This is a genomic window from Streptomyces lancefieldiae (assembly GCF_031845825.1).
GTDB classification, from domain to species: domain Bacteria; phylum Actinomycetota; class Actinomycetes; order Streptomycetales; family Streptomycetaceae; genus Streptomyces; species Streptomyces lancefieldiae.
Map to the genome: position 1 here is coordinate 1 of NZ_JAVRFH010000023.1, position 56,501 is coordinate 56,501.

General features: G+C 70.5%; 53 protein-coding genes and 1 pseudogene (1 of these 54 running past the window's edge). 25 read left to right on the forward strand and 29 right to left on the reverse strand.

What is annotated here, in order from left to right; all coding sequences use genetic code 11:
* Nucleotides 1–59 precede the first annotated feature (59 nt).
* Nucleotides 60–587 (reverse strand): hypothetical protein, encoded by a 528-nt coding sequence (locus RM812_RS22055; RefSeq protein WP_311574955.1) that lies wholly within the window; start codon nt 585–587, stop codon nt 60–62.
* A 310-nt stretch (nt 588–897) separates the two neighbouring features.
* Here RM812_RS22055 and RM812_RS22060 point away from each other — a divergent pair, with 310 nt between their 5' ends.
* A complete protein-coding gene (locus tag RM812_RS22060) occupies nt 898–3,663 on the forward strand; it encodes a ParA family protein (protein WP_311574956.1) in 2,766 nt (921 codons plus the stop codon).
* 95 nt (nt 3,664–3,758) lie between these two features.
* Here RM812_RS22060 and RM812_RS22065 read toward each other — a convergent pair whose 3' ends face one another.
* Both RM812_RS22065 and RM812_RS22070 read right to left on the reverse strand, forming a co-directional pair.
* Nucleotides 3,759–4,295 (reverse strand): NUDIX domain-containing protein, encoded by a 537-nt coding sequence (locus RM812_RS22065; protein WP_311574957.1) that lies wholly within the window; start codon nt 4,293–4,295, stop codon nt 3,759–3,761.
* A gap of 1 nt (nt 4,296) precedes the next feature.
* Nucleotides 4,297–5,652 (reverse strand): tetratricopeptide repeat protein, encoded by a 1,356-nt coding sequence (locus tag RM812_RS22070; RefSeq protein ID WP_311574958.1) that lies wholly within the window; start codon nt 5,650–5,652, stop codon nt 4,297–4,299.
* Between the two features lie 222 nt (nt 5,653–5,874).
* On the opposite strand from RM812_RS22070, the gene RM812_RS22075 reads away from it, so the two are divergent.
* From RM812_RS22075 to RM812_RS22090, 4 genes are all read left to right on the forward strand, one after another.
* Entirely contained in the window at nt 5,875–6,624 is a 750-nt protein-coding gene (locus RM812_RS22075) for a hypothetical protein (RefSeq protein ID WP_311574959.1), read from the forward strand.
* Nucleotides 6,625–6,703: 79 nt separating this feature from the next.
* Nucleotides 6,704–7,615, forward strand: a complete 912-nt coding sequence (locus RM812_RS22080) for a phosphotransferase family protein (RefSeq protein WP_311574960.1) — start codon at nt 6,704–6,706, stop codon at nt 7,613–7,615.
* 1 nt (nt 7,616) lies between these two features.
* Nucleotides 7,617–8,309, forward strand: coding sequence for a class I SAM-dependent methyltransferase (locus tag RM812_RS22085; RefSeq protein ID WP_311574961.1), 693 nt, complete (start codon nt 7,617–7,619; stop codon nt 8,307–8,309).
* A gap of 35 nt (nt 8,310–8,344) precedes the next feature.
* The gene (locus RM812_RS22090; protein ID WP_311574962.1) at nt 8,345–8,923 is read left to right on the forward strand and encodes an HAD domain-containing protein; all 579 of its coding nucleotides are present in this window, start codon (nt 8,345–8,347) and stop codon (nt 8,921–8,923) included.
* 89 nt (nt 8,924–9,012) lie between these two features.
* Here the strand turns inward: RM812_RS22090 and RM812_RS22095 are convergent, their stop codons facing one another.
* Both RM812_RS22095 and RM812_RS22100 read right to left on the reverse strand, forming a co-directional pair.
* Complete coding sequence (locus RM812_RS22095; RefSeq protein WP_311574963.1) at nt 9,013–9,792, reverse strand: SMI1/KNR4 family protein; 780 nt, start codon at nt 9,790–9,792, stop codon at nt 9,013–9,015.
* A 131-nt stretch (nt 9,793–9,923) separates the two neighbouring features.
* A pseudogene (locus RM812_RS22100) lies at nt 9,924–10,893 on the reverse strand (relaxase/mobilization nuclease domain-containing protein); the annotation flags it as partial.
* Here RM812_RS22100 and RM812_RS22105 point away from each other — a divergent pair.
* Nucleotides 10,836–11,042 carry a hypothetical protein gene (locus RM812_RS22105; protein ID WP_311574964.1) on the forward strand — a complete coding sequence of 69 codons (207 nt, stop codon included), beginning with the start codon at nt 10,836–10,838 and terminating at the stop codon, nt 11,040–11,042. The pseudogene RM812_RS22100 and the gene RM812_RS22105 overlap by 58 nt on opposite strands.
* Before the next feature lie 84 nt (nt 11,043–11,126).
* The gene (locus RM812_RS22110) at nt 11,127–11,510 is read left to right on the forward strand and encodes a tyrosine-type recombinase/integrase (RefSeq protein ID WP_394816501.1); all 384 of its coding nucleotides are present in this window, start codon (nt 11,127–11,129) and stop codon (nt 11,508–11,510) included.
* Between the two features lie 108 nt (nt 11,511–11,618).
* Here the strand turns inward: RM812_RS22110 and ychF are convergent, their stop codons facing one another.
* The gene (gene ychF / locus RM812_RS22115; RefSeq protein ID WP_311574966.1) at nt 11,619–12,707 is read right to left on the reverse strand and encodes a redox-regulated ATPase YchF; all 1,089 of its coding nucleotides are present in this window, start codon (nt 12,705–12,707) and stop codon (nt 11,619–11,621) included.
* Nucleotides 12,708–12,883: 176 nt separating this feature from the next.
* On the opposite strand from ychF, the gene RM812_RS22120 reads away from it, so the two are divergent.
* Nucleotides 12,884–13,564, forward strand: a complete 681-nt coding sequence (locus tag RM812_RS22120) for a DUF6542 domain-containing protein (RefSeq protein WP_311574967.1) — start codon at nt 12,884–12,886, stop codon at nt 13,562–13,564.
* Nucleotides 13,565–13,601: 37 nt separating this feature from the next.
* Here the strand turns inward: RM812_RS22120 and ppgK are convergent, their stop codons facing one another.
* Together ppgK and RM812_RS22130 are read right to left on the reverse strand one after the other, a co-directional pair.
* A complete protein-coding gene (gene ppgK / locus RM812_RS22125) occupies nt 13,602–14,366 on the reverse strand; it encodes a polyphosphate--glucose phosphotransferase (protein ID WP_311574968.1) in 765 nt (254 codons plus the stop codon).
* Between the two features lie 29 nt (nt 14,367–14,395).
* Nucleotides 14,396–15,412, reverse strand: coding sequence for a 4-hydroxy-3-methylbut-2-enyl diphosphate reductase (locus RM812_RS22130; protein WP_311574969.1), 1,017 nt, complete (start codon nt 15,410–15,412; stop codon nt 14,396–14,398).
* Between the two features lie 105 nt (nt 15,413–15,517).
* Here RM812_RS22130 and RM812_RS22135 point away from each other — a divergent pair, with 105 nt between their 5' ends.
* The 3 genes from RM812_RS22135 to RM812_RS22145 all read left to right on the forward strand — a co-directional run bounded on the left by RM812_RS22135 (nt 15,518) and on the right by RM812_RS22145 (nt 18,831).
* Nucleotides 15,518–16,891: an APC family permease gene (locus tag RM812_RS22135; protein ID WP_311574970.1), complete on the forward strand. Its 1,374-nt coding sequence runs from the start codon at nt 15,518–15,520 to the stop codon at nt 16,889–16,891.
* A gap of 467 nt (nt 16,892–17,358) precedes the next feature.
* Nucleotides 17,359–18,567, forward strand: a complete 1,209-nt coding sequence (gene xseA / locus RM812_RS22140; RefSeq protein WP_311574971.1) for an exodeoxyribonuclease VII large subunit — start codon at nt 17,359–17,361, stop codon at nt 18,565–18,567.
* A 9-nt stretch (nt 18,568–18,576) separates the two neighbouring features.
* Complete coding sequence (locus RM812_RS22145) at nt 18,577–18,831, forward strand: exodeoxyribonuclease VII small subunit (RefSeq protein WP_311574972.1); 255 nt, start codon at nt 18,577–18,579, stop codon at nt 18,829–18,831.
* Nucleotides 18,832–18,879: 48 nt separating this feature from the next.
* Here the strand turns inward: RM812_RS22145 and RM812_RS22150 are convergent, their stop codons facing one another.
* The 4 genes from RM812_RS22150 to RM812_RS22165 all read right to left on the reverse strand — a co-directional run bounded on the left by RM812_RS22150 (nt 18,880) and on the right by RM812_RS22165 (nt 23,528).
* Nucleotides 18,880–19,092, reverse strand: a complete 213-nt coding sequence (locus RM812_RS22150) for a DUF4287 domain-containing protein (RefSeq protein WP_311574973.1) — start codon at nt 19,090–19,092, stop codon at nt 18,880–18,882.
* Nucleotides 19,093–19,187: 95 nt separating this feature from the next.
* The gene (locus tag RM812_RS22155) at nt 19,188–20,708 is read right to left on the reverse strand and encodes a polysaccharide deacetylase family protein (RefSeq protein ID WP_311574974.1); all 1,521 of its coding nucleotides are present in this window, start codon (nt 20,706–20,708) and stop codon (nt 19,188–19,190) included.
* Nucleotides 20,709–20,808: 100 nt separating this feature from the next.
* Nucleotides 20,809–22,260, reverse strand: coding sequence for a glycosyltransferase family 2 protein (locus RM812_RS22160; protein WP_311574975.1), 1,452 nt, complete (start codon nt 22,258–22,260; stop codon nt 20,809–20,811).
* Nucleotides 22,257–23,528 (reverse strand): nucleotide sugar dehydrogenase, encoded by a 1,272-nt coding sequence (locus RM812_RS22165; protein WP_311574976.1) that lies wholly within the window; start codon nt 23,526–23,528, stop codon nt 22,257–22,259. The genes RM812_RS22160 and RM812_RS22165 overlap by 4 nt, the downstream gene beginning before the upstream one ends.
* Nucleotides 23,529–23,749: 221 nt before the next feature.
* Here RM812_RS22165 and RM812_RS22170 point away from each other — a divergent pair, with 221 nt between their 5' ends.
* Complete coding sequence (locus RM812_RS22170; protein WP_311574977.1) at nt 23,750–24,340, forward strand: malonic semialdehyde reductase; 591 nt, start codon at nt 23,750–23,752, stop codon at nt 24,338–24,340.
* 133 nt (nt 24,341–24,473) lie between these two features.
* Here the strand turns inward: RM812_RS22170 and RM812_RS22175 are convergent, their stop codons facing one another.
* Nucleotides 24,474–24,998, reverse strand: coding sequence for a DUF4245 domain-containing protein (locus RM812_RS22175; protein ID WP_311575064.1), 525 nt, complete (start codon nt 24,996–24,998; stop codon nt 24,474–24,476).
* Nucleotides 24,999–25,132: 134 nt separating this feature from the next.
* Between RM812_RS22175 and glpX the strand changes: the two genes are divergently transcribed.
* Nucleotides 25,133–26,164 carry a class II fructose-bisphosphatase gene (glpX, locus tag RM812_RS22180; RefSeq protein WP_311574978.1) on the forward strand — a complete coding sequence of 344 codons (1,032 nt, stop codon included), beginning with the start codon at nt 25,133–25,135 and terminating at the stop codon, nt 26,162–26,164.
* A gap of 196 nt (nt 26,165–26,360) precedes the next feature.
* On the opposite strand, the gene RM812_RS22185 is transcribed toward glpX, so the two are convergent.
* Both RM812_RS22185 and RM812_RS22190 read right to left on the reverse strand, forming a co-directional pair.
* Entirely contained in the window at nt 26,361–26,741 is a 381-nt protein-coding gene (locus RM812_RS22185) for a WhiB family transcriptional regulator (RefSeq protein ID WP_311574979.1), read from the reverse strand.
* A 104-nt stretch (nt 26,742–26,845) separates the two neighbouring features.
* Nucleotides 26,846–27,553, reverse strand: a complete 708-nt coding sequence (locus RM812_RS22190; RefSeq protein WP_394816502.1) for a DUF1707 SHOCT-like domain-containing protein — start codon at nt 27,551–27,553, stop codon at nt 26,846–26,848.
* Between the two features lie 213 nt (nt 27,554–27,766).
* On the opposite strand from RM812_RS22190, the gene RM812_RS22195 reads away from it, so the two are divergent.
* From RM812_RS22195 to RM812_RS22210, 4 genes are all read left to right on the forward strand, one after another.
* On the forward strand, nt 27,767–29,434 hold the full coding sequence (locus RM812_RS22195; RefSeq protein WP_311574980.1) for a fumarate hydratase: 1,668 nt from the start codon (nt 27,767–27,769) through the stop codon (nt 29,432–29,434).
* Nucleotides 29,435–29,511: 77 nt separating this feature from the next.
* The gene (locus RM812_RS22200; RefSeq protein ID WP_311574981.1) at nt 29,512–30,915 is read left to right on the forward strand and encodes a class II fumarate hydratase; all 1,404 of its coding nucleotides are present in this window, start codon (nt 29,512–29,514) and stop codon (nt 30,913–30,915) included.
* Nucleotides 30,916–30,971: 56 nt separating this feature from the next.
* The gene (gene fomD / locus RM812_RS22205) at nt 30,972–31,682 is read left to right on the forward strand and encodes a cytidylyl-2-hydroxypropylphosphonate hydrolase (protein WP_311574982.1); all 711 of its coding nucleotides are present in this window, start codon (nt 30,972–30,974) and stop codon (nt 31,680–31,682) included.
* Nucleotides 31,683–31,965: 283 nt separating this feature from the next.
* The gene (locus RM812_RS22210; protein ID WP_311574983.1) at nt 31,966–34,074 is read left to right on the forward strand and encodes a SpoIIE family protein phosphatase; all 2,109 of its coding nucleotides are present in this window, start codon (nt 31,966–31,968) and stop codon (nt 34,072–34,074) included.
* Nucleotides 34,075–34,376: 302 nt separating this feature from the next.
* On the opposite strand, the gene RM812_RS22215 is transcribed toward RM812_RS22210, so the two are convergent.
* Nucleotides 34,377–36,686, reverse strand: a complete 2,310-nt coding sequence (locus RM812_RS22215; RefSeq protein WP_311574984.1) for a transglycosylase domain-containing protein — start codon at nt 36,684–36,686, stop codon at nt 34,377–34,379.
* Between the two features lie 281 nt (nt 36,687–36,967).
* Here RM812_RS22215 and RM812_RS22220 point away from each other — a divergent pair, with 281 nt between their 5' ends.
* The 5 genes from RM812_RS22220 (at nt 36,968) to RM812_RS22240 (ending at nt 41,929) form a co-directional block, all read left to right on the forward strand.
* Entirely contained in the window at nt 36,968–37,915 is a 948-nt protein-coding gene (locus tag RM812_RS22220) for an SPFH domain-containing protein (RefSeq protein ID WP_311574985.1), read from the forward strand.
* On the forward strand, nt 37,912–38,196 hold the full coding sequence (locus tag RM812_RS22225; RefSeq protein WP_311574986.1) for a hypothetical protein: 285 nt from the start codon (nt 37,912–37,914) through the stop codon (nt 38,194–38,196). The genes RM812_RS22220 and RM812_RS22225 overlap by 4 nt, the downstream gene beginning before the upstream one ends.
* Nucleotides 38,197–38,379: 183 nt before the next feature.
* On the forward strand, nt 38,380–38,904 hold the full coding sequence (locus RM812_RS22230) for a PadR family transcriptional regulator (RefSeq protein ID WP_311574987.1): 525 nt from the start codon (nt 38,380–38,382) through the stop codon (nt 38,902–38,904).
* The gene (locus tag RM812_RS22235) at nt 38,901–39,590 is read left to right on the forward strand and encodes an ABC transporter ATP-binding protein (RefSeq protein WP_311574988.1); all 690 of its coding nucleotides are present in this window, start codon (nt 38,901–38,903) and stop codon (nt 39,588–39,590) included. The genes RM812_RS22230 and RM812_RS22235 overlap by 4 nt, the downstream gene beginning before the upstream one ends.
* A complete protein-coding gene (locus RM812_RS22240; protein ID WP_311574989.1) occupies nt 39,587–41,929 on the forward strand; it encodes an ABC transporter permease in 2,343 nt (780 codons plus the stop codon). The genes RM812_RS22235 and RM812_RS22240 overlap by 4 nt, the downstream gene beginning before the upstream one ends.
* A gap of 408 nt (nt 41,930–42,337) precedes the next feature.
* Here the strand turns inward: RM812_RS22240 and RM812_RS22245 are convergent, their stop codons facing one another.
* Nucleotides 42,338–43,276 (reverse strand): LysR substrate-binding domain-containing protein, encoded by a 939-nt coding sequence (locus RM812_RS22245; protein WP_311574990.1) that lies wholly within the window; start codon nt 43,274–43,276, stop codon nt 42,338–42,340.
* 138 nt (nt 43,277–43,414) lie between these two features.
* Between RM812_RS22245 and RM812_RS22250 the strand changes: the two genes are divergently transcribed.
* Nucleotides 43,415–43,969 (forward strand): peroxiredoxin, encoded by a 555-nt coding sequence (locus RM812_RS22250; RefSeq protein ID WP_189228881.1) that lies wholly within the window; start codon nt 43,415–43,417, stop codon nt 43,967–43,969.
* 6 nt (nt 43,970–43,975) lie between these two features.
* Entirely contained in the window at nt 43,976–44,512 is a 537-nt protein-coding gene (locus tag RM812_RS22255; RefSeq protein WP_311574991.1) for an alkyl hydroperoxide reductase, read from the forward strand.
* 78 nt (nt 44,513–44,590) lie between these two features.
* On the opposite strand, the gene RM812_RS22260 is transcribed toward RM812_RS22255, so the two are convergent.
* From RM812_RS22260 to RM812_RS22275, 4 genes are all read right to left on the reverse strand, one after another.
* On the reverse strand, nt 44,591–45,967 hold the full coding sequence (locus RM812_RS22260) for an AI-2E family transporter (RefSeq protein ID WP_311574992.1): 1,377 nt from the start codon (nt 45,965–45,967) through the stop codon (nt 44,591–44,593).
* Between the two features lie 145 nt (nt 45,968–46,112).
* Entirely contained in the window at nt 46,113–46,808 is a 696-nt protein-coding gene (locus RM812_RS22265; protein WP_311574993.1) for an aggregation-promoting factor C-terminal-like domain-containing protein, read from the reverse strand.
* 426 nt (nt 46,809–47,234) lie between these two features.
* A complete protein-coding gene (locus RM812_RS22270; protein ID WP_311574994.1) occupies nt 47,235–48,560 on the reverse strand; it encodes a PhoH family protein in 1,326 nt (441 codons plus the stop codon).
* A gap of 1,131 nt (nt 48,561–49,691) precedes the next feature.
* Nucleotides 49,692–50,525, reverse strand: coding sequence for a methyltransferase domain-containing protein (locus RM812_RS22275; protein ID WP_311574995.1), 834 nt, complete (start codon nt 50,523–50,525; stop codon nt 49,692–49,694).
* Nucleotides 50,526–50,732: 207 nt separating this feature from the next.
* Here RM812_RS22275 and RM812_RS22280 point away from each other — a divergent pair, with 207 nt between their 5' ends.
* Nucleotides 50,733–51,119, forward strand: a complete 387-nt coding sequence (locus RM812_RS22280; RefSeq protein ID WP_311574996.1) for a DUF192 domain-containing protein — start codon at nt 50,733–50,735, stop codon at nt 51,117–51,119.
* An 8-nt stretch (nt 51,120–51,127) separates the two neighbouring features.
* Here the strand turns inward: RM812_RS22280 and RM812_RS22285 are convergent, their stop codons facing one another.
* The 8 genes from RM812_RS22285 to RM812_RS22320 form a co-directional block, all read right to left on the reverse strand.
* Nucleotides 51,128–51,640 carry a hypothetical protein gene (locus RM812_RS22285; protein WP_311574997.1) on the reverse strand — a complete coding sequence of 171 codons (513 nt, stop codon included), beginning with the start codon at nt 51,638–51,640 and terminating at the stop codon, nt 51,128–51,130.
* A 144-nt stretch (nt 51,641–51,784) separates the two neighbouring features.
* Nucleotides 51,785–52,405, reverse strand: coding sequence for an OmpA family protein (locus RM812_RS22290; protein WP_311574998.1), 621 nt, complete (start codon nt 52,403–52,405; stop codon nt 51,785–51,787).
* 8 nt (nt 52,406–52,413) lie between these two features.
* Nucleotides 52,414–52,992 (reverse strand): hypothetical protein, encoded by a 579-nt coding sequence (locus RM812_RS22295; RefSeq protein WP_311574999.1) that lies wholly within the window; start codon nt 52,990–52,992, stop codon nt 52,414–52,416.
* A gap of 38 nt (nt 52,993–53,030) precedes the next feature.
* Nucleotides 53,031–53,627 (reverse strand): pilus assembly protein TadG-related protein, encoded by a 597-nt coding sequence (locus tag RM812_RS22300; protein ID WP_311575000.1) that lies wholly within the window; start codon nt 53,625–53,627, stop codon nt 53,031–53,033.
* The gene (locus tag RM812_RS22305; protein ID WP_311575001.1) at nt 53,627–53,827 is read right to left on the reverse strand and encodes a Flp family type IVb pilin; all 201 of its coding nucleotides are present in this window, start codon (nt 53,825–53,827) and stop codon (nt 53,627–53,629) included. The genes RM812_RS22300 and RM812_RS22305 overlap by 1 nt, the downstream gene beginning before the upstream one ends.
* A 378-nt stretch (nt 53,828–54,205) precedes the next feature.
* Nucleotides 54,206–55,099, reverse strand: coding sequence for a DUF5936 domain-containing protein (locus RM812_RS22310; RefSeq protein ID WP_311575002.1), 894 nt, complete (start codon nt 55,097–55,099; stop codon nt 54,206–54,208).
* A 14-nt stretch (nt 55,100–55,113) separates the two neighbouring features.
* The gene (locus RM812_RS22315; RefSeq protein WP_311575003.1) at nt 55,114–56,058 is read right to left on the reverse strand and encodes a type II secretion system F family protein; all 945 of its coding nucleotides are present in this window, start codon (nt 56,056–56,058) and stop codon (nt 55,114–55,116) included.
* Between the two features lie 44 nt (nt 56,059–56,102).
* Nucleotides 56,103–56,501, reverse strand: partial view of a CpaF family protein gene (locus tag RM812_RS22320; RefSeq protein WP_311575004.1) — the 3' portion only. It continues 939 nt past the right edge of the window; 399 of the gene's 1,338 nt are visible here — the last part of the coding sequence; its start codon lies off the right edge, out of view; it ends in the stop codon at nt 56,103–56,105.

Consider the following 56,501-nt stretch of genomic DNA (forward strand, 5'->3'; position numbering starts at 1 on the left):
CGACTTCGAGCGGCGCACCACCAGCGCGGAGGCGATGGTCTACTGGTCGATGACCTTGCTCATGACCCGTCGCCTGGCTCGCTCACGCCTGCCGCGAGGGTGAACCGGCCTGGCTGCTGTTCGGCCAACCAGCCTCGCGCGACCAGGCGTTTCGCTTTCGACCGCAGTGCCTCCACCCGGGCCGGCACCACGTCCATGCCGAACATGGCGGCCATCTCCTGGCAGGTCAGCGGCCCTTGATGAAGCCGGGCCCGGTCCGCGAGCACCTGCAGGATGCGCTGGTAGTCGACCGACAGCACCGACCAGGGCAGCCCCTGGCGCCACACCGGCACCTGCGACTTCGGCTTCGCCGCATCCTGGAGCACCGACTGCACCTGCGCATCCGCGGTGACCTCCGCCTCAGCGGTGGCGCCGTCGTTTGGAGCCAGCACCGTATCGACCCGTCTGCGGGCGATCGCCCACTCCTGCCATTCCAGCTCGGCCGCAGCCAGCTCGGCCTGGATGCGGTCGGCCTCCTCCCGCAGCCCGTCGACTCGACGCCGAGCGGCGAGCTCGTGCTGTTCCAGCAGCCCAACAACCGACGGCATCCGTGACCTCCCCGGGAACGACGACCCGACAGGCCACCACTCCCACGGAACCACCACCCCTATCCCCGACCAGCGGAAACGCGTCGATCACGTCCGGAAAGACAACAGCTTCTAAGGCGCTCAATCTCAGTGCCGAGACAATAGGCCAGTTGGCTGGCTGTCGTCGTCGACACGACGAACGGAGCCGAGTGGAACAGCATCAACTCCACGAGGCTTGGCGCTATGGCGCCGCGCTGCAGGGGGATGACGAGAAAGCTGCGGACGCCGCGTTGAGCAGCCTCAGCGAATGGTGTCGAAGGGAGCACAAGCGGTGACCGTCAAGGAGGGCCTTCCGGCTCCGAGCCACCTCTACACGTGGGTGGATGTCGACGAGCACTTCGCCAAGCTCGCAGCGCGGGGTGAATGGGAACCCTGGCTACTCGAGGTCGATGCCTACTGGGACAGTGTCGAATTCACCGTAGCCGAGGGCACCGACCCCGAAGCTGTGTGGACCTGGCTTGCCGAGCGGCTTGGCCCCCTGACTGTGGATGTGGGACGCCAAGCAATTCTCTTGGAATCCCTTGAGGGCGAACGCAACGAGGATGCCCTTGCGGTCCACCTGCGCTCAGCGACAGAACTCACCGAAGTGACCAGGCAGCCCCGCTGGAGCGAGCGGCGTATCGTCCGGCAACTAGCAGAGGGCCTACCCGCGCCCGAGGCCGAGTCATTCCCAAACGGTGTACGAATCTGCGCCTTTCACTCCTTCAAGGGCGGAGTCGGACGCACGCTGCACTGCGTCGCACTGGCCCGTGAGCTGGCTGAGCGGGGCGCCGACGCCGTAGGGGGAAGTCGCCGAGTACTGCTGGTCGATGCTGACCTTGAGGCGCCAGGCATCAGCTGGATGGTCGCTGCCCAGGGAGGCCGACTCGATTTCGCACTGGACGACTTCCTCGCGCTGCTGCACGGTTCTACAGGCAACGACCGCGGCCGGGCCATCGCAATGGCCCGAAAGTTCCTTCTCAACCAAGAGCAGGACGGCATCATCGTCCTACCCGCCACCCGGGACGCCGTCCGGGTCGGGCCTCCCCGAATCCAGCCGGTGGACCTGCTCACCCACAACAAACCGCCGTACATCCTGACCGAGGCACTAGCGGAACTGGCTCACTCCGTCGGGGCAGACACTGTTCTGATCGACCTGAGGGCCGGCACCAGCGAGCTCAGCGCGCCAATCCTTCTCGACCCTCGAGTGCACCGGGTATTTGTAACCACTATCAGCGACCAGTCAGTCCAGGGCACAACGAATCTGCTGCACCACTTGGCTCACCGTGCCCCATCTCGGCGATCGACCGATCCAGCTTGTGCTGTGCTGCTCACTCAGTTTCAACAAAAAGAGCACAGCGCGGAGTTGTCCGAAGCGGCGGCAACTCTGATGGAGGCAGTCGCTCGAACCATCACTTCGCCACCCGATGCTTCTGGTGAGGGTGGTGATGCAACCACGGTCGACCGTGATGTGGCATCCGAGCCCTTCAGCAGCCCATTCCTTTCCCCCTTGCTTGCCCTTCCCCGAGGCTGGACTGACGTCTGCGAGAGAATCGAGCGAACGACGCTGCGATCCGTGGTGTCCGGACTGGCGGACGCCCTTAGCCCCCTCGGACTGACGGAATCGGAGTCTGCCCTGCCGGGACTTCGCGATGATCCTCAAGGTACCCGTGAGGCTCTGGCGAAGCTGGCCCGAAGTCTCACGTATGCAGAGACAGCGCAGGTCCAGGAAGACTTCCTGCCCACAGAAGCTCTCGTAAACCTGGTCTCTACCCACAGAACCGAGGCGCCGGTCGAAATCATTGTCGGCGCCAAGGGGTCTGGAAAGACCTTCACATATCTCCGCATGTGCCGTCAGGGAACCTGGGATGCCTTCGCCAGAGCAGCTGGGGTGGATGGTGTTGAACTGCGCGCCCCACTAGTGCCTGTTTTGGCTTCACAGAATCTCGCCGATGAACTGCGAGATGAAGTCGAAGAAGTTCAGAAGGTTTCTGCCAACGAACTCACCGGAAACGAACCAGCTAGTTTCTTGTCACTTCGCGATCTTGTCACTGATGCACTCGGCACTGACATGAATGAGGTGGGATGGCGCCGGGTGTGGTTGACGTGCTTGGCGCGAGCAGCTGGCCTGAGCGCCACGCCCGAGACTGCCGAGTCGGTACTCACCGACCTCGCGCGAAGCCAGCGAGCAATCTTCGTGATCGACGGACTCGAGGACCTATTCCAGGACTTCAGCAGTAATATCCAGCAGCAGCGCGCACTGAGGGCATTGCTCACTGGTTGCCCTGAATGGCTTCGCTCACTTCGCGGGCGCCCCTTGGGCCTGGTGGTATTCGTGCGGCGTGACCTCGTTTTGAACTCCGTACAACAAAATGCCCAGCAGTTTCTTGAACGGCATCGCGCCTACGAGCTCCGCTGGAACCGTACGGAAGCGCTTCGCTTGGTGGCCTGGGTCGGAGAACGAGCCAGAGTTCTAACTCCGGACGAATCCGTAAGCATCCGCTCAGCTGGAGCCAAAACACTCTCTCGACTTCTCGTCCAGATGTGGGGCCAGAAGCTTGGGTCAGATCGCTCTCGAGAAGCCCGATCCGAGGAATGGTTCCTCGCCGCCCTTTCCGATTTCAATCTGCAGGTTCAGGCGCGAGACATCTTCTATTTCCTGGCCGAGGCCGCCAGCGACTCAGCAGGTGACGAAAAGACTGGACGCTGGTCAGATCGCCTGCTGACCCCCTCAGCAATGCGCAGGGCACTGCCTCGCTCAAGCCGTGAGAAGATCTCCGCGATGGAGCAGGAAAACGTACCTGTCAGGACCGTTTTCAAGCACCTACAGGCATTGCCGGAGGAGATCCGCAAGGTGCCCTTCACACTCGAGTCCGTGGAGTTGGATTCCGTGCAGGCTCGCCTACTCGAGGCAAACGGCGTCCTCTTCAGGGAGAACGACCAATACTGGATCCCTGAGATCTATCGATATGGACTCGGCTTTGGGGTCAGTAACGTTGGCCGCCCGAGGGTGGTCTCAATTACCAAGCTCATTCGCGATAGGGGCGACGTAATCTGAATCGAGTCCGCCGGTGAACCGGACACTACCCGTACTTCTACCTGGTCTGTCTGACACCCAGCTGGCCAACGCCATCCGGTGGGGCAACGTGATGCTCACGCGGTTTGCCAGCCGTCCAGGGAGACGTCCGCGCCGCTGGCCAGGTAGTGGTGCAGGGCACTGGCTGTGGTGTCGACGAAGGCTTCGGGGATAGCGCTAGCGTCGACCCAGCGGACCTGGGAGTGCTTGCGGGGTTCGCGGTTTTCGGGTTCGCCGGTCCATTCGTGGGCGGCGAAGACGACCGTGAGGAAGCCGTTGGGTGCCTCGACGCCCCAGGCGCCGTGGATGATGTGGGCGACCTTGAGGGACTCGGGCTTCACCGTGAGGCCCGTCTCCTCGTACAGCTCGCGGACGGCCGTCTCGGTGATCGGTTCGCCCGGTTCGCTCTTGCCGACGGGGAGGTCCCACAGGCCCTGGGCGAACTTGGCGTTCTCGCTGCGCTGGAGGAGGACGACGCGGTTGGTGGCCTTGTCGTGGACGATGACGGCGGCGACCAGCAGGGTCATCGATTCGAGCGCCGGCTTCAGGGCCTTCGGCTGATCGTCGGTCTGCTGGGCCACGGTGTTCCCTTCGTTGGGCGGTTTGTTGGGCATGTTAGGCGAGGGCCTCGCGAGCACGACGGGCGAGATCGGCGGCACCGGGTACCTTGCGCCTCTGGTAGATCGCCAGGGTGGAACGGATCGAGGTGATCGCCTTGCGCGTCCGGTCGGAGGTCATGCCCTCCATGAGGACGAGGGCCTGGGTCCAGGCGGCGACGGCCTCGTCAGCGCGGGCCTGGGCGGCGAGGCTGTCGCCGAGGTCGGCGTGCGTGAGGGCGTGGACGCGCTTGTACTTCACGGGGTCCCAGCGGGTGAGGGCGTCCCGGTGCTGCTGCTCGGTGCCGATGTGGTCGGCGAGGTCGGTCAGGGTGCGGGCGGTGTGGCTCGCCACGGTGCCGGCGGCGGGGCCACTGACGCGGGAGTAGCTGGGCTGGGGGCCGTCGTCTCGTAGGAGGGCGTCCTCGGCAGCGAGCAGGGCCCGCACAGCCAAGGGGTTCTCGTCGGTGGCTGCGTAGGCGCGGGCGTGCGTGATGTGGAGGAGGGCCTCGGTCTGGCCGTCGACGTGGCCGAGACCTTTGCGTAGGGCGCCTTCGACGAGGTCAACGCAGTGGTGGGGCTGCTTGAGGCTCAGGGCCTGGTGGGCGAGGGCGCGCATCATCCAGGCTGCGTGGCCGCGGGGGTCGGCTTCGCAGGCGAGCTTGTAGCCGACCTGGTAGTAGCGCTGGGCGGCGCCTTCCTGGCCGAGGTCGTGGTGCTTCCAGCCGGCGAGGTAGGCGAGTTCGGCGACGGCGCCGAAGGCGGCCCTGCGTAAGGCTTCACTGGGGAAGCGTCCGCGCAGCATGGGTGCGGCGGTGTCGGCGAGGTACACGGTGACGGTGGTTAGGCCGTGCCCGCCGCCGAGGCGCTCGTCGGCGGCGCTGAAGGCGGCGGTGATCTGGCGTACGACATCCACGTCCTCCGCGCCGACGAGGGACGTGCCGGTGCGGGCGCGGAGCATGCGGGTGGTGGCTTCGTGGTCGTAGCCGAGCGGCATCGCGACGCCGGCGGTGGTGAAGGCCGCGATAGCGAGGAAGCGGCGACGCTCGACGTCGGCGCGGCCCAGGTCGGTGACGGCGAGGACGGGGTCGGATTCGGTCGGCTCCTCGGCATCACCGACGGGCAGGCCGATCTCGGTACGGGTGACCGTACGTCCCGCTCGGCGGGACAGTGCTTCGGCGAGGTACTGGCCGACTCGGCCCGACGGGGCACGAGTGCCGTTCACCCAGTGCGAGATGGCCGACTTATTGGTCTGGAGGATCTCGCCGTTCTCGGCGGCGATGCGCCGCACGTCTCGGGCGAGGGTGTCGTAAGTGCAGCCGGCCGCGTCGATGGCATCGCGCAGACGGGAGTTGGGGTCTCTCTGCGCCGCCACGATCGCCTCCCCCTGGAGCTGTAAACCGCGTATACCGCTTCAACTGCCTTCCACCGTACCCACTGAGCGTGACCACCGGTTCACTTATCAGCAGCCGCCCGGAACGGCGCGACCGTGATCCAGGCTCCCCCTTGGTCCAGGCGGCACCCCGAAGTTCCGTACGCCCACACCAGGCTCGGGCATTCCTGTGCCCGAGACCGGCCAATCAGAGACGGAGACACGGTGACCACCATCGACACCACGGCCATCACGGCCGAGCTGCCCGAGGCGTTCGACCCGCGCTGGAGCCGCCTGCCCGGCATCCAGGTCGACGGCCGGCGCATCACGATCGACCCGGCGGAGTACTTCTTCCGCTTCGAGTCGAACACCTGGCTCGTCGCCGACTGGGAGCTGGTCAAGTCCCAGCTCCTGGACGTGGACGAGACGACCGAGAGCGCGGTCGAGCAGCTCGCGCTCGACTTCATCAAGCAGCACGGTGAGTCCACGTCCGACGCGGCCCGCGTCGTGGGCACCGCGTACGAGGTGTACGCGTACCTCTTCCGCGAGGAGCACCTGGCCAGCCTCGGTCTGCCGCAGATCACCGCCGACCACCTGCGGATGCTCCGCGAGGCGGCCACGCTCATGGCGCTCAACAAGGTCGAGCTGGACGGGCACATCTCCAACGTCGGCCCGTGCTGGTTCTTCCCCGCCGCCACCTCCGTCGTCTTCGACCTGGACGACGAGACGGGCGGGATGCTCGACGAGGTCTACCACGGCGGCTGGTTCAACGAACACCGCCGGATCGAGTCCATCAAGGCCCACGCCGCCCTCGGCGGCCGGCTCGTGCACGGCTGCCAGTCCGTGCCGGACCAGTCCGGCGGCGTGGTCGCGCCCTACGGTGCCTCGATGGCGAACTTCCGCGACGACCTCGCGGCCTTCAAGGCGGGCTGGATCGAGCAGGTCTACGCCCACCGCGTGAACCCCGCCGCATAACCCACCACCCGATCAGGCTCCGGGGCGGGCCAGCACCCCTCGCCCGCCCCGGACGCCACCATCTCCCCGGAGCCCTCACGTGACCACGAACCCCAGCGCCGAACTCCTCGACAACCTGCTCACCGCGACCGGCCGGACCACCGCCGTACGGGAGGAGGTGCGCGTGTGGTCCATGTCCGGCGTCGAGCGCGTGACCTCGCCCGACGGTGCCACGGCCATCTTCAAGTACGCCAAGAAGCCCTTCGACAGCGAGGACCAGGCCCTCCGCCTGGCCCACACCCTCGGCGTACCCGTCCCCCAGGTCCACGCCTCCGCCGTCCTGAACGGCTGGCTCGGCATGCTCATGGAGGACCTCGGACCGTCCGTCCGCGAGGCCGACGACCTCGACGGCGTCGCCGCGGCCGTGATCCTGCACGGCACCCGTACGGCCCCGCCCTTGCCCGTACTCGACCAGGAGCGCCTGCGCGCACTTCCGGCCCGGGCGCTGGAACACCTCGAACGGCTGCGCAAGGCCGACCGGTGGCAGGACGCCGACGACGTCGAGGACGCGCTCGACCGGATCGCCCAGGCCGCCGAAGCCCGCTCGGCCGGAGCAACACTGGAACCGTTCGGCTGGGTGCACTCCGAGTTCCACCCCACCAGCCTCCACATCGGCGAGCGCGGCTGGCGGCTGCTCGACTTCGCCCGCGCCTTCACCGGCCCCGGCCTGCTCGACCTCGCCAGCTGGCACGGCACCATCGAGCCCCCGCACCCCATCCGCCTCCGCGTCTTCCTGGAGCAGTACGTCACCGCCGGCGGCACCCCCGACGCCCTCGCCCCGCGCGGCGGCCTCACCGCCGAACACTGGGCCCTGGGCTGGCACCGCATGTGGGCCGTCGAGTGGTTCATGGAGCAGTCCATCCGCTGGATCAACGACCCGGCCACCGACCCCGCCTACATCAAGGCCGTCCGCCGCCACCTCACCGACATCCTCCACCTCCTGGAGATCTGACGTGCTCGCCCAGGCATCCCCCTGGCACGCCCACACCGCCCAGCGCACCGCCGCCGGCCTCGCCGAACCCCTCTCCGTACCCGCCCGGATGGAATGGACCACGAGACCCGGCCAAGGCCCCGGAGCAGAGATCCTCGGCCCCGACCTGCGCGGCAAGCCACTCCTGGAACTCGGCTGCGGCCCCGGCCACAACGCAGCCCACCTCGCGACCCGCCACGGAGCCCACGTCACCGGCGTCGACCTGGTCGGCCTCCAGGTCCGCCGCGCCCGCTCCCACTACGGACGGCTGAACAACCTCACCTTCGTCGCCGGCCACGCCCTGCACTACCTGCACGCCTCCGACGAGCAGTTCGACGCGATCTACTCCGTCTTCGGCGCCGTCGGCCTTGTCGCCCCAGAGCTCCTGTTGCCAGCCGCCGCCCAGCGCCTCACGCCCGGACGAGTGCTCGCCTTCTCCGTCCCCCACCCGCAGCGCGGCGGTCGAAGCCCCTCCGGCGACGACCGTCCCCGCCGTGACTTCGTCACCCTTCCCGACCGCTCCCGGCTCCCCATCGCCCGGTGGGAGTTCTCCACGGACCGCTGGGAGAAGCACCTCAGCCAGGCGGGTTTCTGGCTCACTTCGGCACATGAGTTCCACGACCCCCGCATGGGCCACTGGCCCACCACCCTGCTGATCCGCGCCCGCAAGCTCTGACCAGCCATTCGCCCCAACTTCCCCCGGAGGGACCGATGCGCCCGCCCTACCTGCTCCTCGACATCGACGGCGTCCTCATACCCTTCCCCGACGCGGACGGCTCGACCCCGGCCACCCACGCCCGCCACGACGTCGTCCCCAACGGTCGGAGTGCCGGCAACCCGGTCACCGTCTGGCTCGACCCCGCCCACGGCCCCATGCTCATGGACGTGATCAGTGCGGGTTTCGTCACGCCGGTCTGGTGCACCAGCTGGCGGCAGGACGCCGCCACCCTGATTGGACCGCTCCTCGGCCTCCCGCCTCTGCCGCACGTCGACCTCCCGCGTCCGCAGATCACCACCAGCCACCCCAACGGCTACCTGTGGAAACGCGACCACGTCGAAGCCTGGCTCGGCGATGCCCCCGCCGTCTGGATCGACGACGACTTCACCAGCCTCGACCACGCCTGGGCCGCAGAGCGCACCGCCCGCGCCGCGGCGACCCTCCTGATCCAACCCGATCCCCGTGCTGGGCTGCAGGCTGAACACGTGGTCGAGGCCAGGGCGTGGGCGGAGCGGCTGCTGGCCGTGCGGGCTGGTGCGACCGTTACTCCGAGCGAAACCGAAGCAGCCTGACGCGTACCAAGTTCATCAAGCGCAGGTCCTACGGGCGAGAGTTCTCCGCTCTCCTGCGAACACTCGTCTTTGCTCAGCCGCCGTGATCGTCAGAACGGCAGAACGAAGTCACCCTCGTCGACCAGCCCCGTTACAACTGGCGCCGCCACAGGCCAGGCACCAGGAATCGCTTCGAGGGCACGCTGGAGATCATCCTCCGTCCGGCCGATCACAACCAGATCCCTCCCCGGCGAACCGGGCTCCAGGCACAGCAGCAAACCGGGGGCAGAGAACCACCGAACGGGCAGTCCCAACGGCTCGAACCATGCCGGATACGGCGGCAGCTCGATCGAGGTGAACTGCCTTTCCAGAGAGGCAAGCACCTCGGGGGTTGCCTGACATGCGCGTTGCTGGGTCCAACTAGCCATGGCGGCTTCGCTCAGGATGATTTCCACGCAAGCCAGGGATAGGCGATCGAGGAAGGGCCGTCGGCTGGACGGAAGACGATCAGAGAACAAAAAGACCGGCGGGTCCTCACGGGACAAGTCAGTCAACGACACACCCCACCCTGCACAGCCCTGGTTCTCGCTGCGGAACACCAGAAGTTCCCCGGAAGGATCGAGCAGCAGCTCGTCCGGCTCTAGCAGCGGATTGTGCTGAGCAACCAGGTCACGCCGTCGGCCGAACAACGCATACGCCTCCTGGAGAGCGACCGGAAGGCGAAGGCCAAGCCTAGCCTCAGCCCGCTGCACCTCTATTGAAGTGAACCCGTCAGTCCACAACAGCGGAGTGGACCAAGAAGCGGCGAACCCGCTGACGAATGCCCACGCGTCCGCCCGATCCCAGCACCCGTCAGCCAGCACCTCAGCCACGTCAAACCTGTCAGTCATGGCGCTGACCCTACGTGCTCGCCACCCTGCGGCCGGACGTCATCGTGATCATCACGAAATTGCCGCCACAGCCGATTCAGGGGGCGCCAGATGCCCTCGCCAGGACGCGTGGCGAGGGCATCTGACCGGGGTCAGCGGTGTCGACGGCGCTCTTCGGGCCTCGTGGCCACTGGTGTGGCCGGAGGGTGTGGCGTGGCCGACCTGGCCGATGGGCTGCCGCTGATGGTGCGTCGTGTGCGAGCCGCTTGGGCCCGCCTGTTCGGCTGAGCGGTGATGCGCCAGTTGAGGACCTCGGCGGGGTGCTCGGCGCTGTCGAGCTCTCGCTGGGTGCCCACCTCGGTCAGGAGACGTCGGGGGTTGTGGCCGGCGGTCTGGGCGTGAGCGAGGGTGGTGGTCAGGGCGGTCCAAGTGGGGTCGGCGAGGATTCGGTCGGCGTGATCGGGGAGAGCCCCGCGAACGTCTTGCTCGTAGCGGCGGGCGGTTGCGGCTCGTGGTGCGCGGCGGGCCAGGTCCGCCAGGACGGGTGTGGCGGCCTGCTGGTAGCCCGCCTGTAGGTGGCGGGAGGGCTTCTTCGGCTGGAGCGGCCTGTTGTTCGTGGCCGCGCTGTTCGTGCCACTTGGCAGCGGCGCGGGCCAGGTGGACGGTGGCGAAGAGTAGGGCGATGGCGAGTCCGCCCGGCTCCCTGGGGGCGTAGGCGAGTTCCTTGGCGGCCTTGCGCAGGGCGGTGGCGGCCTGGTGGTCGGCGCGGGTGGCGGAGCGGCGAGCGCGGTTGAACGCCATCGCTGCCGTCCGAAGTTCCACTCGGTGTGGGCCGGTCGTGGCGCTGGCGATGTTGTACAGGGCGTCACCGAAGGCGGCCAGGTGGCCCTGGGCGGCTGCATCGTCATCGGAGTCGAGGACGATGCGTGCCGTGTGTATGGCGGTGGTGGTGTGGCGCCATAGGTCGGCGGGGTCCGCCACATACCGCGGGTGGTCGGCCACCTTCTGGTCGGGGAGGCGTTCGCGTAGGCGGTTGATGGAGAGGTCGGGGGCGAGAACAATCCGTGCGCCAAGTGAAGCTGCCCTCGGTGCCCCGGAAGAAGGTCCTGCCGCTGACCGTCGAGCAGGTGCGGACGCTGTCCGAGGAGATACCCGCCCGATACAAGGGCCTCGTGCTGCTCGGCGCGGCCACCGGCCTCCGCCCCGGCGAGCTGTTCGGTCTCCAGGTCCGCCACCTCGACCTGCTGCACGGCACCATCTCGGTCGAGTAGCAGGTCCAGCAGACCGCCAAGCACGGCGTGTACGTCTGCCCGCCCAAGACCGCTCGCTCGCATCGCACGGTCCCGCTCCCCCGCATGGCGGTGGATGCGATGAAGGCCCACCTGCGGGACTTCCCCGCCGATGGGCCCGAGGGCTGGCTCTTCACGGCGCCGCAGGGCGGACCCGTGGTCTACACGCACTTCATGGATGGGTCCTGGCGGCCCGCCTGCGCGAAGGCCGGGATAGCGAAGGGCACCGGACCCCACGCCCTCCGGCATCACTACGCCAGCCTGCTGATCAAGCACGGCGAGTCCGTGAAGACGGTCTCCGAGCGCCTCGGCCACACCAACGCGGCCATGACGCTGAACATCTACACCCACCTGTGGCCCGACTCCGAGGAGCGGACCCGGGCCGCCGTCGACAAGGCGTACGCGGACCGGTCCGCCGACGCCCAGCCACGGGTCGACGAAGCGGCGTAGCCGCTCCCCCGCGCGCTGACCGAGGTCAGCACGCCGCGGACTCTGCGCGGACCACAAAGGCCGCCCAACCCGCTCCGCCGCAGGTCAGACGGCCTTTCACCGAACGTATTAGACGTTGAAGCGGAACTCCACCACGTCCCCGTCCTGCATCACGTAGTCCTTGCCCTCCATGCGCGCCTTGCCCTTGGCGCGGGCCTCTGCCACCGAGCCCGTCTCGACCAGGTCCTCGAAGGAGATGACCTCGGCCTTGATGAAGCCCTTCTGGAAGTCGGTGTGGATGACACCGGCGGCCTCGGGGGCGGTGGCGCCCTTCTTGATGGTCCAGGCGCGGGATTCCTTGGGGCCGGCCGTCAGGTAGGTCTGCAGGCCGAGGGTGCGGAAGCCGACGTGGGCGAGGGTGGCGAGGCCGGGCTCGTCCTGGCCGACGGACTGGAGGAGCTCCAGCGCCTCGTCCTCCTCCAGCTCGGCGAGGTCCGCCTCCAGCTTGGCGTTGAGGAAGATCGCCTCGGCGGGGGCGACCAGGGCGCGCTGCTCGTTCTTGAAGTCGTCGTCGGTCAGCTCTTCCTCGTCGACGTTGAAGACGTAGAGGAAGGGCTTGGTGGTGAGCAGGTGCAGGTCGTGGAGGAGCTCGTTGCGCTCGGTGCCCTGGACGATGCCGTGCGCGAAGAGCGTGTCGCCCTTCTCCAGGATCTCCTTCGCCTCCTCGACCGCCTTGACCTTCGGCGCGACGTCCTTCTTGATCCGGGACTCCTTCTGGAGGCGCGGGAGGACCTTCTCGATGGTCTGGAGGTCGGCGAGGATCAGCTCGGTGTTGATCGTCTCGATGTCGTCCTTGGGCGAGACCTTGCCGTCGACGTGGACGACGTTCTCGTCCTTGAAGGCACGGATGACCTGGCAGATCGCGTCGGACTCGCGGATGTTGGCCAGGAACTTGTTGCCCAGTCCCTCGCCCTCGCTCGCGCCGCGCACGATGCCCGCGATGTCGACGAAGTCGACGGTGGCCGGGAGGACCTTCTCCGAGGAGAAGATCTCGGCCAGCTTCGTCAGGCGGGGGTCGGGGACGCCGACGACGCCGACGTTGGGCTCGATCGTGGCGAACGGGTAGTTGGCCGCGAGCACGTCGTTCTTGGTCAGGGCGTTGAACAGGGTCGACTTGCCGACATTCGGCAGACCGACGATTCCGATCGTGAGCGACACGTTGCGACTTCCCGTACGTGAGGATGCGGAGGGTGGGGCGGGCCAGGCAGGGGCCGATCCACCAGTCTACGGGGTGGCCGGTACTGGCCCCGCGCGGTGTCGAAGGCTTGGCCGAGCTCGGTCCGACGGCGTGTCTGAGGGGCCATTCGGCACATAAACCGACCTAAGTTGGTCCAGTGGAGCAACACAGGACGCGACCTGCGCAGTACGGACCGCGACGGGCCCGGGCGCCGCTGCCCCCTCAAGGGCGGGGTGCGGGCGGCATCCCGCCCGGGGGACCGGTGGGACGACCGGCCGGGAGACCGGTCGGGGGACCGGCTGGTCGGCCGCCGGCCGAGGGGCCGGGCGGGCGGCCGGGCGGACAGCGGATGGGCCGAGGGCCGCGACCGGGACCGGCCGCGGTACGGCCGCTCCGGTCCGGGCCTGTGGTCCGTCGGAGCCTGCGCACCCTGCGGGAGCTGCCCAACCCGCGGCTGACGGGGCTGGGCGGCGGTCTGTTCTGCGCGGCCGTGATGACCGTGCTCGGGTTCCTCGACCGGGTGCTGTTCGGCGCGTCCCTCGCGGTGTACGGCGCGCTGTTCCTGCCGGTGTGCCTGCTCACCGCGCTCTGGGTACGCAGGGGCGACCTGCTGACCGCCCCCGTCGTCGTGCCGATCGCCTTCGCCGTGGGGGTCGTGACCGTCTCCGAGAGCGGGGACGGTCTCGGCGGGCGGCTGATGGGGCTGGTGACCGCCCTGGCGACCGGGGCCGGCTGGCTGTACGGCGGGACCATGGTCGCGGGTTCGACCGTCATCGTCCGGAGGATCCGGCTGCTGCGCCGACGGGCTGCCGCCGCCCGGAACCGGGCGCCGGCGTGAGGGCCGGTTCAGCCGCGCAACCGGCGTGCGGGCCGGTTCAGCCCGTGGCGGGTGCGCCGGCCCGCTCCGCCGCCCGCATCGCCGCCCCCACGATCCCCGCGTTGTTCTGGAGCTGCGCGGGGACGATCTCCGCCTGGATGCCCTCGATGTGGTGGAGGAACTTGTGGGACTTGCGGCTGACCCCGCCGCCGATGATGAACAGCTCGGGTGAGAACAGCATCTCGACGTGGGCGAGGTACTTCTGCACCCTGTGGGCCCACTGCTCCCAGGACAGGTCGCGGTCGTCCTTGACCTTGCTGGACGCCCGCTTCTCCGCGTCGTGACCGTCCAGCTCCAGGTGGCCCAGCTCGCTGTTGGGGACGAGGGCGCCGTCGGTGAAGACGGCGCTGCCGATGCCGGTGCCGAAGGTGAGCAGGATGACCGTGCCCTGCCGGCCGCGACCGGCGCCGAAGTGCATCTCGGCGACGCCCGCCGCGTCCGCGTCGTTGACGACCGTCACGTCCAGCCCGCCCAGCCGCTCGCCGAACAGGGCACGCGCGTCGGTGTCGACCCAGCTCTTGTCGACGTTGGCCGCCGTACGGACCACGGCGCCGCCGGTCACCACACCCGGGAAGGTGAGCCCGACCGGTCCGGTCCAGCCGAAGTGCTCGACGACCTGCTTCACCCCGTCGGCCACGCCCTCGGGGGTCGCCGGGTGCGGGGTCAGTACCTTGCAGCGCTCCTGGGCCAGGTCGCCCCTGTCGAGGTCCACAGGTGCGCCCTTGATCCCGGATCCGCCGATGTCCACGCCGAAGATCTGCATGGCCCTACGTTACGACGGACGACTGACGGTCACGCCCCGCCCGTACCGGAGCCGCCCCGCTCCGCCACCAGGGCCGCCGCCTCCTCGCGCAGGTCACGCCGGAGCTCCTTGGGCAGCGAGAAGATGATCGACTCCTCGGCGGCCTTGACGATCTCCACGTCCTCGAAGCCGCGCTGGGACAGCCACTCCAGGACCTGCTCGACCAGGACGTCCGGGACGGAGGCGCCGGAGGTGAGGCCCACGGTGGAGACGCCCTCCAGCCAGGTCTCGTCGATCTCGTCGGCGAAGTCCACCAGGTACGCGTCGCGTGCGCCCGCCTGCTTGGCGACCTCGACCAGCCGCTTGGAGTTGGAGGAGTTGCGGGAGCCGACGACGATCACCAGGTCGGCCTCGGCGCCCATCTGCTTGACCGCGAGCTGGCGGTTCTGCGTGGCGTAGCAGATGTCGTCGCTCGGCGGGGAGATGAGCTGCGGGAACTTGTCCTTGAGCGCGTCGACGGTCTCCATGGTCTCGTCGACGGAGAGGGTGGTCTGCGACAGCCACACCACCTTCGACGGGTCGCGGACCTCGACCTTGGCGACGTCCTCGGGGCCGTCGACGAGCTGGATGTGGTCGGGGGCCTCGCCGGAGGTGCCGATGACCTCCTCGTGGCCCTCGTGGCCGATCAGGAGGATGTCGTAGTCGTCGTTGGCGAAGCGGACGGCTTCCTTGTGCACCTTGGTGACGAGCGGGCAGGTGGCGTCGATGGTGGCGAGCCTGCCGCGCTCGGCCTCCTCGTGGACGACGGGGGCCACGCCGTGCGCGGAGAACATGACGATGTTCCCCGGGGGGACCTCCTCCGTCTGCTCGACGAAGATGGCGCCCTTCTTCTCCAGGGTCTGGACGACGTACTTGTTGTGGACGATCTCGTGCCGGACGTACACCGGAGCCCCGTACTGCTCCAGGGCTTTCTCGACGGCGATCACGGCGCGGTCCACACCCGCGCAGTAGCCACGGGGGGCGGCGAGCAGGACACGGCGGCCAGACGAAGCAGTCATGGCACCCATCGTAAGGCCGCGTTCGGCGGGTCAGGGATCGCGTGGGCACAGTGATGCCGGGGAGACTGACGGGGACGTTCCCAGGCACCAGTGCGAGGCTCTGGCGGAGGCACGATGTCCGAGACCGGTACGACGGCCCAGGGGGCCGGTGAGGAACACGAGCTCAAGCGCAGCCTGGGCTTCAGGGACCTGGTGGTCTACGGGCTGCTGTTCATCGCGCCCATGGCGCCGGTCGGCGTCTTCGGCACGCTGGACGCCAAGTCGCACGGCGCGGTGGCGCTCGTGTACGTCGTCGCCACGGTCGCGATGGCGTTCACCGCGTTCAGCTACGCGCAGATGGTGCGGGTGGTCCCCCAGGCGGGGTCGGTGTTCGCCTACGCGCGCGTGGGGCTCGGCAAGGAGTTCGGTTTCGTCGCCGGGTGGATGGCGATGCTGGACTACGTCCTCATCCCGGCGGTGGCGTACCTGTTCTCCGGGATCGCCATGGAGGCGCTGGTCCCGGAGGTGTCGCGGTGGGTGTGGACGGCGCTGGCGGTGGTCGTCACGACCCTGCTGAACCTGTGGGGCGTGCGCGCGGCGGCCCGGGTGGGGTTCCTGGTGCTCGCCATGGAGATCGTGGTGCTGCTGGTGTTCGTGGTGACGGCGCTCGTGGTCCTCGCGCGCGACGGGGCCGAGCGCGGCTGGCTGTCGCCGCTGTCCGGGGACGGCACGCAGGGGGCGTTCGCGCTGTCGGCGGTGGTGGGCGCGGTGTCGGTGGCGGTGTTGTCCTACCTGGGCTTCGACGCGATCGCCACCTTCGCGGAAGAGGTCACCGGCGGCTCGGCGAAGGTCGCGCGGGCGCTGCTGTTCTGCCTGGCGCTGGCGGGCGTGCTGTTCGTGGCGCAGACGTACCTGGTCGCGCTGCTGGAGCCGGTGACGTCGGCTCGGCTGGCGGCGGAGCCGGAACGGCAGGGGACGGCGTTCTACGACGCCGTGGACGCGTCCGCGGGGACGTGGCTGCACGACCTGGTCGCGGTGAGCAAGGCGATCGGCGCGGCGTTCGCGGCACTGGCCGGGCAGGCGGCGGCCGGGCGGCTGCTGTTCGCCATGGGGCGCGACCGGCGGCTGCCGCGGGTGCTGGCACGGACGGACTCCGGGGTGCCGCGGGTGGCGCTGCTGGTCTCAGCCGTGATCACGATGGTGGCGGCGGTGTGGGCGGCCCGGCGGAACGACGGTCTCGACCACCTGGTGTCGGTGGTCGACGTCGGCGCCCTCACGGCCTTCACGCTGCTCCACGCGAGCGTGGTGGGCTGGTTCGCGGTCCGGCGCGGCGGGGGGCCGGTGAGCTGGTGGCGGCATGCGCTGGTGCCGGTGCTCGGGGCGGCGATCACGATCGCCGTGATCGTGGAGGCGTCCCGCACGGCGCAGGTGGTGGGGGCGATCTGGCTGGTGGTGGGGTTGGTGGTACTGGCGCTACAGGCGCGCGGGCGGCGCACGGCGGGGGCATGAGGCGAACGCCGCCCGTGACGCGCCGCGCCCGTACGGACGTGCCCGTACAGCCGCGCGCCGGCAGCCGACCGCCGGGCCCGACCCCCGGCGGTCGGGCCCGGCGGTCGGGCCGGCAAGGCGTGCGGCCCACGAACGGGAACGGACGGCACACGCGACCATCCGGCGAACCCCACCACACCCACGCACACCCGAGCCACCGCACCCGGGCCGACCGGCCCAAGCACGCGGCCCCCGGACGGAAACGGACGGCACACGCGACCATCCGGCGAACCCCGCCACACCCACGCACACCCGAGCCACCGCACCCGGGCCGACCGGCCCAAGCACGCGGCCCCCGGACGGAAACGGACAGCACACGCGACCATCCGGCGAACCCCACCACACCCACGCGCGCGAGTCGACGCGTGTCTTCGGTGGGGGCGTCGGGCCGGGGCCGGTTGTCGGACCCGGCCGTTACGCTCAGGCGCATGGCTGTTAACTCGACTCCCGAAAGCCCGCTGCCCGTGGGCGAGGTGTCACGGCTGATCGGCGGATGGATCGACCGGCTCGGTGCGGTGTGGGTCGAGGGGCAGATCACGCAGTTGTCGCGGCGGCCGGGCGCCGGCGTGGTGTTCCTGACGCTGCGCGATCCGTCGTACGACATCTCCGTGAGCGTGACCTGCTACCGGCAGGTGTTCGACGCGGTGGCGGACCTGGTCGGCGAGGGCGCGCGGGTCGTGGTCCACGCCAAGCCGGAGTGGTATGCGCCGCGCGGGCAGCTGTCGCTGCGGGCCGCCGAGATCAAGCCCGTGGGTGTCGGGGAGCTGCTCGCACGTCTGGAGCAGCTGAAGAAGGCCCTCGCGCGCGAGGGGCTGTTCGCGCCGGAGCGGAAGAAGCCGCTGCCCTTCCTGCCGCGGCTGATCGGCCTGGTGTGCGGGCGCGCCTCGGCGGCCGAGCGGGACGTCCTGGAGAACGCCCGGCACCGCTGGCCCGCCGTCCGTTTCGAGGTGCGCAATGTCGCCGTGCAGGGCGTGCACGCCGTGCCGCAGGTGGTACAGGCGGTGAAGGAGCTGGACGCGATGGACGACGTGGACGTGATCGTCGTCGCGCGCGGCGGCGGCAGCGTGGAGGACCTGCTGCCGTTCTCCGACGAGCAACTGGTGCGGGCGGTCGCCCAGTGCCGTACGCCGGTCGTCTCGGCGATCGGGCACGAGCCGGACAATCCGCTGCTGGACCACGTCGCCGACCTGCGCGCCTCCACGCCGACCGACGCCGCGAAGAAGGTCGTACCGGACGTCGGCGAGGAGTACGAGCGGGTCCGGCTGCTGCGGGACCGGGCGCGCCGGTGCGTGGCGGCGTTCGTCGACCGCGAGGAGCGGGGGCTGGCCCACGCGCTCGCCCGGCCGTCGATACAGGACCCGCACCGGATGATCGACGAGCGGGCCGACCAGGTGGCGGCCCTGCTGGACCGGGGCCGCCGCTCCCTGCGGCACCACCTCGACCGGGCCGACTCCGAGCTGACGCACACGCACGCGCGCGTGGTGGCCCTCTCCCCCGCCGCGACCCTGAAGCGGGGGTACGCGGTGCTGCAGCGGGCCGACGGCCACGCCGTCCGCGACCCCGGCGAGGTGGAGCCGGGCGAGACGCTGCGCGCACGCGTCAGCGAGGGCGATTTCTCCGTACGAGTCGACGCATAGGGTGAGTGGATGACCAGCGAGGTGGAACAGCCGACGGCCGAGTCCGAGGCGCTCGGGTACGAGCAGGCGCGGGACGAGCTGATCGAGGTCGTACGGCGGCTGGAGGCGGGCGGTACGACGTTGGAGGAGTCCCTCGCCCTGTGGGAACGGGGCGAGGAGCTGGCGAAGGTCTGCCGCCGCCGGCTGGACGGCGCCCGGGCCCGCCTGGACGCGGCGCTGGCCGAGGAGTCCGCGGCGGAGGAGGGCGAGGACGGGGGCCGGTAGATCCGCCCCGTGACCGACAGGCCCCCGTGGCCGGCCGGCCGGCCCGGCCTACTTGCCGGTGTCCTCGGCGAGGGTGTGGGCGACGAGCGCGTTCGCGTGCCCGTGGCCCAGGCCGTGCTCGGTCTTGAGCCAGGAGACGAGTTCCATGTGCTTGGTGAGCGGCGAGGAGCGGATCAGCTCCTTCCACTCCGCGACCGGGCGGCCGTACTTCTTCTCAATCGACGGGAAGTAGGAGGCGGGGCCCTTCACGGTGGCGGTCATGTCGACGCGATCCCCTCTGTGCGGTGGTGAGCGAGACGTTGCCGGTAGGACCGCCGGGGCGCGCTGGAGTCATCGCCCGACGGCCGTGAGGTACGTCACTTCACCGTCAGCGAGGTGAAGCGGGGCCAGGGTCCGCTTCCGTCCTCGTTGCGCACGTTGAGGGAGAAGCCCCCCGCGCCGTGCGCGTCCGTCCGCCAGTGCGACCGCAGCTTCCCGCAGAGGCGGCCGTCGACGGACACGCGCACCTCCTCGGGGGTCACCGACACGCGGAGTTCGTGCGTGCCCGACGGGTCGAGTTCGCAGCGCTTGCCCTTGGTGCCGCGCTCGCCGAGGCGTGCGGTGCCGCGTCCGAGCGACACGAAGGCGGGGTGCTCGCTGCCGACCCGCACGGTGAGGCCCGCGCCGGTGGCGGGGCCGCGCAGCCCGGTCACCGTGGCACGCACCCGGTAGGTGGTCCAGTCCGCGGTGGCGATCGGCCGGTGGTCGGCCCACACGTACGTGCGCCGGGGGTGCGGGTCCTCGCCGGTGAGGGCGCCGATCCCGATCTCCTCCGCGCTCTTGGGGAAGCGCCAGTCGTCGGGCCGCTCCAGCGGGCGGTGGACGTCGGCGGGTGCGACCGGCGTCCAGCGGGCGAGTTCCCGGAGCAGGGCGGTGGAGGTCGTGTCCCGGGTGACCTCCAGCCGCTGGACCTCGCCGGCCGCCGCGGCCCGCCGGCCCGGTGGCAGGGGGCGGGACGAGGAGTTGGTGAGGGCGGCGGTGAACCGCTCCCGCAGCATGGTCCGCAGTGCGCCGAAGCCGTTCGGCCCGAGGTTGGTCCCCTGCCGCGTCTCGGAGAAGGGGTAGGCGAACAGCTCCGGTCGCGGCAGTCCGCGGCGCGCGAACGCGTCGATCGACCGGTCGAGGTCGGCCTCGACCCGGAGCCGGTACTCCCGCTCGCTCTCCAGGCGCCGCTCCCCCTCCAGCCACAGCCGGTTGGTGAGCACCGGCGCCTTCCGCCCGGTCGCGTCCACCACCGACCGGACGTGGCTGCGGTCGGTGTGGGCCTGGAAGTCCCAGCGGCCGGACCGCGCCATCCGCTCGATCTCGGCCCAGGAGAGGTAGTACGGCCGGTGGGTGCCCACCTGGCCGGTGATGAGGTAGGCCGCGGCCTTCATCCGGTGCCTGGCCAGGATCGGGTCGGCGTGCACCCACAGTCCGTGCGTGCCGTCGTCGAAGGTGAGGTAGACGCTGCGCGGCGCGGGTGTCCGGCCGGTGCGCAGGAACTCGGTGAACTCCCCCGTGGTCAGGGTGCGGTAGCCGGCCTCGCGCAGGGCGCGCAGGTGGGCGTCGAAGCGTTGCGGGGAGACGGTGTAGTGGCTGTTCGTCTCCGGGCCGACGTCGTGGTAGGCGAGCACGACCGGTGCTTCGCGGGCCGGGGACGCGCCGGCTCCCCGGACCGGGGCGCCGGACGAGGGCGCGGGCGGGGCTGCCTGGTGGGCCACCGCCCGGCGGTAGCTGTCGTACTGCCAGGCGGTGGTGAAGGCCAGGGCGGGCACCGCGAGCGCCAGCAGCGCGAGGACGGCGCGCAGCAGCGGACGGCGGCCCGGTCGGAACAGGGACGGTCGGTGGCCGTTCACAGCGGCCGTCCCCGGGTGACGACGAACAGGTAGATCACGGCGACGGCGGCGACGGTGCCGGCGACGGCGAGGCCGCGGACCAGGCCGCGCAGCAGCGTTCTCATGCGGGACTCCTCGACCAGACGTTCCGGCGCAGGGTGAGCAGGGCGTACGGCAGCAGCCAGGCCAGTACGCAGCACGACAGCAGGCTCATCAGGGGCCGGCAGCGCCAGGCGCGGTCCCCGGGGTGGTCGAGCCGGTAGGCGAGGCCCCAGACGCAGCCCTTGAGGATCACCCCGGCCAGGTACAGCAGCGTCAGCACGCCGGCCAGGTGCAGCGGGGCCCACAGCAGGTGCCGGACGACCAGGACCGGGGCGGCGATCACCCACAGGGCGTGCCCGTAGTAGAGGGCGGCGGGGACCGGGCCCCGGCGCCAGATGAACCGGCCGGTGAAGAACAGGTTCCTGACGAAGCTCTTCTTCCAGCGGATCTGCTGGCGCAGGAAGGAGGAGGGGCGGGAGGGGACCCGGGTCCACACGCGGGCGGAGCGGGTGTAGCCGACCTCCCAGCGGCGCTCGGGGTGGTCGTGCTCGCGGACGAACGGGGAGTCGGCGTGCCGGCGTTTGAGCGCGCGGCCGCACCAGGCCTGGCCCAGGACGTAGCCGGTGAGCTGGCGGTCGGTGGCGAAGCGGAACGGGGCGCCGAGGAAGCGGTCCTCGGCCCAGGCGGGCAGGTAGTTGTAGATCGCCTCGCGGCGGAACGCGGCGAGCGGACCCGAGATGCAGCACACCGACCCGAAGGCGGCCTCGGCGGCCTTGGTGATGCGGAACTGGCCCTCGTACCAGACGTCCTGGACCCGGGCCAGGAGACCGGCGTCCGCGTTGAGCGCCCGGCAGTGGCCGCTGATCGCGCCCAGTTCGGGGTGGTGGACCAGCGCCGTGACGCAGTGTCGTACGGCGTCCGGTGCGATGACGCAGTCGGAGTCCGTGAAGATCAGGACGTCCCCGTCGGCGAGGGCGCAGGCGCGCACCAGCGCCCCCTTCTTGCCGAGGTTGTGCTCCAGCCGGACGAGGGTGAAGGGCAGCTCCGCGGCGAGTCGCTCCAGGACCTCGGCGGTGCCGTCGTCGGAGGCGTCGTCGACGACCACGAGCTGGAGGTCGGGGTAGTCGGCGGCGGCCATGGAGCGGACGCAGTCCTCGATGTGTGCCCGTTCGTTGCGCACGGCCAGCAGGAAACTGACCCGGGGCTGTTCCGGCAGGGCCGGGAAGTCCTCCGGGGCGCGCGGTCGTCTGCGCAGCGTGCGCTCGGCCGGGTCGTCGTACCGGCCGTAGGCGACGTACAGGACGCAGATGGTGCCGGTCAGGACGGTCAGCCCGTAGAGCATGAGCAGGTCGAAGCCGTGGGGCAGCAGGACGGCCCGGTAGGCCAGGACCAGCAGGAGGGGCAGCAGGGCCAGCAGCGTGAGCAGCCGGACGACGCCGCGGCGGACGTCGGGGTCCAGGGCGTCCAGCCGGCGCGCGAGCCGGTTACCGGGGGACGGGTTCGGGGGGCGGCCCGGGCGCAGGACGGTCATGCGGTGACCTCGGCACGGACGCGGGCGCCGCGCTGCCGGGTGTCCAGCACCCGCGGGGCGTCCGCCAGCCAGGACAGGTCGTGCACGGGGTGGACGGTGTGCAGGACGACCAGGTCCCACGGCCGGGTGTGGGGGTCCGCCACATGGTGCAGTACGCGTCCGGCGACGGTGACCGAGGGCACGAGGGGGTCGGCGTAGGAGACGTCCGCGCCGGCCGCCTCGAGCCGGGCGAGCATCTCCAGGGCGGGGCTCTCCCGGACGTCGGCCACGCCTTCCTTGTAGGCGACGCCGATCAGCAGGACCCGGGCGCCGTCGGCGGGGACGGCGGCCCGGGACAGCAGCTCCAGGGCGCGTTCGGTCATCCGGGCGGGCCGGTCGGTGTTGGCCGTGAGCGCGGCGGCGACCAGCGGCGCCTGCTGCCGGACCTCCCTCAGCTGCCACAGCAGGTAGTGGGGGTCGCAGGGGATGCAGTGGCCGCCCACGCCGGGGCCGGGATAGAACGGCATGAAGCCGTACGGTTTCGTCGCCGCCGCCTCGATGACCGGGACCGGTGCCAGGCCCAGTGCCTGGCAGGCGTCGGCCAGTTCGTTGGCCAGGGCGATGTTGACGGCGCGGTAGGTGTTCTCCCAGAGCTTGGCCATCTCGGCGGTCTCCGGGGTGTCCACGGTCCGGATCTCCGAGGCCGTCGGGGCCAGCAGCGCGGCGGCGGCCCGTGCGCTGTTCGGCCCGGCGCCGCCGACCAGGCGCGGGGTGCGTTCGGGGGTGTGGCGTTCGTTGCCGGGGTCGATCCGCTCGGGGGCGAAGGCCACGTAGACGTCCTCGTCGACGGTGAACCCGCGCGCCTTCAGCGGCTCGGTCAGCAGGTCCCTCGTGGTCCCCACGTAGCTCGTGGACGTGAGCACGATCAGCTGCCCGGCCACGGCGTGCTCGACGACCGAGGCGCAGGCGGCGGACAGCGCCGTGAGGTCCGGTTCGCGTCGGGCGTCGACGGGGGTGGGCACGCAGACCACCACGGCGTCCGCGGCGGTCACGGCCGTCGCGTCGGAGGTGAGCCGGAAGCCGTCGCCCACCACGGCGCAGGCCAGCTGCGCGTGGTGCACCGGAAGCAGGTCCACGGCTCCCCGGGCGATCGCCCGCAGCCGGTCCTGGCTGCTGTCGATGCCGATGACCTTCGCACCCGCGTCCGTGAGGGCGAGTGCGGTGGGCAGTCCCACGTAACCGAGTCCGACGACCGCGACGGTCAGGTCCGATACACCACCATTTGACATGAGTTTCACACGGTCATATAGGCCCACTCCCCTCGGCCGTCGGCAGCACGACACGCCCGACGGGGCGACTCGGAAGATCGCCTTCACCCCTGCGGCGGTGTGAGGGCGATCACCGCGCGGAGTGTTGGTTGAACCTTGAACTTCCTTGGCGTACCGTCGTGTCCGTCAACGGCTCCGTGGCACGTACACGGCTCCGACGCACGTACCGAGGAAGATCACGCATGTCTCTCGTTCTTGACCCCGCCGCCCAGGACCTGCTGTTCCGCGAGGCCCGCACCGCGAACACCTTCACCGACGAGCCGGTGACCGATGAGCAGGTGCAGGCGATCTACGACCTGGTCAAGTACGGCCCGACCGCCTTCAACCAGTCGCCGCTGCGCGTCACGCTGGTCCGCTCCCCCGAGGCCCGCGAGCGCCTGGTCCAGCTCATGGCCGAGGGCAACCGGCCCAAGACGGCCGCCGCCCCGCTGGTCGCGATCCTGTCGGCCGACAACGAGTTCCACGAGGAGCTGCCGCAGCTCTTCCCGCACTTCCCCGAGGCCAAGGACGCCTTCTTCAGCGAGCGCCCGGTGCGCGAGGGCGCGGCCGGCCTGAACGCCGCCCTCCAGGCCGCGTACTTCATCGTCGGCGTCCGCGCCGCCGGGCTGGCCGCCGGTCCCATGACGGGCTTCGACTTCGAGGGCGTCCGCAAGGAGTTCCTGGACGACGACCACACCGCGCTGATGGTCGTCAACATCGGCCGTCCGGGCCCGGACGCCTGGTTCCCGCGCTCCCCCCGCCTGGAGTACGACCAGGTCGTCACCACGGTCTGAGACGCGCGACCCCGATGACGTGACGAAGCCCCCGGGATGCCGGGGGCTTCGTCATGTATCGGGGTGTGGCGGACGCTCACGTCAGCTTCGGACGCTCACGTCAGCTTCGGACGCTCACGTCAGCTTCGGACGCTCACGTCAGCTTCAGCGCCGCCGCCATCGTGGCCAGCTGGTCGAACGACCCCGTGCCCGCCACGACCGTCGTCGCGCCCTTCATGTCGTCCGTGTCGCTCAGCACCAGCGCGTCGTACCGGCCGCCCTCGTAGCGGGTCCACGTCCGGCCGCCGATCTCCTGGGTCGCCCCGGTCGCCCGCGCGCCCTGGCTGGCGTCGTCGATGAAGGCGGTCGACTTCTGCCTGGACTGCTCGATCGCCACGTACTCGCCGTCCGGGGCGTGGAAGCCCAGGTGCCAGGCGTCGAACTCGTCACCCCGGAAGCGGACGGAGGTCGGCTTCCAGTCCTCGGAGAGGCCCTCCGGCGCGGCCACCGGGTACGACGCGGCGCGCTGCGCGGTGATCAGCTCGACGCGGTAGTCGACCCGCTTGACCTCCGGCTCACCGTCGTCGTGCGGGATGAAGATCCAGATCACGCCCGCCGCGAGCACGATGATCCCGAGGGAGAGGATCATGTCCCGGGCCGTCTTCTGCTTGCCTTGCATACCTGCCACGCCCCCTATCGTCGCAGGTGCCTGGTCCGCTCATACGTGGGGTCCCCTGCTCATTTTGTCGTACTGGAGATAGAGTCGGGGCACACCCTCATCCGGCCGTCGTCGTATCAGAAAGGTGCGTTCCGATGACCGAGCATCATCTGCCGTCCGAGCTGGACGTCCCCTCAGAGGCTCCCGACCGCAACCTCGCCATGGAACTCGTGCGGGTCACCGAAGCCGCGGCGATGGCCGCCGGCCGGTGGGTCGGGCGCGGTGACAAGAACGGCGCCGACGGTGCCGCGGTGCGCGCCATGCGGACCCTCGTCCACACCGTCTCGATGAACGGCGTCGTCGTCATCGGCGAGGGCGAGAAGGACGAGGCCCCGATGCTCTTCAACGGGGAGCGGGTCGGGGACGGCACCGGGGCCGAGGTCGACATCGCCGTCGACCCGATCGACGGCACCACGCTGACCGCCAACGGCATGACCAACGCGATCGCGGTGCTGGCCGCCGCCGAGCGCGGGTCGATGTTCGACCCGTCCGCGGTCTTCTACATGGACAAGCTGGTCACCGGACCCGAGGCCGCCGACTTCGTCGACATCAACGCGCCCGTGTCCGTGAACATCCGCCGGATCGCCAAGGCCAAGCGGCGCACCCCAGAGGACGTCACCGTCGTCATCCTCGACCGCCCCCGGCACCAGAGCCTCATCAAGGAGGTCCGGGAGACCGGCGCCCGCATCAAGCTGATCTCCGACGGTGACGTGGCCGGCTCCATCCTGGCGCTGCGCGAGGGCACCGGCATCGACCTGCTGCTCGGCATCGGCGGCACGCCGGAGGGCATCATCTCGGCCTGCGCCGTGAAGTGCCTGGGCGGCACCATCCAGGGCAAGCTGTGGCCCAAGGACGACGAGGAGCGGCAGCGGGCGGTCGACGCCGGGCACGACCTGGACCGGGTGCTGACCACCGACGACCTGGTCTCCGGGGACAACGTCTTCTTCGTCGCGACCGGCATCACCGACGGTGAGCTGCTGCGCGGGGTGCGGTACCGGTCCGAGACGGCCACGACCGACTCGATCGTGATGCGGTCCAAGTCGGGCACGGTGCGGCGGATCGACTCCGAGCACCGGCTGAGCAAGCTGAGGGCGTACAGCGCGGTGGATTTCGACCGGGCGAAGTGACGCCCTCGGTCTTGCGGGGCGCCCTCCGAACCGGGGGTGCCTGTCGTGGGGCGGGTGCGGGTGCGTCGTGGCTGATCGCGTCCACGCGGCGGAGACGCCTGTCGTATGCAGCCCCGCGCCCCCGGCGGCACCGCGCCAACGGCGCGCGAAAGGGCACCCTCTGTGCGGAGAGGGTGCCCTTTCGCGTGCGTGTGCGCTAGCCGGCCGCGGCTATGCGGTCCGTCGCGGTGCGGGCCGTCTTCTTCAGCTCCACGTCGCGACGGCGGCGCCGGGCCAGCACCACGCGGCGCTCCGCGGCGGTGAGGCCGCCCCAGACGCCGTAGGGCTCGGGCTGCAGGAGGGCGTGCTCGCGGCACTCGACCATGACCGGGCAGCGGGCGCAGACGCGCTTCGCCGCCTCCTCGCGGGAGAGCCGGGCGGCGGTGGGTTCCTTGGAGGGAGCGAAGAACAGTCCGGCCTCGTCGCGCCGGCACACCGCCTCGGTGTGCCAGGGAGCGTCTTGGTCCCTGTCCCGCACGGGCACCCGCTGGGCCGGAACGGCAGCTACCTGCAGGGACGAATGCGGCGGTTGCAGCACGGTCTACTCCTGACGACGGCTTCGCGAGCGAGAGACGATGCGTCAAGGCTTACCCGTTGTACGCGCGCCTATGCACAGGGTTTCCCACCGCCACCGGCGCCGCGCTACAGATGCTTGCGCAGGCTCTTGTCGACCTTGCGGTGCACACAGTCCAGGATGTCCGCGACGAGCTTGCCGCGCTTGGGACGCGCCTCGACACTGCCCAGCACGGCCCAGCCGTCCACATAGATGACGGGGGCCTCGGGCTCGGCCGAGTCGAGGGTGTCCACCTCGAAGTTGCCGAGCACGCCGCCGCCCGCGCCGCGCAGCGACACGTTCTCCGGGACGCGCACCTCGACGCTGCCGAAGACCGCGAACGCCTTGATCACCACCTGCTGGTGCTCGAAGATCGCCTCGCTGAGGTCTATCTCGACGCTGCCGAAGACCGCGTACGCGTGGATACGGCGGCTCGCCCGCCGTCGGCCCTTGCGGACGGCGCTGCTGAAGACCGCCGCCACGTTCTCCTCGGGGTCCGCCGGGATGGCGCCCGCCGTGGGGCGGTCGGGGGCGGGGGCGGCGGCGGAGTGGCGAGCGGCGTGCGCCGCGGGCAGGTCCCGCACGAAGGCGTCCAGCTCACCGACCGTCCTGGTGGCCAGCACGCCCTCGACACGCTCGGCGTGCTCCTCCGCGGTGAGCCGCCCCTCCGCGAGGGCGTCGCGGAGCATGTCGGCGATGCGGTCACGGTCGGCGTCCGAGGCGCGCAGCTCGGAGACGTGCGGGGCGGTGCCGCGCGGTGCCGCGTCCTGCGGTTGGGCGTGCTTGTGAAGGTCCACGGCAGCAGCGTACCGAAACGCGATAGATCGCGACTACCCCCTGTGGACCACCTTGTCGCGGACCGCTGTCGCGGACCGCTGTCGCGGCTACTGAGCCTTACCTCACAAGCTCGCCGCCGACGGCAGGTTTTACGCTGGTGGACGCTGCCAACGGAGGCCAGCCGTCGTGCTGTGGAATCCAGCCGCGCGTCTGTCGAGTGAGGAATGGGCGAGATGCCTGAGTTCGCGTACACCGATCTGCTCCCCCAGGGAGAGGACACCACTCCGTACCGGCTGGTGACCTCCGAGGGTGTCTCCACCTTCGAGGCCGACGGGCGGACCTTCCTCAAGGTGGAGCCCGAGGCGCTGCGCAAGCTGGCCGAGGAGGCCATCCACGACATCCAGCACTACCTGCGCCCGGCCCACCTGGCCCAGCTGCGCCGCATCATCGACGACCCCGAGGCGTCGGGCAACGACAAGTTCGTGGCGCTGGACCTGCTGAAGAACGCGAACATCGCGGCGGCGGGCGTCCTGCCGATGTGCCAGGACACCGGCACGGCGATCGTCATGGGCAAGCGCGGACAGAACGTGCTGACGGCGGGCGGCGACGAGGAGGCCCTGAGCCGGGGCGTCTACGACGCGTACAAGAACCTGAACCTGCGCTACTCGCAGATGGCTCCGCTCACCATGTGGGAGGAGAAGAACACCGGCTCCAACCTCCCGGCCCAGATCGAGCTCTACGCCACCGACGGCGGCGCCTACAAGTTCCTGTTCATGGCCAAGGGCGGCGGCTCGGCCAACAAGTCGTTCCTCTACCAGGAGACGAAGGCCGTCCTGAACGAGGCCTCCATGATGAAGTTCCTGGAGGAGAAGATCCGCTCGCTCGGTACGGCCGCCTGCCCGCCGTACCACCTGGCGATCGTGGTCGGCGGCACGTCCGCCGAGTACGCGCTGAAGACCGCGAAGTACGCCTCCGCGCACTACCTGGACGAGATCCCGGCCGAGGGCTCGGAGCTCGGGCACGGCTTCCGGGACAAGGACCTGGAGGAGAAGGTCTTCGAGCTGACGCAGAAGATCGGCATCGGCGCGCAGTTCGGCGGCAAGTACTTCTGCCACGACGTGCGCGTGGTGCGGCTGCCGCGGCACGGGGCGTCCTGCCCGGTCGCCATCGCGGTGTCCTGCTCGGCGGACCGGCAGGCGGTCGCCAAGATCACCGCCGAGGGCGTCTTCCTGGAGCAGCTGGAGACCGACCCGGCGCGGTTCCTGCCGGAGACGACGGACGAGCACCTCGACGCCGACGGTGACGTCGTCAAGATCGACCTCAACCAGCCGATGGACGACATCCTGGCCGAGCTGACCAAGCACCCGGTCAAGACCCGGCTGTCCCTGACCGGCCCGCTGGTCGTGGCGCGCGACATCGCCCACGCCAAGATCAAGGAGCGGCTGGACGCGGGCGAGGAGATGCCGCAGTACCTGAAGGACCACCCGGTGTACTACGCCGGTCCGGCGAAGACGCCCGAGGGGTACGCGTCCGGGTCCTTCGGTCCGACGACGGCCGGGCGCATGGACTCCTACGTGGAGCAGTTCCAGGCGGCGGGCGGCTCCAAGGTGATGCTGGCCAAGGGCAACCGGAGCAAGCAGGTCACCGACGCGTGCGACGCGCACGGCGGCTTCTACCTCGGCTCCATCGGCGGGCCGGCGGCCCGGCTCGCGCAGGACTGCATCAAGAAGGTCGAGGTCGTCGAGTACGAGGAGCTCGGCATGGAGGCGGTCTGGAAGATCGAGGTGGAGGACTTCCCCGCGTTCGTCGTCGTCGACGACAAGGGCAACGACTTCTTCCAGGACCCGGCGCCGGCGCCCACCTTCACGTCCATTCCGGTACGCGGTCCCGGACTCGCCTGACAGGGGCGGTGACGATTCGCCTCCACGGGGAACAGTGGTCCCGGCGCGGACGCTGTGACACGTGGAGGTGATCGTCGATGGCCGACGAGCAGAACAGGACCGGGTACCGCACCGAGCACGACTCGATGGGCGAGGTGCGGGTCCCCGCCCACGCCAAGTGGCGCGCCCAGACGCAGCGGGCGGTGGAGAACTTCCCGGTGTCCGGGCAGCGCATCGAACGCGCCCACATCGAGGCGCTCGCCCGCATCAAGGGAGCGGCCGCGAAGGTGAACGCGCGGCTGGGGGTGCTCGACGAGGACGTCGCCGAGGCGATCCAGGAGGCGGCCCGGGAGGTCGCCGAGGGCAAGTGGGACGAGCACTTCCCCGTGGACGTGTTCCAGACGGGGTCGGGGACCTCGTCCAACATGAACACCAACGAGGTCATCGCCACCCTGGCCACCGAGCGGCTCGGCCGGGACGTCCACCCCAACGACCACGTCAACGCCTCCCAGTCGTCCAACGACGTCTTCCCGTCGTCGATCCACATCGCCGCCACCGCCGCCGTCACCCGTGACCTGATCCCGGCCCTCGACCACCTCGCCGGCGCGCTGGAGCGCAAGGCCGAGGAGTTCGCCGACGTGGTGAAGTCCGGGCGTACGCATCTCATGGACGCCACGCCGGTCACCCTGGGGCAGGAGTTCGGCGGGTACGCGGCCCAGGTGCGGTACGGGGTCGAGCGGCTGAACGCCTCCCTGCCCCGCCTGGCCGAGCTGCCGCTGGGCGGCACCGCGGTCGGCACCGGCATCAACACCCCGCCCGGCTTCCCCGCCGCCGTCATCGACGAGGTGTCCCGCGCGACCGGGCTGCCGCTGACCGAGGCCCGCGACCACTTCGAGGCGCAGGGCGCGCGGGACGGCATCGTCGAGACGAGCGGGCAGCTGCGGACCATCGCCGTCGGCCTGACGAAGATCGCGAACGACCTGCGGTGGATGGGGTCCGGGCCGCGGACCGGGCTCGCGGAGATCTCCCTGCCCGACCTCCAGCCGGGGTCGTCCATCATGCCGGGCAAGGTGAACCCGGTCGTCCCGGAGGCCGTGCTCATGGTCGCCGCCCAGGTCACCGGGAACGACACGACCGTCGCCACCGCCGGAGCGGCCGGCAACTTCGAGCTCAACGTCATGCTGCCGGTCATCGCCAAGAACGTGCTGGAGTCGGTGCGGCTGCTCGCGAACGTCTCCCGGCTGCTGGCCGACCGGACCGTCGACGGCATCGTCGCCCACCGGGACCGGGCCCGCGAGTACGCCGAGTCCTCGCCCTCCGTGGTCACGCCGCTCAACAAGTACATCGGGTACGAGGAGGCCGCCAAGGTCGCCAAGAAGGCGCTGGCCGAGCGGAAGACGATCCGTCAGGTCGTGCTGGAGGGCGGGTACGTCGAGCGCGGCGACCTCACGGACGAGCAGCTGGACCAGGCCCTGGACGTGCTGCGCATGACCCACCCCTGACGGACGCTCCCGCGATCACCGGCGCGTCATGTGGCCAGGGCACCTAATATCGCTCCATGGCAGACGGTGAAGCGGTGAGCGCGGCGACGGAGACGGAGGCGGGCAGCCCGGCGGCCCGTGCACGGTACTGGGCACCCGGGAGCCACATCCTGTGGCGGTACCGGGAGAACGGCGGCCGGCACGTCCACATCGCACGCCCCGTCACCGTCGTACGGGACGACGCCGACCTGCTCGCCGTGTGGCTGGCGCCCGGCACCGAGTGCGTGAAGCCGGTGCTCGCCGACGGCACGCCCGTGCACCTGGAACCGCTGGCCTCGCGCTACACCAAGCCGCGTGCCGTGCAGCGCGACCGGTGGTTCGGGACGGGTGTGCTGAAGCTGGCGCGGCCCGGCGAGCCCTGGTCGGTGTGGCTGTTCTGGGATCCGGGCTGGCGGTTCAAGAACTGGTACGTCAACCTGGAGGAGCCGCTGACCCGTTGGGAGGGCGGGGTCGACTCCGAGGACCACTTCCTGGACATCTCCGTCCAGCCGGACCGCACCTGGCACTGGCGGGACGAGGACGAGTTCGCGCAGGCCCAGCGGGACCGGCTGATGGACGCCCGGCTCGCCGAGCGGGTGCGGAAGGCGGGGCGTGCCGCGGTGGCGGAGATCGGCGCCTGGGGCTCCCCGTTCGCGGACGGCTGGGAGAACTGGCGACCGGACCCGTCCTGGACGGTACCTTCGCTGCCCGGCAACTGGGATCGCACGCCCGCGCATGTCTCCTCATGAGACCCTTGATGCGCCCCCGGGCAGGAAACGTAGGATCGTCCTCCGCAAGGGAGCGCGACAGTGGCAACCGGCGGCGCGCGCGCCGTGCTTGACCGATCGTCACCGAGGGGCGGCAGGACGTGAGCGAGGGGTACGAGGGCAACACGGAGACGGGCCGCAGACGGTCCGCCGGTGGCACAGGAACAGCCTCTGACCACGCGGGAATCCCGTTCCCGGGGCATGTGATGCGGGTATCGGGATTTCTGCGGGACGAACTGCACGCGCCGCGCGCAGTCCCGGACGGATGGATTCGACACGCGTGACGGAGCACCCGACCTCCTTCGACCGCCCCCCGACGGGCGCCGACCCCACGGATCCCGGCGGGGCGCTCCTGCACACCCCTGTGCCGCCGCGCGCCGCGGGCGCCGCGTTACCGGCGCAGGGGCGTACGGGAGAGACGCCGCCCACGCCGGGCGCGGACCAGCCCGCCGTCTTCGAACACGCCCAGCCGGGCGCCGAGCAGGCCGCCGAGCCCGACACGCACCGCCCGCGGCCCACGCCGGAGGGTGTTCCGGTCCAGCCGGACGGCGCCCAGTCCGGCCCCGGGACACCGGCGGCGCCGGAGCGCGGTGACGCGTCGCCGGCACCGGCACCGGCACCGGACCGCCGTACCGGGCAGCCCACCGCGCCCGGGCGGCCCACGCCCATGCGGCGGGACGGGGACCGGCTGCGGTTCGTGGGAGCCGCGACCCGGCGGATCGCCCGCGGCATGGACCTCGACGAGATCGTGATGGGGCTGTGCCGGGCCACCGTGCCGACCTTCGCGGACGCGATCCTCGTCTATCTGCGCGAGCCGCTGCCGGTCGGTGACGAGCGGCCGACCGGCCCCCTGGTGCTGCGGCTGCGGCGCACCGACCGGATACCGGCCGAACGGGACACCGAGAGCGGGTTCCTGCCCGCGGTCCAGCCCGAGCCCTCGGAGCTGGAGTCGGTCGGCTCCGAACTGTGCGAGGTGCGGCCGGGCAGCGCGCTCGCCGAGGTGCTGCGCGGGGTACGTCCGGTCTTCACGAACACGCCCGCCGCTCGCGCCGCCCTGCCGGAACTGCTCGGTGACGAAGGTGAGTTCGCCGTGCCCGACGGCCGGCGGGCGATCCTGGCGCCGCTGCGCGGCCGGCGCCGGGTGATCGGGGCCGCCCTGTTCCTGCGCGGCCCGGAGCGCGTCGCCTTCGAGGCCGACGACCTGCTGGTGGCCGCCCAGCTCGCCACGCACAGCGCGCTCGGCATCGACAAGGCGGTGCTGTACGGGCGTGAGGCGTACATCGCCGACGAGTTGCAGCGCACGATGCTCCCGGAGAACCTGCCGCGCTGCACCGGCGTGCGGCTGGCCTCGCGGTACCTCCCGGCCGCCGAGACGGCGCGGGTCGGCGGCGACTGGTACGACGCCATCCCGCTGCCCGGCAGCCGGGTCGCGCTGGTCGTCGGGGACGTGATGGGCCACTCCATGACGTCGGCGGCCATCATGGGCCAGCTGCGGACCACCGCACAGACCCTGGCCGGGCTCGACCTGCCGCCGCAGGAGGTGCTGCACCACCTCGACGAGCAGGCGCAGCGCCTGGGCACCGACCGCATGGCGACCTGCCTGTACGCCGTGTACGACCCGATCTCGCACCGCATCACCGTCGCCAACGCCGGACACCCGCCGCCCGTTCTGCTGCACCTGGGCGGCCATGCCGAGGTGCTGCGGGTACCGGCCGGCGCCCCGATCGGCGTGGGCGGCGTGGACTTCGAGGCGGTGGAGCTGGACGCCCCCGCCGGCGCGACGCTGCTCCTCTACACCGACGGGCTGGTCGAGTCCCGGCTGCGGGACGTGTGGACCGGCATAGAGCAGCTGCGGGAGCGGCTCGCCGCGACCGCGCAGCTCACCGGGCCGGATCATCCGCCGCCCCTGGAAGCCCTGTGCGACGAGGTGCTGGACATGCTCGGGCCGGGCGACCGGGACGACGACATCGCGCTGCTCGCCGCCCGCTTCGACGGGATCGCGCCCAGCGACGTGGAGTACTGGTCCCTGGAGCCCGAGGACTCGGCTCCCGGCCGGGCCCGCCGCCTGGCCCGGCGCGCCCTGGCCCGCTGGGACATGGAGGACCTGACGGACTCCGTGGAACTACTCGTCAGCGAGGTCGTGACCAACGCCGTGCGGTACGCGACCAAGCCGGTCACCCTGCGGCTGCTGCGCACGGACGTGCTGCGCTGCGAGGTCGGCGACGACGTGCCGCAGCTGCCGCGGCTGCGGCAGGCGCGCGCCACGGACGAGGGCGGGCGCGGGCTGTACCTGGTCAACCGGCTGGCCCGGCGCTGGGGCGCGACGCGGCTGAGCACCGGCAAGGTGGTCTGGTTCGAGCTGAACCGGGGCTGAGGCGTACGCGAGAGGGCGCCCGGTCCTGACCGGGCGCCCTCTCGCGTGCCCGGCCGCCTCGCGCGGGCCGACCGGCCGACTTCCGGGTACGCCCGCGCGGGCGGCCCGCCTGCCTCGCGGACACCGGCCCGCCTCATGGCCTGCCCGACCGCCGCCTCGCGGGTACCCGGCCGCCCGGCGTGGCCCGGCCGCCGCGCCCGGACAGGGCCCGGCGGCTCACGCCGCGCGGGCGGGGTCCGGCACGCCCCTGTTCGCCGACAGGGTGCCCTCGCCGTCCCGCGCCCCGCTCCACCGGACCGGCGCTACCGCTCCCACCAGTCGTCGTCCGGGGAGTTCGAGCCCCCCGGTTGCGTGGTCACCCCGCCGGTCGGCGGTTCGGTCGAGGGGCTGTTGGACGGCGACTGCGACGGCGACTGGCTCGGCGACTGGGTCGGCGACTCCTCGGTGGTCTCCTCCTGCGTCGGCGACTCCTCCTGCGTCGGCGACTCCTCCTGCGACGGCGACTGCGACGGCGACTGGCTCGGCGACTCGGAGACCGACGGCGACTGGCTCGGCTTCACCGCGTTGCCCTGCTTGGTCTCCAGGTCGAACTCGGTGACCTCGCCCATGACGCCGAAGGTGTACGTGGCCCAGATCTCCGCCGGGAAGCCACCACCGTTGACGCGCTTTTCGACGCCGCCCGCCTTGTACATCGCGACCTGCGGGTGCGGCTCCTTGTCGTCCTCGCCGAACAGGCCGACCGAGGTGACCAGGCCGGGCGTGAAGCCGGAGAACCAGGCCGACTTGTTGTTGTCGGACGTGCCCGTCTTGCCGGCCACCGTCTGGTCGCCGCGCATCGGGTTGTCCCGCACGGACTTCTTGGCCGTACCGTCGTCGACCACGCCGGTGAGCACGGAGGTCACCGTGTCGGCGGCCTCGCGGCTGATGACCTGGTCGCCGATCGGGTCGGGGAACTCGATCTTGCGGTCCTTGTGCTCGACCGACTTCACGACGGCCGGGGTGACCTTCTTGCCGTGGTTGTCGAGGGTGGCGTAGACACCGGCCATCTCCAGCGGGCTCGCGCCCATACTGCCCAGGGTCTGCGCGGGCACGGGCTCCATGCCCTCGGTGTCCATGCCGAGGTCGCCCGCCACCTTCATGACCTCGGTCATGCCGACGTCGATGCCCATCTGCGCGAAGACGGAGTTGACGGACTTGTTCATCGCCTCCTGGACGGTGATGTCGCCGTAGTCCACGTCGTCCTCGTTGGGAGGCGCGAAGCCGACCTTGCGGTCGCCGTCCATCGCGGGGCGCTTGCTCGTGCCGTCGTAGATCGTGTTGGCCGTGATCGGCTGGCCCTCCTGCGTCTCGGCGTCCTGGTCCACGGCCGCGGCGAGGATCACCGGCTTGAAGGTGGAGGCGGGCTGGTAGTCGCGGCGGGTGGCGTTGTTCGTGTAGTGCTTCACGTAGTCCACGCCGCCGTACATCGCCTGGACCGCGCCCGTCTTCGGGTCGACGGAGACGGCGCCGGCCTGGACGTCGGCGTCGACGGCGCGCTCCGTGGGGTCCAGCTTGCTGGTGAGCCTGGTCTTGACCGCGTTCTCCAGCGCCGCCTGCTTCTTCTTGTCGATGTTGAGGGTGACGGTGTAGCCGCCGAGGTCCACCATGGCCTCGGCCTGCTTCATGTCCTCGGCGACGCCCTGCGCGACGAGCTGCTTCTTGAGGGCGGAGTTGGCCGCCTCCACCAGGTACCCGGTCTGGCCCTCCATCCCGGGAGCGGCCTTGGGCGCCTTGGGCGTCGCGAACGTCATGGCCTGGCGGTCGGCCTGGTCCAGCCACTTCTTCTCGACCATGTTGTCCAGGACGTAGTTCCAGCGCTGCTGGACCAGCTTCTTGCCGGTGTCGCTGGCGACGGCCCAGTCGTACTGGTTCGGTGCCTGGAGCAGCGCGGCGAGGTACGCGCCCTGCTCGACCGTGAGGTCCTCGGCGTCGACGCGGTAGTAGGCCTGGGCGGCGGCCTGGATGCCGTAGGCGCCGCGGCCGTAGTAGCTGGTGTTGATGTAGCCGGCGAGGATGTAGTCCTTGGACTTCTCCCGGTCCAGCTTCAGCGAGATGACCAGTTCCTTCATCTTGCGCGTGACGGTCTGTTCCTGGGACAGGTAGTAGTTCTTGACGTACTGCTGGGTGATCGTCGAACCGCCCTGCGCGCCCTTGCCGGAGAAGGTGTTGAGCAGGCCGCGCGCGGTGCCCTTGAGGTCGACGCCGGCGTCGTTGTAGAAGGTCTTGTTCTCGGCGGCGACGAAGGTGCGCTGGACCTTCTTGGGCACCTTGGCCAGATCGACGATCTCGCGGTTGTAGCCCTTGCGGGCCATGATCGAGCCGTCGCTGTACTTGTAGACGTTGCCCTGCAGCTCGGCGTCGGCGTTGCCCTCGGGGATGTCGATCATCATGTACAGCACGACGAAGGCGCCCATGCCGAGCAGGATCAGGCCGAAGAACGTGCCGAGGATCTTCTTCCAGGTGAAGAGCCGGCGTATGAGGCTCCGGTCGGCCTTCGGTGACGAGCGGCTTCGCCTGGGCGCCGCGCGGCGACCACCACGCTGTCGCGCTCTTCTCTCTTCCGCTCGTCCCATGAGTCCGATCCGCTCCGCTTCGTTCATCTGTGTGCACGTTCGCGCACGCGTCACACAGGTTCGTCGCTCATGCCAGCTCAGAAAGCTAACACCGGGAGGTGTGCGGTACGGCCGCCGATCCCCCCATGCGACGACGTGAGAATCAGCACCCGCTCCAAAGGAACCGACGTACGAGAAGGGCGGAGGGTTGTCACTTCGATGTAAAGTGATATCACTTAGATAAGACTGAGCTAGCAGCGAGTCGGGGCGCGGACGCGCCCCGCGGGAACGGGGGACCACCCATGTCCACAACCGAAGCGCACGATGCCCCGCAGGTCAGCGCGGACGTGCCCGAGATGCCCGCACCGCGGGTGCGCGAGAAGCCGGCGCACAGCATCGGCGGCGGACTCGCGCTGTTGCTGGGGCTGGTCGGACTGCTCGTCGGGGCCGGTCTGATCGCCACGGCGACGGCGGTCTCCGCCACCGGCGGCAAGGCCGCACTGATCATCGGTGGCATCGTGATCGCCCTGGCCGCGTTCCTCGCGATGTGCGGCCTGAACATGGTGGCGCCGGGTGAGGCACGCGTGGTGCAGCTCTTCGGGCGGTACCAGGGGACGATCCGGCAGGACGGGCTGCGCTGGGTCAACCCCTTCACCTCCCGCACCAGGATCTCGACCCGCGTCCGCAACCACGAGACCGCCGTCCTGAAGGTGAACGACGCCTACGGCAACCCGATCGAGCTGGCCGCCGTGGTGGTGTGGCGGGTCGAGGACACCGCGCAGGCCACCTTCGAGGTGGACGACTACGTCGAGTTCGTCTCCACCCAGACCGAGGCGGCCGTGCGGCACATCGCGATCGAGTACCCCTACGACGCCCACGAGGAGGACGGCCTCTCGCTGCGCGGCAACGCCGAGGAAATCACCGAGAAGCTCGCGGTCGAGCTGCACGCGCGCGTGGAGGCGGCCGGCGTCCAGATCATCGAGTCCCGCTTCACGCACCTCGCGTACGCGCCGGAGATCGCCTCCGCGATGCTCCAGCGGCAGCAGGCCGGCGCGGTGGTCGCGGCCCGGCGGCAGATCGTGGACGGCGCGGTCGGCATGGTCGAGGCGGCGCTGGCCCGGATCACCGAGCAGGACATCGTGGAGCTGGACAGCGAGCGCAAGGCGGCGATGGTGTCCAACCTGATGGTCGTGCTGTGCGGTGACCGCGCCGCGCAGCCCGTCCTGAACACGGGGACCCTCTACCAGTGACACCTCCCGCCGAGGAGCCGGCCCCGAAGCCCTCGGGGCCGACCGCACCGCGTCGGCCGCAGCAGCAGCGCAAGCAGGTGCTGCTGCGGCTGGACCCCCAGGTGTACGAGGCGCTGGCCCGCTGGGCGGGCGACGAGCTGCGCTCGGCCAACGCCCAGATCGAGTTCCTGCTCCGCAGGGCACTCGCGGAGGCGGGCCGCCTGCCCGGCGACACCGGGCCACTGCCGCGCCGGGGCCGCCCGCCCAGGGATCCGGGGCCGGGGCCCGCACCACCGCCGTAGCGCAACCGGACGGGCCGCGTCGCGTCGCGTCGCGCGCAGGCGCGGCCTCATCTCGCGCAGGCGCGGCCTCCGCCGTAGCAGAACGGTGACAAACGGCCCCGACCTGCGGACCCGCACGCCACGCCACCAACTCTGCACTGGGCGTATACATGGTGCGTATACACCGTGTGTAGAGTGAGCGGCATGTCCATCGGTCACACCCTCCTGGGACTCCTGGAGTCCGGGCCACGCCACGGTTACGACCTGAAGCGTGCCTTCGACGAGAAGTTCGGTCACGACCGGCCGCTGCACTACGGCCAGGTCTACTCGACGATGTCCCGCCTGCTGAAGAACGGCCTCGTCGTGGTCGACGGCATCGAGGCGGGCGGCGGTCCCGAGCGGAAGCGGTACGCGATCACCGACGCGGGGATCACCGACGTACAGCGGTGGCTCGCCACGCCGGAGAAGCCCGAGCCGTACCTCCAGTCGACCCTCTACACCAAGGTCGTCCTCGCGCTGCTCACCCGGCGCGACGCCGCCGACCTCCTCGACACCCAGCGCTCGGAGCACCTGCGCAGCATGCGCATCCTCACCGACCGCAAGCGCAAGGGCGACCTCGCCGACCAGCTCATCTGCGACCACGCCCTGTTCCATCTCGAGGCCGACCTGCGCTGGCTGGAGCTCACCGCCGCGCGCCTCGACAAGCTCCGTGAGGCGGTGGCCCGATGACTCCTCCCGCAGGTTCCCTGCTCTCGGCCGAGAAGCTGACCAAGGCCTACGGTCCGACCCTCGCCCTCGACGGTGCCGAGTTCTCCATCCACCCCGGCGAGGTCGTCGCCGTGATGGGCCCCTCCGGGTCCGGCAAGTCGACGCTGCTGCACTGCCTCGCCGGCATCGTGCCGCCCGACTCCGGGACGATCACGTACAACGGGCGTGAACTGTCCGCCATGAACGACTCCCAGCGCAGTGCGCTGCGCAGGAGCGAGTTCGGGTTCGTGTTCCAGTTCGGGCAGCTGGTGCCGGAGCTGACCTGCGTCGAGAACGTCGCCCTCCCGCTGCGTCTGAACGGCACCTCCCGCAAGGAGGCCGAGCGGGCCGCGCTGGCCTGGATGGAGAAGCTGGAGGTCGACGACCTGGGGAAGAAGCGGCCCGGCGAGGTCTCCGGTGGCCAGGGGCAGCGCGTCGCCGTGGCGCGGTCGATGGTCACCAATCCCCGCGTGCTCTTCGCCGACGAGCCGACCGGCGCGCTGGACTCCCTCAACGGCGAGCGCGTGATGGAGCTGTTCACGGACGCCGCCCGATCCACCAACGCCGCCGTCGTCCTGGTCACGCACGAGGCACGGGTGGCCGCCTACTCCGACCGCGAGATCGTCGTACGCGACGGCAGGTCCCGGGACATGGAGCGGGTCGTATGAACCTGCGCAGGTGGGCCGCCGACCTGATGCTGGGCGTCCGGTTCGCCTTCACCGGCGGGCGCGAGGGGTGGACCCGGGCCGTGCTGACGGCGGTCGGTGTCGGGCTCGGCGTGGCGCTGCTCCTGCTGACGACGGCGATCCCCAACGCACTCGCCGTCCGGCACGACCGGGAGGCCGCACGCACCGACATCAGCTTCGCCACCCAGCAGATACCGAAGGCGGACGACACCGTCGTAGTCGCCAGGTTCGGTGAGGACTTCCGCGACAGAACCGTCCGCGGGCGCGCCCTGGAGCCCGAGGGGCCGCGGGCCCCGCTGCCGCCTGGGGTGGAGAAGTTCCCGGCGGTGGGCGAGATGGTGGTCTCCCCCGCACTGAAGGAGCTGCTGGCGTCGGACTCCGCCGCGCTGCTGCGCGAGCGGCTGCCGGACCGGATCGTGGGCACGATCGGGGAGAGCGGGCTGATCGGCTCGGCCGAACTCGCCTACTACCGGGGCGCCGAAGGGCTCGCGCCGCACATCGACGGCGGCCGGGTCGCCCGTATCGACCGGTTCGGGGACTCCGACACGACGTCCGAGCGGTCCGACCCGGTGCTGCTCCTGCTGATCCTCGTCGTCTTCGTGGTGCTGCTGATGCCGGTCGCGGTCTTCATCGCCGCGGCCGTACGGTTCGGCGGTGAGCGGCGGGACCGGCGGCTCGCGGCGCTCCGGCTGGTGGGCTCCGACAGCCGTATGACCCGGCGGATCGCCGCCGGCGAGGCGCTGGCGGGCGCGGTGCTGGGGTTGGTCTTCGGGGCCGGATTCTTCATGGTCGGACGCCAACTCGCGGGCGGGGCCGAGGTTTTCGACATCAGTGTCTTCCCGAGTTACCTCAACCCCTCTCCCCTGCTGGCCTTGCTGGTGGCGCTCGCGGTGCCGGCGGCGGCGGTGCTGGTGACGCTGTTCGCGCTGCGCGGGGTGGTCATCGAACCGCTCGGCGTGGTGCGCGCGGGCCGCCCGCAGCGGCGGCGGCTGTGGTGGCGGCTGCTGCTGCCGCTGGCCGGACTGGCCATGCTCTATCCGATGATCGGCAACGGGCGCGAGAACGGCGACTTCAACCAGTACCTGGTGACCGGCGGTGTCGTGCTGCTCCTGGTCGGCGTGACCGCGCTGCTGCCGTGGATCGTGGAGACCGTCGTCGCCCGGCTCGGCTCCGGGAGCGTGGCCTGGCAACTGGCCGTGCGCAGGCTGCAGATGAGCAGCGGCACGGCGGCCCGCATGGTCAACGGCATCGCGGTGGCCGTCGCCGGGGCGATCGCGCTGCAGATGCTGTTCGTCGGTGTGGACGACGACTACACCGAGTCCACCGGGCAGGACGTGTCGTGGGCGCAGATGGAGGCGACCCTGCCGAGCGAGGTCCTGCTGGCCCCGGCGGCCGACAAGTTCCGGAACACCGAGGGTGTGAAGGCGGTCCACGGCTACTCCGAGGGCTACCTCGGCGACCGCGCCCGGGAGCCGGAGAACACCACGATGGTGACCGTGGGCGACTGCGCCTCGCTGCGGGAGATCGCCCACCTCCCCTCGTGCGTCGACGGGGACGTGTTCGCCGTCCACGGCGCCGACTGGGACACCGGCGTCGACGTGGCGAAGCTGGCCGAGCCGGGACGGAAGCTGTACGTGGACCCGTCGTACGAGGGCGGGTCGAAGAGCCTGGAGATCCCCTGGACGGTGCCGCAGGGCGTGAAGGCGGCGAAGCCGCGTAAGGGGCTGCTGGCCGGGACCGACCGGGGCGGTTTCCTGATCACGCCGAAGGCGATGCCGGACACGCTCGCGCCGGCCCTGACCGGGCACGCCTACCTCCGCCTGGACGAGTCGGTGCCGGACGTGCAGGAGCGGGTACGGAACACCGCGGCGGCCGTCGATCCGCTGGCGGACACCATGGTGTGGTCGGAGACGAGGCGCACCGACCGGTTCGACGCCATCCGCACGGGCCTGTTCGTCGGGGCGGCGTGCGTGCTGGCGCTGATCGGCGCGAGTCTGCTGGTCTCGCAGCTGGAGCAGTTGCGCGAGCGGAAGAAGCTGCTGTCGGCCCTGGTCGCCTTCGGCACCCGACGCCGCACGCTCGGCCTGTCGGTGCTGTGGCAGACCGCGATCCCGATCGTGCTGGGCCTGGTGCTGGCCTCGGTGGTGGGCCTGACCCTGGGCACGGTCCTGCTGAAGATGACGGGCACGCCGGTCCGCGTCGACTGGGTCGGTGTCCTCTCCATGACCGGCATCGGCGCCGCGGTCGTCCTGGCGGTGACGCTGTGCAGCCTGCCCCCGCTGCTGCGGCTGATGCGGCCGGAGGGGCTGCGCACGGAGTAGCCCCCGCGCCGGGCCGACGGCCGACCCGGCACAGGCGGCCCGGCGCAGACGGGCGGGCACGGATGCGGGGCGGACGCCCCCACCGGGACCGGCCACGGCAGGAGCCACCACGCCAGGCCGTCGACCGACCCGGCGCAGACGGGCGGACACGGCGGGCGGGCACAGGCGGCCCGGCGCAGACGGGCGGGCACGGATGCGGGGCGGACGCCCCCACCGGGACCGGCCACGGCAGGAGCCACCACGCCAGGCCGTCGACCGACCCGGCGCAGACGGGCGGACACGGGAGCGGATGTCCCGGCGGCACGGCCCTCGGGCGGCGTGGCGCCGGGATACCCGCTCCCCCCTCGGCGTCCGCCCGCCCCGCGACCACGGCGGCTCGCGGGCCGGCCCGGCGAGGTCGGCGTCTCCTCAGTCGTGGACGATCCGCACCGGCAGGCCCTCCATCGCCTCCCGCAGGGCCGCCGCCAGCTCCTCGTACTCCGCGGAGCGGGCCGCTCCCGTGCGCATGGCGAGGGCGACGCGGCGGGTGGGGGCGGGGTCGGCGAAGGAGCCGGTGAGGAGCTGGTTGGAGCGGGACGTCTCCACGCGGACCGCCGTGCGCGGCAGCAGCGTCACCCCGAGGCCGCCCGCGACCAGCTGCACCAGCGTCGACAGTCCCGCCGCCGTCGTGGTCGCCGGGACGTCGGCGCGGCCCGCCTCCCGGCAGATGTCGAGCGCCTGGTCGCGCAGGCAGTGCCCCTCGTCGAGCAGCAGCAGCCTCAGCTCGCGCAGTACGGTGCGCGGAATGCCCTCGCGGCCGCCGAGCCGGTGGTCGAGCGGGGTGACGAGCACGAAGTCCTCGTCGAAGAGGGGAAGCTCGGTGACCGTGGGGACGCCGAGAGGGACCGCGAGCAGGAGCAGGTCGAGTCGGCCGGTCGCGAGGCCGTCCAGCAGGCTTCCGGTCTGCTCCTCGTGGACCTGGAGGTCGAGGTCCGGATAGCGGTCGTGCACCAGACGCAGCACGGTGGGCAGCAGATACGGCGCCACCGTCGGGATGACGCCGAGCCGCAGCACCCCGGTGAACGGTGCCCGTACCGCCTCCGCCTCCTCCAGCAGCGCGCCGACCTCGGCCAGTACCGCCTTCGTCCGCACCGCGAGCCGTTCCCCCGCCGGTGAGAGCAGCACCTTGCGCGTCGTACGCTCCAGCAGGGTGACACCGAGTGTCTCCTCCAGGGCGGAAACGGCGCCCGAGAGCGCGGGCTGGCTCATGCCGATCGCGGCGGCCGCGTCGCGGAAGTGCAGATGCTCGGCGACCGCGGCGAAAGCCCGCAGCTGAGCGAGGCTGGGCTGCCTCTTCTTACCCGTCACTAATAGCCACCTCCGATCAACTCGACCGAGTGTAGCTATTTCACTAATCAATGCACCCTGTGCCAACATCAATAACGTCCAACCCATGGGAAACGCTCGCAAAGCGGGTGTTTCTTCGCTGCATCTTTTGGAGAGCGCGTGCTCACTGTCGGTGACAAGTTCCCCGAGTTCGATCTGACCGCCTGCGTCTCGCTGGAGAAGGGCAAGGAGTTCCAGCAGATCAACCACAAGACCTACGAGGGTCAGTGGAAGGTCATCTTCGCCTGGCCCAAGGACTTCACCTTCGTGTGCCCGACCGAGATCGCCGCCTTCGGCAAGCTGAACGACGAGTTCGCCGACCGTGACGCCCAGGTCCTCGGCTTCTCCGGCGACTCCGAGTTCGTGCACCACGCCTGGCGCAAGGACCACCCGGACCTGACCGACCTGCCGTTCCCCATGATGGCGGACTCCAAGCACGAGCTGATGCGCGACCTCGGCATCGAGGGCGAGGACGGCTTCGCCAAGCGCGCCGTGTTCATCGTGGACCAGAACAACGAGATCCAGTTCACCATGGTGACCGCCGGCTCGGTCGGCCGTAACCCCAAGGAGGTCCTGCGGGTCCTCGACGCGCTGCAGACCGACGAGCTCTGCCCGTGCAACTGGAGCAAGGGCGACGAGACCCTCGACCCGGTCGCGCTGCTGGCCGGGGAGTGATCTGACATGTCCCTCGACTCCCTGAAGTCCGCCGTCCCGGACTACGCCAAGGACCTGAAGCTCAACCTGGGCTCGGTCATCGGCAACTCCGACCTCCCGGCGCAGCAGCTGTGGGGCACCGTGCTGGCGACCGCCATCGCCTCGCGCTCCCCGATCGTGCTGCGCGAGCTGGAGCCGGAGGCGAAGGCGAACCTGTCGCCGGAGGCGTACACGGCCGCCAAGTCGGCCGCCGCCATCATGGCGATGAACAACGTCTTCTACCGCACCCGGCACCTGCTGTCGGACCACGAGTACGGCACCCTGCGCGCCGGTCTGCGGATGAACGTCATCGGCAACCCGGGCGTCGACAAGGTCGACTTCGAGCTGTGGTCCTTCGCGGTCTCCGCCATCAACGGCTGCGGCATGTGCCTGGACTCGCACGAGCAGGTGCTGCGCAAGGCCGGTCTGGACCGCGAGACGATCCAGGAGGCCTTCAAGATCGCGGCCGTGGTCGAGGCGGTCGGCGCCACGCTGGACGCCGAGGCGGTTCTGGCCGCCCAGTAGTCCGTGCGGTCCGTCGCGGAACACGGAAACGGGCCCCGCTCACCACCAGGGTGAGCGGGGCCCGTTTCGTTGCCGCCGCTACGCGGGGTCGGCGCCGGTCGGCGGCCGGGTCCCGCTGGGCGCCGGCTGCGGTCCGGCCTTCGGGGAGACGTCCGTGGCCGTCGCGCCCGACGGCTTCGGGGCCCGTCGTACGGCCGTCTCACGGGAGTACGCCCGCAGATAGCCCACGACGGTGTTCGTCACCGCCACCAGCGGTACGGCGACCACCGCGCCGCCGATGCCGGCCACCATGCCGCCGGCGGCCACCGACAGCACCACCGCCAGCGGATGGACCCGCACCGCGCGCCCCAGGATGAACGGCTGCAGGATGTGGCCCTCGATCTGCTGCACCACCAGCACCACGGCGAGCGTCATGACCGCCGCGAACATGCCCTGCGTGACCAGCGCCACCACGACCGCGAGCGCACCCGACACCACCGCGCCGACGAGCGGGATGAAGGCGAACAGGAAGATGAACACGGCCAGCGGGACGGCCATCGGCACGTCCAGGAAGTAGATGCCGAGGCCGATGAAGATGGCGTCGATCAACGCCACTATCACCGTGCCGCGCACGTACGCCGTCAGCGTCCGCCACGCGCGCGGACCGGCACCGGCGACGCCCGGCCGGGCCGCCGCCGGCACCAGCTTCAGCGTCCACTGCCAGATGCGCTTGCCGTCGTAGAGCAGGAAGAGCGTCGAGAAGGCGGCCAGCAGGATGCCGGTCAGCGCCTCGACGACGACCGTGACGCCCTCCAGGCCCGCCGATGTTATCTGGTCGGTGTTGGCGCCGACCGCCTCGCGCAGGTTCTTGGCGATCTCGTTGATCTGCTTGTCGGTGACGTGGAAGGGGCTGTTGAGCAGCCAGTTGCGCAGTTCGTCGATGCCGTCCTGGACCTGGTCGGAGAGGTTGTCGATGTTCTCCATGACCTGCCAGGTGACGAACCAGCCGATCAGGCCCATCACGACGAAGCCGAGAATCGCGGTCAGGGCCGTGGCCGGCCCGCGTGGTACGCCGTGCCGGCGCAGCCACGCCACGGACGGCTGGAGCAGCGCCGTGATCAGCAGCGCGGCGACGAACGCCAGCACCACCAGTTGTACGGCGCTGATGACCCGCATCAGCACCCACACGGTGCCCGCGAGTACCAGCAGCCGCCATCCGGCCTCCGCGGCGACCCGCACCCCCCAGGGCACGGCCTGCGCCGGGTCCGGGCGCGTCCGGACCACGTGCGGGTCGTCCACGGCGTCGGCCTGCTCCGGTGGTGTGTGCTCCAACAGCGGCGGCAGGGGGTCGGACGGCGACACCGGTTCCTCGCCGTCGCCCTCGCGCCCGGCCTCGGCGCGCCGCTCCTCCAACCGCCTGCTCATCCGGGTCAGTCCGGCACCGAGCCGACCGAGCCACCCTGGCACTCGCGACATGATCCGTCCTCTTCCCCCGTATCTCCCCACCACTCCCCCCTGGAGTCGCTCCGGTACGACCGTACATGGCGAGCGTGCGAAAGCCCCTCACCGAAGGACGGCGAGGGGCTGCGCGAGGTTGAGCGGTGGACTGCGCCGGGCGGGCTCAGTACCAGTGGTTGGCCTGCCAGAAGGTCCAGGCCTCGCACGGGCTGCCGTAGCGGCTGTCCATGTAGTTGAGGCCCCACTTGATCTGGGTGGCCGGGTTGGTCTGCCAGTCGGCGCCCGCGGAGGCGTACTTGCCCGCCGGGAGGGCCTGGAAGAGACCGTAGGCGCCGGAGGAGGGGTTGACCGCCTTGTAGTTCCAGCTGGACTCGTGGTCCACGATGTTGCTGAAGCACTGCCACTGGCCGCTGGGCACCATCTGACGGGCCATCGCCTGGATCTGGCCGATGCTGTAGGAGCTCTGGACGGCGAAGCTGGTGGCGTCGCGCTTGGCGTCGCGGCTGGCCGCTTCCTTCGCCGCCTCGCGCTCCTTGGCGTCCTCGGCCGCCTTCTTGGCCTTCTGCTGCTTGGCCACGGCGGTATCGGCGGCTGCCTTGCGGGCCGCCTCCTCGGCGTCCTTCCTGGCGCTCGCGTCCGCGGCGATGGCCTGTACGTCGGCCTGCTGCGTCAGGGACGCGGTCTGCACCTGCGCCTGCTCGCCCATGGGGATGTCCGCGAGCAGCGTCGTGCCTGCTGCTGTCGCCTCCGCGTCGTTGTTCTGCGCGGTGCTGCCCGAGGCAACGCCGACGACGCTTCCGACTGCGGTGACCGCCGTGGCCGAGGCCACTGCGAATCCCCGGACCGAGATCCGGCTCACACGGTTTCCTTCCAGCATCGCCCGCTTCGGTGACCCTCGCGGACGCAATCGTGCCCCTGGCGCTGGCCTCCCCAACTACGGGTCACGGGAGGCACGGGCCCGGTGGACAACTCCCCTGCGGGGAGCGCCGCGTGGTGCTCGGGCGGCATACGACTCTGCTATGGAGTTGGAACTGGTGTTTCTGTGGTGCCGTACCGCTGGGGGCACAGGTGTGTCGTATGCGGGGCCTGACAGGAGTGAGACTCTGCCGTAACCCGGCGGGGTGAGGCAATTCTGTGTTGCGTGTGAAAGCTCACATCTCGTTTGGCCCAGGGGATTCCCGGAAATTCCCACACACGAAGGCGCCGCCCGGCTAGGCTCTTGGCCTTTCCGGGCGGCGCCAACCGCTGGTAACCGACCGTTGTCGGGTCGGAGTTCTCGAACGGTTCAGATGTGACCGTCCTCCAGCATTTCGGTCACGAGTGCCGCGATCCGGGACCTCTCGGAGCGCGTCAGGGTGACGTGCGCGAAGAGCGGATGACCCTTCAGCTTCTCGACGACGGCGACGACTCCGTCGTACCGCCCCACGCGCAGGTTGTCCCGCTGCGCCACGTCGTGGGTCAGCACGACCCGTGAATTGGCCCCGATCCGGGACAGCACGGTCAGCAGGACGTTCCGTTCGAGCGACTGGGCCTCGTCCACGATCACGAACGCGTCGTGGAGCGAGCGGCCGCGGATGTGGGTGAGCGGCAGGACCTCCAGCATCCCGCGGGCGGTGACCTCCTCGATGACCTCCCGGCTGGTGACCGCCGACAGCGTGTCGAAGACCGCCTGGGCCCAGGGGCTCATCTTCTCCGCCTCGGAGCCGGGCAGATAGCCGAGCTCCTGACCGCCCACCGCGTACAGCGGACGGAAGACCATCACCTTCTGGTGCTGCCGGCGCTCCAGCACCGCCTCCAGGCCCGCGCACAGCGCCAGCGCCGACTTGCCGGTGCCGGCCCGGCCGCCCATCGACACGATGCCGACGTCCGGGTCGAGCAGCAGGTCGAGCGCGATCCGCTGCTCGGCGCTGCGGCCCTTGATGCCGAACGCCTCCCGGTCACCGCGGACCAGGCGGACCCCGCCCTCGGGCGTGACACGGCCGAGGGCCCTGCCCCGCTCCGACTGGATGGTCAGCCCCGTGTGCACGGGCAGCTCGGCGGCCTCCGGGACGTGGACGTGCCCCTCCTCGAAGAGGATGTCCACCTGTTCGCCGGGCAGGGTCAGCTCGGACATGCCGGTCCAGCCGGAGGCGTCCGTGATGGCCAGCTCGGCGCGGTACTCCTCGGCGAGCAGGCCGACCGAGGACGCCTTGATCCTGAGCGGGAGGTCCTTCGAGACGACGGTGACGTCGAACCCCTCCGCCTGCAGGTTGCGGGCGACCGCGAGGATGCGGGAGTCGTTGTCCCCCAGGCGGTAGCCGGTGGGCAGCACGCTGGGGTCCGAGTGGTTGAGCTCGACACGCACGGTGCCGCCGAGACCCCCGATCGGAATGGGGGCGTCGAGGCGACCGTGCCGCACCCGGAACTCGTCGAGCAGGCGCAGGGCCTGCCGGGCGAAGTAGCCGAGTTCGGGATGGTGCCGCTTGGCCTCCAGCTCCGTCACCACGACGATCGGGAGCACGACCTCGTGCTCGTCGAAGCGGTTCAGGGCGTTCGGGTCGGCCAGCAGGACGCTGGTGTCGAGTACGTAGGTGCGCCGATCTGGCTTGTGGCGCTTTGTGCTGGTCACCACGGAAGGACGTACCCCCTCGGAAGAGGTCGGGGAGCGACGGAGTGGACGCTGGGCCGGGAGCGCGGGAGCGAGCCGACCGGTCGACGGCCGCCATGCACCGGCGCGGGCCGCGAACCGGCCCTCCGCCGCGTCTTCCGTGCCGTGACCGCACGGTCGGGCTGGTGCAAAGGGCCTCCCGGGCGGACGGCTCCGTGCCGTCCGCTGAGATACGACACCCGTGGTTCGGGCGTCGACCTGCTTGCCTTATGCCCTCGAACGAGCTCCGCCATGCCACGACCCGGGACGACACACCGGTGAACTCCTCGTTACGGGCGCCCCTCCCGCAGAGGGGAGGCAGTCGGGAGCGGGCAGCCGGGAACGGGGCAGAAAAACGGGCCGGTCCGTGGGGGGGGAGACGGACCGGCCCGAGGGGGGGTTTCCACCATAACCCTTTGTAAGTGATGCTGCGTGCATCGGCGTGCCACAACTACTCTCCGGAATCGCCCGGCGACACCCGGATGGCCGTGGAGGCACCCATTCCGCCCTGGATCATGGCCCGAACCCGGCGGATCCACAGGTGAACGGAGTGACTCAAGGGGCGATCCGAAAGACTGGACGCCCCCGGGCGCCGCGCGGCGAACCGCCCTCTCATCCCTCCACCGGGTGACACCACCGGCGAACGCCCGCTTGACCGGGCACCGCACAGCCCCCTCCACTGCACGGTGCCACACGCGCCACTTTGCTCACGCGAATGATCTGGCCCGAATGTACGTGACCGGGCGGCCCGAACTCGACCCGAGCCAGGACAACGATGGATAACGATGTGGACTCCCGGTGAGGATCGTGGGGTGATTCCGCACCGTCTCTCCAGACACGCGAGCATTTGCGAAGGTAGGCCCCTTACGCCCCTGAAGATCCACCACCCCGGGGCCCGGATCCCGCCGCTTGAGCCAGTCCCTGTCCTACCGCTCTCCCCTGACGTCGCCCCATGACAAGGACGGTGCGGATCACTCGGGCGCGTCCGGCGCACGACGGCTCCGCCGACAGTTCCTGGCCATCTCTGCCCGAACAGGCACAGGCCGACGGCATCACCCGCACGGACGTAGGGACCGGGGGAGCGGCCGGCGTGCGCCGCGGGCCTACCGGCGTGGCTTACGGGCGTGGCTTGCGGGCGTCGAAGAGGTGCCGCGTGCTGTGGGCGACGAAGGGGCCGTCGGCCTCGATGCGCTCGTGCAGCTCGCGCAGGCGGGGCCGGTACTCCTCGACGGTGAACCCCGGGACCATCCACACGACCTTGCGCAGGAAGTGGACGACGGCCCCGACGTCGTGGAACTCCATCCGCAACCGCTCCGCCCGCAGGTCCACGACCTCCAGACCGGCCGCCTCGGCATCCGCGCGCTCGCGGTCGGGGTGACGGCGGTTGCGGCTCTCGTCCGGCTGGGGCCCGAGGAAGTACTCGATGAGCTCGAAGACGCTGCCGGGACCGACGTGCTGGGCGAAGTACGTGCCGCCGGGCGCGAGCACGCGGGTGATCTCGTCCCAGTGCGGATCGACCGGGTGCCGGCTCACGACCAGGTCGAAGGCTCCGTCCGCGAAGGGGAAGGGCGCGTCGTCGGGCGAGGCGACCACCGGAACGCCGCGCGGGCTGAGCAGTTCGGTGGCCTTGGCGACGTTGGGCGCCCAGCCCTCGGTGGCGACGACGAGCCGGGGCCGTCGGGGCGTGGTGCCGGCCGCTTCGGCGGCTTCGGCTGCTCCGGCGGCTTCGAGGGCGAAGTCCAGCACCTCACCTCCCCCGGTCTGCACGTCCAGTACGGCGGTGGCGTCGGCCAGCCGACCGGCCATGGACCGCGCGTACCCCCAGGAGGGCCGGGTCTCACTGGCCCGCCCCTCGAACCAGGAGAAGTCCCACCCCTCGGTGGGAACGGAGGCGCCTTCGGCCACGAGGTCGTCGAAGGTACGCGGGTGACGGGGACGTGGTGGTGCCATGGGGACGGATCCGATCAGTGGACGGTCGTGGGGAGCCTTCCTACCGTTGACGCAGGTCGCCGGACAACCGTCTTTACGGCAGCCGTACGACGGGTGAGGGGCACCCGTCGGCCGACAACGGGTCCCGCCGGCCTCGGCGACCGTGTCGGATCCGCTCCGGGACGGATACGTTCGGCGGGACATCGGGCTGTGCGGAGGGGCATCGGTATGGGACGGCGGCGTTGGCGGGACGGGGCGGGGACGCTGGTGGTGGGAGGGGATGTCGGGGGCATTGGCGTCCGCGTTCCGCTGGAGATCGCCGGCTCGTACCCTGCGCGCGCCAGGGGCTTGCTGGGGCGAGACTCCGTCGACGGGGCGATGCTCCTGTCGCCGGCCAACAGCGTGCACACCTTTCGGATGCGGATGCCCATCGACGTGGCCTACCTCGACCGGCGGCTCTCCGTCCTCGCGGTGCGCACCATGCGGCCGGGCAGGCTGGGGCTGCCGCGGATCCGTGCCCGCCATGTACTGGAGGCCGAGGCCGGGGCCATGGCGGGGTGGGGAGTGCGGGTGGGGATGCGGGTGGAGATAGAGGTGGAGGTCGCGGGGGGCTGACCGGAGCGTCAGCCGGAGACGATGTCGAAGTGGGCCGTACCGTCCTCGGCGGGCGCCGCCTGGATCACCACGGCGTCGGGCTGGGGGTTCGGCCTGCCGCGGTCGCCGAGAACGCCGCAGGAGTTGCCGGTGCCGGTGGTGCGGAGCACGGTGACGCACCCCGCCCCCGACCCACGGGCGCTGCCCTTGGTCTGACCACTGCCCGACTTCACCGTGTAAGCGACCTCGTCCGGTCCGACCTCGGTCACGTGCAGCGTCACCACCGCGCCGGAGGGGTCGCGGAAACGGACCGTGACCGGCTCGGACACCAGGAGCTCGCAGTCTCCGTCCGCACAGGCGCCGATGTCCGTCCCGTCCGCCGCCTCCGCCTGCGGGCGCGTGGGCGCGGTGGGGTCGGCGAAGGAGCGGAGCTCGTCCGGGTCGTCGTCGCATCCGGCTGCCGTCGGCAACGTCAGCAGCGCCGCGAGCACGAGACCCGCACCCACGCGTCGCGCCTCCGGCGCCGATGCCTCCGTTGCCATGGCGCTCTCCCTCTCCGGCTCTCCGGACCTCGCCGCCTCGCGCCGGCTTTCGCCGGCTCTCGTCGACCAGCCTTCCAGACCGACTCGGCCACGAAGCCCGACCCGCGTGCCGCACCATGGAGAACAGCAGTTCAGAGCCTCCGGTCAGCTTCCCGAGCGGGGGAAGGAGACCTCGACCCGGCGGTTCTTCTTGCGGCCGGCCTCCGTCGAGTTGTCGGCGATGGGGTACTGCTCGCCGTAGCCGCGGACCTCGTAGGTGATGCCGGCGTCGTTCAGGGTCTGGGCCAGGACGTTGTGCACGGCGTTGGCGCGCTGCTTGGACAGTGCGTCGCCGTGGGCGGAGGAGCCGAGGTTGTCGGTGAAGCCGAAGACGCGGATCCTGGTGGCGTTCTGGGCCCTGATCTCCTCGGCGATTCCCGAGATACGGGACTTCGCCTCGGCGCCGAGCTTCGAGCTGTTCTTGTCGAACAGCACCTCGGCCTGGAGCGCGAGGGTCACGCTCGTGTTGGTGTCCTCACGGCGTTCGTCACCGCTCTGGTCCTCCACGACCGACTTGATGTCCAGCACCTTGGCCTGCGCGAGCGTGGCACCGTCCGGGAGCTTGAGGTCGGGGTCGTTGGGGTCGACCTCCACGGGGGCGGAGGCGGAGGCCCCGGTGCCCGGGGGGTCGTTGGGGTCGTCATCGGCGTTCGCCGTGGTGGTGCCGTAGAGGGTCGTGGCGAGCAGGAAGGTGACCGTGACTGCCAGGCGCGGGGCTGAGGTCATGGTGCCCCTCACCCGGAGATCTCGATGGCGCCGGTCGTGAACATGGGCAGCTGAAGCGTCACCTCGGTCGCATCGGCGGGGGGCGCGGGGAACTGCATGAACACCGGCAGGGTCTCGCCTGCTTTCAGTGCGGGGAAGTTGGTGGTAGTGAGTGGGCGGCCCTCGGTGTCACGCAGCACGTAGTAGCGCTTCTTGCCCTTGGCATCCACCAGAGTGGCCCCGCCGAGAGAGCTGCCGTTCCGGACGATCTCGTTCTCGTTGCCGCTCAACTGAGCGGGAATGTTGACGGTCTTGCTTCCATCATTCTTCAGATCGCCACTGACCGTGATGAAGCCTCCTGCATCACGCTCTGCGGCGGTGACCTTGAGGAACAGGCCGCTGGGCCCCTTCAGTTCGGCCAGCGTCTCCTCCGGATCCCCTTCCTGAGTGTCCGGCTTGGACTCGCTGCTCTTGGACACAGTCGTCGACGCCTCTGGCTTGTCGTCGTCACCTCCACCACCACAACCCACAAGGCCGAAGGCCAGCACGATCGCAACGGGCCCTGCGGTCAATCCCCCGCGGACCCTTGTTGTGAACCGAATGCTCATGACTCCGCTTCCTTCGTCCTCATCGTTTCGTTCGTTTGTCAGCTGTCGGCCAGATGGACATCGAACAGATCCTCGGGTTTCGGTAGGTCCGAGAGGTCTTCCGGGTTCAGGTCCCAGTCCTCGCCACCCTTGCAGGACAGGTTGGGCGGCGCACCATCGTCGGCATCCTCGGCGGGCAGCTTGGGCGAACAGCGGGCTTCGATGACGGCGGTCGCGCTCTCCGTCGCCTTCTGGTCCTCTGTGCCCGGCACGATGGTGTCCCCGACGGTGTCGTTGGTCTCGGCGACGACTGTGTAGCCCAGGAGGCCGTCCGGTTCGCAATCCACGCTCGCGTCATTGCGTGCCGCCAGTTCGTGAGCACGCCAGCACGCACTGGGAACCGGCGCCTTTCCGTCGAAGATGTCCTGCCACGAATCCGGTTCCAGAACGTTCTCGAGCCACTGGTCCGCGAGGCGGTCCCGGGTTTCCAGGGCCGCCGCGAGCGCTGCGGCGTCCGCGGCCGTCTGGGCCTCGCTACGAGTCGCTGCGGCCTGGCCGACCGCGAAGTAGGCGAGCGCGAGGAAGAGCAGGCCCCCCACCACCGTGATGTAGATGGGGAAAGCCTGCCCTGCGTCGCCGTTCCCGCGAAGAGGCATCAACCCCCGGTGACCTCGGTGATCTTGTCCCTGATCGCGTTGTAAATCGTCTGCCCGATGTCCGTCCCCGTGATCGCCAGCACGATCGCCACCACCACCGCGATGATCCCCAGGTACTCCACAGCCGTCTGGCCCTTGTCGTTGCGGGCGGCGATGCGGGTCTGCAGGTGAGCGGCGGCGGTGTGAAGCCAGTTGGTCATGGTGTTCCCCTCCAGGGTGGACGATGCCGCGTTCGTCGTGCGGAACGTACGGCGGGAAGGCCCTCGCGTCCGAGGGTCCAGCCACTTGGTGGCGGCCTCGGAGGTGGGTGGCGGCGATCTGCTGGGTGGCCGTGCGTGAGGTCACGTCGTCCACGATCTCCACCTCCCTTGCGCTCAGTTGGGGTCTCGTCCGGTCGGGAGCACCAGACAACGACTGTCCCACAACGGATTGCAAGTGCGAAAGATATTGCGTGAAAGTAGTCCGACTAGGCCTGCGATCGCTGGTTGTTGACGTCATCGCTTCATGTGCAGTCGCACTCTGGCTGTTTACGCCCTCCCCTTTCCTCGGCTGCGTGCCCGACATGCCGTTCCCCTCCCCTACTCGCCCGTGATGGTGCCGAAGTCGGTCCCCGAGCCCAGGATCAGGCCGGCGCCGAGGAGGATCATCGTGGCCGGGACCATGAACGTCGTGATCATCATCGTGGCCTTGGGAACCGCGCGCGCGGCCTTGCGGCGGGCGTTCTGGGAGTCCGTGCGGCGCATGTCCTTGGCCAGGGACACCAGGGTCTCGACGATGGGGGCGCCCAGTTCCTCACCCTGCTGGAGTGCCGTCACGAACATCGCCACCTGTTCGGAGTCGTTGCGGCGGCGCAGCTCCGCGAAGGCCTGGCGCCGGCTCATGCCGAGGTCCATCTGGCGGAGGGTGATGCGCAGTTCGTCGGCCCAGGGCCCCTCGTAGCGGGTCGCGACGCGGTCCAGGGCCTGGCGGAAGCCGAGGCCCGCGCTCACCACGACCGCCAGGACGTCGAGGAAGTCGGGGAGCGTGCGTTCGATCACGTCCTTGCGGATGCGGATCGCCGACCAGATGCCGACCTCGGTCCAGAAGGCCCCGAAGGCCAGCAGGAGGAGCGCCACCAGGAACTGGCCGCGCAGCAGGAAGACCAGGAAGCCGACCACGCCGAGGAAGCCGTAGACCGCGCGGCGGGCGGCGTAGCGGTCGATGGTCAGGCCGCCGGGGTTGCCTGCCAGGTCGATCCTGCGGCGGTACCTGGCCACCAGGGTCGGGCCCATCAGGCGCAGTACTGCGGGGGCGTACCGCATGCCCATGCGGTCGATGAGGGAGTCGACGGCCCCGGTGCGGGAGGAGCCGACCTCCAGGGCGAGGGCGAGGTCGTCGGGGAGTTTGGCGTCCGCCCGGTACATGCGGATGCCGGCGAACACGCCCCAGACGCTCAGGCCCATCAGCAGGGCGAGCAGCAGTCCCGGTCCCATGTCGGTTCCCCCCTTCAGACGTCGATGCGGGACAGGCGGCGGATGAGGACGAAGCCGACGGCGTAGAGCGCGAAGGCGGTGATCACCGCGGCCTGGCCGGCCGGGGAGCCCGTCATGCGTTCCAGGGCGCCGTCCTTCACCCCGTTCATCAGGAACAACGAGCCGACGCCCAAGGCGGGTACGGCGTACGACGTCATGCTGACCTGGGAGAGCTGGGTGCGGACCTCGCGTCGGGTCTCCTTGCGTTCCTCCAGGGTCTCCGTGAGGTTGCGCAGGGCGCTGACCACCTGGCCGCCCGCTCGGTTGGAGAGGACGAGGGTGGTGACCAGGACGACCAGTTCGCGGGAGGGGAGGCGGTCGGCGAGCTCGCCGAGGGCGTCGTCCATCGAGGCGCCGATCGCCAGCTGGTCGGCCACCTTGCCGAGTTCCTCGCCGGCCGGGGCCTCCAGCTCCTCCGCCGCCATGCCGATCGCGGTGCGCAGGGCGAGGCCGGCCTGGGTGGCGTTGGCGAGGATGCGGGCGAGTTCGGGGAGCTGGTTGATGAACTTCTCGATGCGTTTCTGGCGTTGCCAGTTGAGGAACTGCATCGCCACCCCGATGCCCAGCAGACCGGCGAGCGGGCCGAAGAACGGGGCCAGGGACGTCTGGCCGATCAGCCACAGGCCCGCGACGGTGGCGAGCATGTAGGCGAAGAACTCGCCGGGGGTGACGTCCAGGCCGGTCGCCGACAGCCGCAGTTCGAGCTTCCTGCCGAACTTGGTGCGGCGCAGGCGGCGGTCCAGCTTGCGGAAGCGGCGACTGCGGCCGGCGGGAGCAAGTTGGCCGGCGGCGGAGAGGCGGTCGACCAAGGCCTCGCGCTGGGCCTTGCCCGCGGCGTAGGAGTGCAGGCCGATGACCGCCAGGGCGCAGGTCAGCAGCGTGATGCCGGTGGTGAGCGTGACGAGCGTTTCCAGTTCCATCGGGCGGTTCCTACCTGGTCTCCATCGGGCGGTTCGGGCGGTTCCTACCTGGCTTCTCGGGTGGCGAGCTGGTCCGCGGTGTGGGCCACGCCGAAGGCCTGCGGGATGGGCTGGCTCGCCATGTAGAGGCGGTCGGCGGTGCGGCGCGGCAGGGGGTGGTACTCGAACGCGCCGTGGATACGGCCGTCGGTGGACATCGGCTGGGCGTGGAAGCGGGCGACCGTGGCCAGGCGGTACGGCTCGCCGCCGTGGCTGGCCAGCAGGGCGATCTCGGTGATGCGCCGGGCGCCGTCGGCGAACCGGGTGAGCTGGACGATGACGTCGACGGAGCTGTTGATCTGGTCGTGCAGGGCCACGAAGGGGATCTCCACGTCCGACATGGAGGCCAGCGTCTGGAGCCGCATCAGGGCGTCCTCGGCGCTGTTGGCGTGCACGGTCGCCAG

Coding starts and splice junctions, on each gene's coding strand:
- RM812_RS22055 (WP_311574955.1), bottom strand. CDS start 587: ATGCCGTCGGTTGTTGGGCTGCTGGAACAGCACGAGCTCGCCGCTCGG.
- RM812_RS22065 (WP_311574957.1), bottom strand. CDS start 4,295: ATGCCCAACAAACCGCCCAACGAAGGGAACACCGTGGCCCAGCAGACC.
- RM812_RS22090 (WP_311574962.1), top strand. CDS start 8,345: ATGCGCCCGCCCTACCTGCTCCTCGACATCGACGGCGTCCTCATACCC.
- RM812_RS22095 (WP_311574963.1), bottom strand. CDS start 9,792: ATGACTGACAGGTTTGACGTGGCTGAGGTGCTGGCTGACGGGTGCTGG.
- RM812_RS22110 (WP_394816501.1), top strand. CDS start 11,127: ATGGCGGTGGATGCGATGAAGGCCCACCTGCGGGACTTCCCCGCCGAT.
- ppgK (WP_311574968.1), bottom strand. CDS start 14,366: ATGCAGATCTTCGGCGTGGACATCGGCGGATCCGGGATCAAGGGCGCA.
- RM812_RS22130 (WP_311574969.1), bottom strand. CDS start 15,412: ATGGGTGCCATGACTGCTTCGTCTGGCCGCCGTGTCCTGCTCGCCGCC.
- RM812_RS22135 (WP_311574970.1), top strand. CDS start 15,518: ATGTCCGAGACCGGTACGACGGCCCAGGGGGCCGGTGAGGAACACGAG.
- xseA (WP_311574971.1), top strand. CDS start 17,359: ATGGCTGTTAACTCGACTCCCGAAAGCCCGCTGCCCGTGGGCGAGGTG.
- RM812_RS22145 (WP_311574972.1), top strand. CDS start 18,577: ATGACCAGCGAGGTGGAACAGCCGACGGCCGAGTCCGAGGCGCTCGGG.
- RM812_RS22150 (WP_311574973.1), bottom strand. CDS start 19,092: ATGACCGCCACCGTGAAGGGCCCCGCCTCCTACTTCCCGTCGATTGAG.
- RM812_RS22160 (WP_311574975.1), bottom strand. CDS start 22,260: ATGACCGTCCTGCGCCCGGGCCGCCCCCCGAACCCGTCCCCCGGTAAC.
- RM812_RS22165 (WP_311574976.1), bottom strand. CDS start 23,528: ATGTCAAATGGTGGTGTATCGGACCTGACCGTCGCGGTCGTCGGACTC.
- RM812_RS22170 (WP_311574977.1), top strand. CDS start 23,750: ATGTCTCTCGTTCTTGACCCCGCCGCCCAGGACCTGCTGTTCCGCGAG.
- RM812_RS22175 (WP_311575064.1), bottom strand. CDS start 24,998: ATGCAAGGCAAGCAGAAGACGGCCCGGGACATGATCCTCTCCCTCGGG.
- glpX (WP_311574978.1), top strand. CDS start 25,133: ATGACCGAGCATCATCTGCCGTCCGAGCTGGACGTCCCCTCAGAGGCT.
- RM812_RS22195 (WP_311574980.1), top strand. CDS start 27,767: ATGCCTGAGTTCGCGTACACCGATCTGCTCCCCCAGGGAGAGGACACC.
- RM812_RS22200 (WP_311574981.1), top strand. CDS start 29,512: ATGGCCGACGAGCAGAACAGGACCGGGTACCGCACCGAGCACGACTCG.
- fomD (WP_311574982.1), top strand. CDS start 30,972: ATGGCAGACGGTGAAGCGGTGAGCGCGGCGACGGAGACGGAGGCGGGC.
- RM812_RS22210 (WP_311574983.1), top strand. CDS start 31,966: ATGGATTCGACACGCGTGACGGAGCACCCGACCTCCTTCGACCGCCCC.
- RM812_RS22215 (WP_311574984.1), bottom strand. CDS start 36,686: ATGGGACGAGCGGAAGAGAGAAGAGCGCGACAGCGTGGTGGTCGCCGC.
- RM812_RS22220 (WP_311574985.1), top strand. CDS start 36,968: ATGTCCACAACCGAAGCGCACGATGCCCCGCAGGTCAGCGCGGACGTG.
- RM812_RS22230 (WP_311574987.1), top strand. CDS start 38,380: ATGTCCATCGGTCACACCCTCCTGGGACTCCTGGAGTCCGGGCCACGC.
- RM812_RS22235 (WP_311574988.1), top strand. CDS start 38,901: ATGACTCCTCCCGCAGGTTCCCTGCTCTCGGCCGAGAAGCTGACCAAG.
- RM812_RS22240 (WP_311574989.1), top strand. CDS start 39,587: ATGAACCTGCGCAGGTGGGCCGCCGACCTGATGCTGGGCGTCCGGTTC.
- RM812_RS22255 (WP_311574991.1), top strand. CDS start 43,976: ATGTCCCTCGACTCCCTGAAGTCCGCCGTCCCGGACTACGCCAAGGAC.
- RM812_RS22260 (WP_311574992.1), bottom strand. CDS start 45,967: ATGTCGCGAGTGCCAGGGTGGCTCGGTCGGCTCGGTGCCGGACTGACC.
- RM812_RS22275 (WP_311574995.1), bottom strand. CDS start 50,525: ATGGCACCACCACGTCCCCGTCACCCGCGTACCTTCGACGACCTCGTG.
- RM812_RS22280 (WP_311574996.1), top strand. CDS start 50,733: ATGGGACGGCGGCGTTGGCGGGACGGGGCGGGGACGCTGGTGGTGGGA.
- RM812_RS22285 (WP_311574997.1), bottom strand. CDS start 51,640: ATGGCAACGGAGGCATCGGCGCCGGAGGCGCGACGCGTGGGTGCGGGT.
- RM812_RS22290 (WP_311574998.1), bottom strand. CDS start 52,405: ATGACCTCAGCCCCGCGCCTGGCAGTCACGGTCACCTTCCTGCTCGCC.
- RM812_RS22295 (WP_311574999.1), bottom strand. CDS start 52,992: ATGAGCATTCGGTTCACAACAAGGGTCCGCGGGGGATTGACCGCAGGG.
- RM812_RS22300 (WP_311575000.1), bottom strand. CDS start 53,627: ATGCCTCTTCGCGGGAACGGCGACGCAGGGCAGGCTTTCCCCATCTAC.
- RM812_RS22305 (WP_311575001.1), bottom strand. CDS start 53,827: ATGACCAACTGGCTTCACACCGCCGCCGCTCACCTGCAGACCCGCATC.
- RM812_RS22310 (WP_311575002.1), bottom strand. CDS start 55,099: ATGGGACCGGGACTGCTGCTCGCCCTGCTGATGGGCCTGAGCGTCTGG.
- RM812_RS22315 (WP_311575003.1), bottom strand. CDS start 56,058: ATGGAACTGGAAACGCTCGTCACGCTCACCACCGGCATCACGCTGCTG.